We start from the raw sequence: 55397 nt of genomic DNA on the forward strand, positions 1-55397 counted from the left end.
TCGGCGAGGTGCCCGTCCCGCTGCGCGACCTGGCCGACCCCGACCGTTGCCCCGAAGAATTGTTGCCCTACCTGGCCTGGGCCCGCTCGGTGGATCGCTGGGATAGCGGCTGGAGCGAGGCCACCAAGCGCCAGGTCATCAAGTCGGCGTACTTCGTTCACGCACACAAGGGCACCATCGGCGCACTGCGCAGGGTGGTGGAGCCCCTGGGCTATCTGATCCGCATCCACGAGTGGTGGCAGGAGAGCCCGACCGGCATCCCGGGCACCTTCCGCCTGGACGTCGGGGTACTCGACAGCGGCATCACCGAGACCATGTACGAGGCCATGAGCCTGCTGATCGACGACGCCCGCCCGATCGGCCGGCATCTGATCGGTTTGGCCATCAGCCTGGAAACCCGTGGTACCGCAGGTGTCGGCCTCGCGACCTACCAGGGCGAGATCCTCAGCGTCTACGCCTACCAGCCCGACGCCATCGTCGTCAGCGGCCAAGCCCTGCTCGGCGCCGGCAGCACCCACACCCTCGACACCCTGAGCATCTATCCATGAGCCAGACCTACTACGCTATCCTCACGGCCATCGGCGAGGCCAAGCTGGCCAACGCCGCGGCGCTCAACACCACCCTGAAGATCGCCAAGATGGCGGTCGGCGATGGCGGTGGCGCCGTGCCTACGCCCACACGCACCCAGACGGTCCTGGTCGGCGAGTGGTATCGCGCCGGCCTCAACACCCTGAGCGTCGATCCGAGCAACACCAGCCAGATCATCGCCGAACTGGTCATCCCAGAGGCCACCGGCGGCAACTGGATCCGCGAAATGGGCCTGTACGACATCGACGGCAACCTGATCGCCGTGGCCAATACCCCACCCAGCTACAAGCCACAATTGGCCGAGGGCTCCGGCCGGACCCAGGTGCTGCGCATGATCCTGGTGGTCAGCAGCACCAGTGCCGTGGAGCTCAAGATCGATCCCAGCGTGATCCTGGCCACTCGGCAATACGTCGACACGGCCACCCAACAGGCGAGCGAGACCGTTCGGGGGACAGCCAAGGTCGCGACGGAGGTGGACATCTCCGCGGCGACCGATGACACCCGCTTCATCACATCCAAAAAACTTGCCGGCTGGTGGGGCGCGGCGATGAAGCAAGCCAGCGAAATCACTTTCGGCTGGACCATGCTGGCTACACAAGAGCAAGTGTCTGCCGGTACCAATGATGCCACCACCGTGACGCCGAAGAAGCTTGCCTCCTGGTGGACCTCGGTGATGAAACAGGCCACCGAGAGCATCCTCGGCTGGGCCAAGCTAGCTACTCAGGCCCAGGTCAACGCCGGCACCGACGACGCCACCATCGTGACCCCTATGAAGCTCCGGGCAGGCTTCTCCGTCAGCTTCGGCTACGTGGGTTACATCGCCCTCCCGGCCTGGCTCGGTGGCTTCATCCTCCAGTGGGGCTCAACCGTTGCCAGCAATATCACCTCACTGACCGTGACCTATCCCGTTGCCTATCCCAACGCCTGCTATGGCGTATGGCAGTGCATCTACAACGACACCGTGGGCTCGACCGACTCTGTGCGTCGTACCACCTCCGGGGCGCCACTCACCACCGCTACTTTTCGAGTGACCAATGCCGACGGCGGAAGCTCGGTCGGCTGGCTCAGCATCGGCCGATAGGAGACCTATATGAAATTCTTCGCATCCCAATCCACGGGCGGCCTTTATCTCAGCGCGCTGCACTCGAAGATTCCCGGCGACGCTATCGAAATCAGTCAGGAGCAGTACGAAACCTTCAAGGGACAATCCATCGACTGGAGCGACTCGGGCATGCCGAGTCTTTACGATCCTCAACAGGACAAGACCGTGATCCGTGCCACCATCGCCGGCGCCTGCAATGCCACAATCCTGGAGGGCTTCATCTCCGCGGCCCTTGGCGCCGAGCACCGCTACCCTGCCAAACTCACCGACCAGAGCAACCTGCAGGCCTCTGTCTTGGAATCCCTTTTCCCCGGCCTGGCCGACGACTGGACAACCCCCTTCTGGTGCCAGGACGCCACCGGCACCTGGGCCTACCGGCCTCATACCGCCGCCCAGATCCAGCAGGTAGGTACAGACGGCAAGAACGCCATCAATGCCTGCATCGCTCACAAGATCAAGCTGGAAGAGCAGCTCGCCAATGCCGAGACCCTCGCCGAGATCGAGGCTATTACCTGGGCGGCGCCGCAGTGATCCACCTGGCCCTGTACAAGGCGCCGGGCGACACCTACGACCGTTTCATCCGCGCCTGGACACGCAGCCCCTACTCACATTGCGAGCTGGTGCTGCCGGACGGTCGCTTTGTCACCAGCTCGCCCCGAGACGGCGGCGTGCGCGCCAAGGTGATCGACCAAGATCCAGCGGTCTGGGACTTCCTGCCCCTGCCCTGGCTCCAGCCGGCCCACGTCGAGCAGCTGCTCGAGCAGGAAGCCGGCGCCGGCTACGACTGGCTCGGCATCCTCGGCAGCCAGATCCTGCCGGCCGGCATCCAGAGTCGGTCCCGCTGGTTCTGCTCGGAGTTCTGCGCCCAGGCCCTCGGCCTGGAGCAGCCCCAGCGCTACAGCCCAGGTCAGTTGGCCGAGGCCATCCGCTGGGTCTCCAATCTAAGCCCCATCTTGTAGCGCTCCCCACCACAACCCCCGCCCCATGACCAGGCTGCCCGGGTCCGCCAGCCTGTGCAGCGTCATCCTTTCCTGGCACTTTTCCCACCATGGCCGCTCCCGCACTACCTCGCGATCCGTCCCGTTCTGGGCGTCACCCTTCCCGACTTCGCTCCAGCCGCATTCCGGAACATCGAGCGCGCACTCCCGGCGCCTCCCGCCCGCCCCATCCTCGCGGAGTCCACCCATGATCGATCTCTCGCAACTCCCCTCACCCACCGTCGTCGAGCCCCTCGACTTCGAGACGCTCCTGGCCCAGCGCAAGGCGCGTCTGCTCGCCCTCTGGCCGGTGGCGGAGCAGGAGGCGCTGGCCGCCCGGCTGGCCCTGGAATCCGAGCCGCTGACCAAGCTGCTCGAGGAAAACACCTATCGCGAGTTGCTGCTGCGCCAGCGCATCAACGAGGGCGCCAAGGCGACGCTGCTAGCCTACGCCAGCGGTGCCGACCTGGAGAATCTGGCCGCCTGGTATGGCGTCACGCGGGCGCTGGTAACGCCGGCCGACGCCACCGCCAAGCCGCCACGCGCAGCCGTCTATGAAAGCGACGAGCGCCTGCGCCAGCGCACCCAACTGGCGCTGGAAGGCTTCACCACCGCCGGCTCGCGCAACGCCTATCGCTACCACACGCTGTCCGCCACGCCCCAGGTCAAGGACGTGGCCATCCTGCGGCCGCTCCAGGGTACGGTTCGGATAGTGGTGCTTGCGGCCATGGGCGATGGCACGCCCGATGCCGCCCTGCTGGCCCAGGTGGCGACCACCCTCAACGATGAAGACGTGCGCCCGCTGTGCGACACCGTCGAGGTCGGTGCCGCCACGGTCCTCACCTACGAGGTCAAGGCCACCCTGCAGCTCTATCCCGGCCCCGAACAGACCGTGGTGCGGCAGAACGCCCTGGCCAAGGCCCAGACCTATGTCGCCGAGCGCCATGCCCTGGGCAAGGACGTCACCCGCTCCGGCCTGTTCGCCGCGCTGCACCAGAGCGGCGTGCACAACGTGCGCCTGGCCAGCCCGGCGAGCGACCTCGCGGTAACCGCCGATCAGGCGGCCTATTGCAGCGCCATCAGCCTGACCACGGAGATCCTCGATGACGCCTGAGTCGCTGCTACCACCCAACCGTACCCACCTCGAGACGGCCCTGGCCGCGGCCGGCGCCGACCTCGCGGCACTGCCGGTGCCCTTGCGCGATCTCTGGAATGCCTGGCGGTGCCCGGCCGGCCTGCTGCCCTGGCTGGCCTGGGCCGTCTCGGTGGATGACTGGGACGCCAACTGGGGCGAGGACAGGAAACGCCAGGTCATCGCCGACTCGGTACGCATCCATCGCCACAAGGGTACCCGTGGCGCGGTGCGCCGGGCGCTGGCCAACCTGCTCGGTAACCAGGACTTCACCCTGCTCGAAGGCGCCCAGGGCGGTCATTACGACGCCCGCTACGCCTATGACGGGGAGCGCTTCCACGGCCATGCCGAGCACTGGGCCCAGTACCGTCTGTACGTCCGGCAACCCATCAGCGTCGCCCAGGCGGCGCTGATCCGCAGCACCCTGGCCGATGTGGCCCCAGCGCGCTGCGAGCTGCTGTCGCTCAACTTCACCGCCGCGCTCAATGACCACAGCGGCACCTTCCACTACGACGCAAGCTTCACCTACGGAGTCGCCTGATGGCCAATCTCACCGAACAAAACCAGTACGAAGACGGGATCTACCAGATCGAGAAAAGCGACCCGGTGGTCGGCGGTGCGGACGGCATCTCCAACCGCCAGGCCAACCAGTTGGCCAACCGCACCCGCTGGCTCAAGACGCGCCTGGACGGCCTGCTCGACTCGCCCGTACTGACCGGCAAACCCACCGCCCCTCGCCCGGTGCCGGGCACCACCAGCGACCAAGTACAGACTGCCGCTGGCGTGCTGGCGCAACTGGCGGCCTTCGGCATCGGGGCACGCAATCTAGCGACCCTCAGCGACCTAGATGATAAGACCCTGGTCCCCGGTCTCTATCTATTTGGCAATGGTAGCAAGGGCACTGCACCTGACACCTTCGGCGTGGTCTTGATCGCCAGTCAATCCGCTGGCACATCCAACAGCAACTGGGCCAACCAATTATTCTTCGGCACTAAAGGCAAGGTCAGCTTCCGTAATAGCGTGAATCTGAGCGACTGGAGTGCCTGGACGACTGTGAGCATGGCGGAGTCCCTGGCCAAGGTCGCCATCGGCGGCCGCTTCGCCGATCTACCCAATGAAGTGCAGCATTGGCTCGCCGGAAAATCCGCCGCCAATGGCTGGAAGAGCACCTATCTGCAAAACCTGGAGCCCACCGGTAACCTTGCCCTGGAGATGGCCAACGCAGGGGGTTGGATCGTCGGCTCTATTCAAGGCGTTCAGGATGGGAACGGCGGCTGGTCGCAACGACTTTTCTATACGCCCCCGGGAGATACCGCCAAGGACCGCCGGGTCGAGTGGCTTTCCGTCTACACGGATGGCGTAGTGAAGCTTGGCGGCGCTACCTTGCCTGCCGGCCGTACCGGCCAGATCCTCACCAGCGAGGGCGAGCAGGCGGTCAACGGTACCAAGCGTTTCAATGGCGAGGTCCAGACGACCAACGCCAACTGCTGGCGCCACGTGAGCAGCGACTACGGCTCCTTCTGGCGCAACGATGGCACCGCCCTCTACCTACTGCTTACCGCCAAGGGCGATGCCTACGGTACCTGGAACGACCTGCGGCCCTTTGCCGTGAATCTGGCGACCGGTCGGGTAGCCATGTCCTCCGGCCTGGAGACCTTGACCGTCGCCTACGGCGACCGCAGCAACAACGCGGCCTCCACCGCCTATGTGCTTAACGCCATTGGTGATCGTGCCGGCGCCATAGAATATTTCGCCCGCAGCAGCGCCCCGAACGGCTACCTCAAGGCCAACGGCGCGGCAGTCAGCCGTACCACCTATGCGACGTTGTTCGCCGCCATCGGCACCACCTTCGGGGCCGGCGACGGTTCCACCACCTTCAACCTGCCCGACCTGCGCGGTGAGTTCATCCGCGGCTGGGATGACACTCGCGGGGTGGATGGCGGAAGAGCCTTCGGTAGTAGCCAAGCAAGTCAGAACCTGGCGCACGACCATAGTGCGACTACGGGCTCGGCCGGAGCTCACAGCCACACCATGAGCTGGTTCAATGACGGCGCTCAGCTCGGTACGAACGATAACTCCGTCTTTGGAGACGAAAACCGCTATGGCGCGGTCACCCTGACGACAAGTACTGCGGGCAACCACACTCACTCCGTCTCGATCTCGAGCTCCGGCGGCAACGAGTCCCGCCCACGCAACATCGCCCTGCTCGCCTGCATCAAGTACTGATGCCCGGCTAGCTCACCCCGCATCGAAAAGCCCCCGCACCGGGGGCTTTTCATTTCCGTCCCAAACCAGCCTTGCGACCTGGCGCCTTGTAGCCCCAACCCCCACAACCCCACCACCACGACAGTCGTAAGCGATTGCGCCAGCCTGTGCAACGTCACCTAACCATCTGCGCAGGCAAACCCTCATGGCTGACTATCATCACGGCGTCCGTGTCCTCGAAATCAACGAAGGCACCCGCTCCATCTCCACCGTTTCCACCGCGGTCATCGGCATGGTCTGCACCGCCAGCGACGCCGACGCCACCGCTTTCCCGCTGGACACTCCCGTCCTGCTCACCAACGTCCAGGCGGCGGTCGCCAAGGCCGGCACCAAGGGCACCCTGGCGGCTTCGCTGCAGGCGATCGCCGACCAGTCCCAGCCGCTCGTGGTGGTGGTGCGGGTCGCCGACGGCGCCAACGCCGCCGAATTGACGACCAACATCATCGGCGGTGCGGCCAACGGCAAGTACACTGGCATGAAGGCCCTGCTGGCCGCCAAGGCCCAGCTCGGCGTGACCCCGCGCATCCTCGGCGTGCCCGGCCTGGACACCCTGGAAGTGACCACCGCCCTGGTGGCCATCGCCAAGCAGCTGCGCGGCTTCGTCTACGCCAGCTGCAACGGCTGCGCCACCAAGGAAGACGCGGTCACCTACCGCGGCAAGTTCGGTGCCCGCGAGCTGATGCTGCACTGGCCGGACTTCCTGGCCTGGTCCACCACCACCAACACCACCGTCACCGCCAACGCCACCGCCCGCGCCCTGGGCCTGCGCGCCCAACTGGACCAGAGCATCGGCTGGCACAAGACCCTGTCCAACGTAGCCGTCGACGGCGTCACCGGCATAAGCAAGGACGTGTTCTGGGATCTGCAGAACACCGCCACCGACAGCGACTACCTCAACGGCAAGCAGGTCACCACCCTGATCAACCACGACGGCTACCGCTTCTGGGGCTCGCGCACCACCAGCGCCGATCCGCTGTTCGCCTTCGAGAACTACACCCGCACCGCCCAGGTGCTGGCCGACACCATGGCCGAGGCGCATTTCTGGGCCAACGATCGGCCCATGCACCCGAGCCTGGTGCGCGACATCGTCGAAGGCATCAACGCCAAGTTCCGCGAGCTGACCCGCCAGGGCTACCTGCTGGGTGGCGAGTGCTGGTACGACGCCGACGGCAACGAGAAGGAGTCGCTCAAGGCCGGCAAGCTGTTCCTCGACTACGACTACACCCCAGTGCCGCCGCTGGAAGACCTCACCCTGCGCCAGCGCATCACCGACCGCTTCCTGGTCGACTTCGCCGCCCGCGTCAACGCCTGAACCTGATCCGGCGCGCCCCCCGGCGCGCCTCTGGAGAGCATCCCATGGCCCTGCCCCGCACCCTCAAGAACCTCAACCTGTTCAACGACGGCAACAGCTACCTGGGCGTTGCCAAGTCCTGCACCCTGCCCAAGCTGGCGCGCAAGATGGAAGCCTTCCGCGGCGCCGGCATGAGCGGCCCGGTCAAGGCCGACATGGGCCTCAGCGACGACGGTATCCAGCTGGACTGGACCCTCGGCGGTCTGGACCTGACGGCGCTCAAGCAATTCGGCGCGGTCGGCGCCGACGCCGTGCCGCTGCGCTTCGCCGGCGCCTACCAGCAGGACGACAGCGGCGACGTCACCGCCGTGGAGATCGTCGTGCGCGGTCGCCACGAGTCCATCGAGATGGGCGAAGCCAGTGCCGGCGGCACCACCGAGCACAAGATCACCACCACCTGCAGCTACTACAAGCTGACCGTGGATGGCGTCACCGTCATCGAAATCGATCTGCTGGCCTTCGTCGAGAAGGTCGACGGCAAGGATCGTCTGGCCCAGCAACGCGCCGCCCTCGGCATCTGACCCCGCCCGGGCCCGCTGCGGCGGGTCCGGTCCACCCTTCAAGGAATCTCCCCATGACCGCTACCACCCAAGACAACCTCGTGGTGCTCGACCAGCCCGTACAGCGCGGCGAGACCCGCATCGAAGAGCTCAGCCTGCGCAAGCCCACTGCCGGCGAACTGCGCGGCGTATCGCTCTCCGAACTGCTCAACCTCAACGTCGACGCCATCGTCCGCATCGTCCCGCGCATCAGCCAGCCCAGCCTGAGCGAAGCCGAGGTGCGCGCCCTGGACCCGGCCGATCTGGTCGACCTGGGCGGGAAGATCGTCGGTTTTTTGCTGAAGAAGTCCGACAAGGCGGCGCTCTTCCCCGCCACGTAGAGGATGCCATGGCGGATCTCGCCATCACCTTCCACTGGCCGCTGGACCAGCTCGATGCAATGGGCCTGGCCGAATTGATGGACTGGCGCGAACGCGCCCGTATGAGAGCCGCTCCCGATGGCGAATGATCCCCAGACCCGCAGCATGCCAGCCGACTTGAGAGAGATCCTGGCTGCCATCAAGCGCATCGACCAGCGCCTGGGAGCTTCCCAGGCGACTACTCAGACAGCCGCTGAGAAACGCCGCGAGGATTTCGACAAACGCGTAGAGCGACTGTCCGCCTTGCGCGAGATGGGTTCTGATACCGTCGAGCAGAGCCTCGGCATACTGACGCCCGTTATAGGAGAAGCCAAACGCTTCAACCAGGAAGCCAACCGCATCGCGGTTCTCAACCTTGGCGACCAGGTTCCCAACGAGGCCGTCGCGCAAGCCAAGACCATGCAGGTCTATGGCGCCAGTACCACTGATAAACTGCGCGCCATGCGTCAAGCCCTGGCCGCCCTCGGCGACATCAGCCAGGCCAAGCTGGCCGCGCCCACCCTGGCCAAACTCCAGGTCGCCAACCAGGCTCTTTATGGCAAGGACGACGGGGCAGCGAAGTCCACTCAATTCACCGCCATGCTGCCGGTCATCGCCGACCGCGGCGGTCTGAAGGACGCGGCCAGCTTCAACGAGCAGGCCGACGCCGTCCAAAAGACTCTGGCCAATACCCAGGGGCGAGTCGCGCCACCGGAATGGCAAAAGGTGGTGGAAAAAGGCGGGCAAGCCGCACGCGGCTTGAGCGCCGACGCCTTCTACAACCGTCTCGAGCCGCTGGTACAACAGCTGGGTGGCGAAAAGGTGGGTAATGGCCTATCGGCCAGCTATCGCAATCTTTACCAAGGCACTACCACCGCCGCGGCGGCAAGCAAGCTGCAGAGCCTTGGCCTGGTCGATCCGGGGCGGGTCAAGACCAATGGCACCCACGCCAACCTGGACGCCGGCGCGCTCAAAGGCAGCGAACTGTTCGCCAAGGACCAGGCTGCCTGGCTGCAACAAGTCCTGCTGCCTGCGCTCAAGGCCAAGGGTATCACCGGTGATCGCCAGACCCTCGCCGCCATCCGCACCATCCTGCCCGATCAGGCCGGTGCCGAACTCTTCACCCAGATCTATCAGCAGCGCGAGCAACTCGACAAAAGCTCCGCCAAGACGCGGGGAACCGCGGGTATCGATGGCCTATTTACCCAGGCACAGCAATCCCCCGAGGGGGCAGAGCTCAACCTTCAGGCACGCAAGGCCGATCTGTACCGGCAAATGGGCGATACCATCCTGCCCACCTACGTCAAGGCGCTGGAAATCGTCGCCCAGGTCCTGGAAAAGGTTAACGGGTGGCTACAGGACAACCCCACCGCAGGCGGCCTCCTGATCACTCTCGCAGCGGGCGCGAGCCTGTTGTCCGCTGCCTTCGGAGCGCTGGCCATGGGCCTGGTCGGGATCATCACGCCCTTCCTGATGGTCAGGGGCGTGCTCAGCATGGCCGGCGCGGCCTTTTCCGGGACGTTCGGCGCCTTGAGCAGCCTGGGTAGTGGCGCGCTCAGTGTGGTCGGCACCGGCTTGCAAGGACTAGCCAATCTGGGCACCCGAGCGCTCCCGCTGCTCACTGGCAGCCTGGAAGCTCTGGGTACCATAGGTAGCGGCGCCCTATCGATTGTCGCCAATGGGCTACGTTTTCTGATTGCCCTGCCACTCGGTACGGTTTTGGGCTGGGTCGCTGCTCTGGCAGGGGTCGGTGCCGTGATCTATACCAACTGGGACAAAGTCGTCGGGATGTGGGGCGAACTGAAGAAAGCCGCCTCTAGTGGCTGGGAGAAGCTCAAGAACACCTTGAGCCCGCAAGCGAACACCGCCCCTATCAGCCTACTCGCCGATCGGGCCAGTGGCGGTGCTGATAACAGTAGTCTCTTGACAAAGCTCCAGACTGGCAAGGGCTTCACCGCGGCCGTGGCTATGGGCACGGCGACGGCCTCGTTCCCAGGGATCGCCGCACCGTTGCCCGTCAGCGAGCGACCACCGCTGACTAGCCCCGCTCCGGCGAAACTAGTCAGCGGTGTCGACACAACGCTACCGCAACTGGCCAGCGCGCAACGCCTCGCCGGCAGCAACGTCTTGCTGACCAGCCCGGCCACCGCCCCGCTACCCGGGATAAGCGCGCCCCTGACCATCGACAGCCGCCCACCCCTGACCAGCCCTGCTGCCACGCCACCGGCCGGCAACGATCTCTTCAACATCACCATCAACGCCCCGGCCAATGCGGACGCCCTACAAATCGCCACCTTGGTACGTAGCGAGATCGCCCGCGAGAAAACCGAACAGGCCGCGCGTAACCGCAGCAGCCTCCTAGACTTGAGTTGACTACCATGATGATGGCCCTTGGCACCTTCGTCTTCAGCCTTCATACCCTGGCCTACAACGAGCTCAACCGTACTACGGCCTACACCCACGCCGTGACCAAGCGCGTCGGCGCCCAGCCGGCCCGCCAGTTCGTTGGCAAGGGCGACGACTCCATCACCCTGCCCGGCTGGCTCGCCCCCGAACTGGCCGGCTCGCCCACCAGCCTCGACTTGCTGCGGCTCATGGCCAGTACCGGCAGCGCCTGGCCATTGATCGAGGGCTCCGGCCGGATCTACGGTCTCTGGGTGATCGAGAGTCTCAACGAGACCAAGACGATCTTCTTCTCGGACGGCACACCACGGCGCATTGGCTTCACGCTCACCCTCAAGCGCATCGACGACAACCAGGCCGCCGAATTCCTCGGGACCGCGCTGGCCGCCACCAATGGCCTGCTGCGGAAGCTCCTATGATCAGCGAAGTCCTGGACCCCACCACCGGCCAACTGCGCCGAACCTCCCTGCGCGGGCCGAACCACGGCGACTATCCCCAGCCGATCTATCGCCTGCGGCTCGATGGCAAGGACATCAGTGATCGCCTGGCGCCACGCCTGGTCAGCCTGGAGTTGACCGACAAGCGCGGCCTGGAGGTGGACGAGCTGACCCTGACCCTGTCCGACCACGATGGCCGCCTACCCCTGCCGCCGCTCGGGGGCACCCTCCAGCTGGAGCTGGGCTGGAGTAATACCGGCCTGGTCGACAAGGGCACCTACCTGATCGCCGAGATCACCCATAACGGCGCGCCGGATCTGCTCAAGCTGCGCGCCCGCAGCGCCGACCTGAGCAAGAGTTTCAAGACCCAGCGCGACCAGAGCTACAGCAACACCACCCTGGGCGAGGTGCTGCGCATCCTGGCCGCTCGCCAGGGCCTTACCGCCGCCGTGGATGCCAACCTGGAGGCGAAACCGATTCTCCAGCTGGACCAGGCGCGGGAATCCGACGCCAACCTGCTGACCCGCCTCGGTGAAGAATACGATGCCGTCGCCACGGTCAAGGCCGGGCGCCTGCTGTTCATGCTCAAGGGCCAGGGCAAGACGGCCAGCGGCAAGGACCTGCCCCACATCATCCTCAGCCGCCAGGACGGCGATCAACACCAGTACCTGCTCACCGTCCCCAACGATGGCGTACGCGCCTATTACTACGACGTGGACCAGGGCAAGCGGCTGGAAGAGGTGGTCGGCGATGGCAAGAACCCGCGCGACCTGCGCCACACCTATGCCAACAAAACCCAGGCGCACCAGGCGGCCGAGACGGAATGGCAGAGCCTGCAGCGCGGCGCCGCCACCCTCTCCTACCACCTGGCCCTCGGCTGCGCCGATCTCATCCCGGAACTCAGCTATACCCTGACGGGCATCAAGCCGGAGATCGATGACATCATCTGGTACGGCGGCGATATCAAGCACACCCTCAACGTGGACGGCGGCTTCGTCACCGAGCTCAGCGGCTTGCAGGCCAGGCAGCCGGAGGATCTGGTCGCGGATCTGGTCACCGAGGTGCCGCCCAAATACAGCGGTGTGCTGGCCTATTACCGGGACCCGGCGACCGGCAAGCAGGTCAGCCTCACCCGGGGCGACCAGGGCAATCCCTATCATCTGCGCTTTCTCTATTCCAGCAAGGAAGCGGCGCTCAAGGCCGTGGAGCGCGAAGCCAAGAAGATCGAGGAGCGCCAGGGGTCGGCCAAGAAGTCGACCTGAGGTCAGGCGCGGCAGCAGGACGCGGATCCGTAGAGCCGTTGGCCAGGGGCCGATATCACCCGCAAGGGTGGCCTGGCGAGTCCGGGAGAACTCAGTGCGGGCGGGGCAGAAAGCGCGGGGCGACGGTCGGCTGGTCGGCCCGGGGTGGCAACGGCCCCTGCACCTGCAGCAGGCTATTAGCCAGGCGACAGAGGGTCATTTGATCGCTGCAGGACAGCTGACGAAAGGCCTGTACCAGCTCCAACTCGAAACGAGTGGGGAGCAGCACCGGTTGTCGCTCGTGCCATAGGGGTGTCAAACGCGCCTGATCCATCGGTCGCCGCCTCCAAAAATACTGTATGCAGATACAGTACATTTTTGTGATACGGATCGCCAAGTGCTTCTCGTCGTAGTTGCGCAAAAGCTTGCCAGGCGTGCGGAAACCCCGAATTAGGCCCTGTAGCTCACTGCCCCGCATCCAGGGCGCCGTCGGCCACGGCCATGGCGAAGGCCATGCGTCGCACCGCGTCCCGGCTGGCGTCCGACATCCCGCGGAAATAGCCGAGCAGCTCCGCCTCCACGGTAGACAGTGCCGACTCGGTCACCGGCAGTGCCTCGCCGGTCACCACGAAGTGAATGTCCACGCCATGCGGACGCAGCGCCGCCAGGTAGTTGGCATCCGGGCTGCGGTCGCCCTTCTCGTAATTGAACTGGCTGGTCTTGGTCACTCCCGCCAGGGCCGCGAAATCGGCTTGGTTCATGCCCAGCCGCAAACGCTCCAAACGCAACCGGTCGCCAATTTTCAACAAAAGTCTCCCTCGGCGATTGACTATTCAACATTTGTTGAATATCGTTCACCTCAATTACTTCAAATCACACGAATGTTAACTATGGCCGACACCTATGCCACCGAGCAAGCCTGCAAAGAGGCGCGAACGCGCCTGGAACTCCAGGGTATTTCCGTAAAGGAGTTCGCGTTGCGCCACCAACTCAATCCCAGCACCGTCTATGCGGTGCTCAATGGCCAGAAGAAATGCCTGCGCGGCGAGGCCCACCGCAGCGCCGTGTTGCTCGGCATCAAGCCGACGCCAGCCACGGCCACCGATGCGCCCCAGACGTGAGCGTCGCCCTGAACCACCCCGTCAGCCCTGCCTCCCGGAGGTCCGCCCATCATGAGTGAATTCCGTCTGGTCTGCCCCGCCTGCAACGGTCCCTTGGTGATCCGTTGCAGCAAGGGTGAAACCCCCTGCTTCCGCTCGCTGTGGTACCAGTGCAAGAACCTGGCCTGTGGTGCCACCTTCGGCGGTACCCAGACCATCGACTACCAGCTCAGCCCCTCGGGACTACAGGCGCCGCGCCTGGTGCTGCCACTGGCACCCTCGAAGATCAAGCGCGCCGCCACCCAGGCCAGCCGCATGACCAGCAACCAGAAGGACCTGCTGGATCCGCTCGAGGAGCCCACGCCATGACCCGCCACGACCTGGTCCCAGCCGGCTTCCGTCGCCGGCGTGACGCCCAAGCGCAGGGCCCCTGGCTCGACCTGGCCGCCAGCAGCGCCGACCACCTGGTACTGGTCGACCCGCACGGCCAGCGCTATCGCATCCCGGTGGCGGACATCTCCGCCGCCCTGATCGAAGCGCCCGCGCGCCCTTCCCGCCGCTAAACCACCCACCTTGACGCCGCGCCATGCCCGCCTTGCGTGGGTAGGGGCGAGTTGCGCCCTGAAGAGGGGAGAGACCATGCCTGCCGAGCTCTGCATCCCGCTCCAGCTCACCCCCACGCAAGCCCGCGCCTATCTGCGCTGGCTGGCCGCCCAGTATCGCGCCGGCCTGCAGGAGCACTGGTGGGACGACCGCTATCGCACGGTCCCGGCCGGCCCCCTGCGCCGCTGGCGCATCCACCACGACCACCCGGCCCTGGCCGCCGTGGCCGATACCGCCCGCGCCCTGCGCGCCGAACTACGCAACCTGGAGCAGCGTCCGTGAAGCTGTGCCTCGATGTCACCCTGTCATGCGATTCCCAGCAGCCACCGCGGATCGTCTTCAATCTGCCGCTCCTGCAGGTGCAGCAGGCCTACAGCTGCGCCCAGTTGCGCGAAATCGCCCGCAGCTTCCAGATCCTCGCCCACGATGCCGAGCGCCAGCCCCAAGGCGAGCTGCGCCTGGTGCGGGAGCTCACTGCGGATGCACAGGTGAACCCTTGAGCCGCTACCCCATGGATCCGCAACTGCGCGCCGACCTACTGCCACGCCTCGAACGCGAACTCGGGCTCAAGCTCAGCCCCGGTACCCACTACCTGCGCAAGGGCGAATGCCCGGCCTGCCACCAGCGCGAGCTGTTCACCGACTACGACGCCCCCTGGGTGGTGAAATGCGGTCGCGAGGCCAAGTGCGGCCAGAGCTGGCACGTCAAGGAGCTGTTCGCCGACCTCTTCGACGACTGGTCGGAGCGCTTCAAGCCCAGCGCGGCGGCCCCGGCCGCCAGCGCCGACGGCTACCTGCAATTCGCCCGCGGCTTCGACCTGGGCCTGATCAAGGGCTGGTACAGCCAGGAAACCTACTGGGACCGCGCCCAGGGCATCGGCTCGGCCACGGTGCGCTTCCCGTTGGCCAAGGGCGGCTACTGGGAACGGCTGATCGACCGGCCGGCGCGCTTCGGCAAGCAGAAGGCCCGCTTCCAGCCCGGCGCCAGCTACAGGGGCGTCTGGTGGTGCCCACCGGACCTGGATCTGCTGCAGGTCGAGGAATTGTGGATCGTCGAGGGCATCTTCGACGCCATCGCCCTGCGCCACCACGGCCTCGCCGCGGTTTCGGCCATGAGCAGCAACGCCTATCCGGAAGAATCGCTGCAGGAGCTGGCGCGGCTACGCGGCGGTCGCCTGCCGCGGCTGGTCTGGGCGCTGGACAACGAACCCGGCGCCCAGCGCTACACCCGGCGCTGGGTGCGCCAGGCCCGGGCGCTGGGCTACCCCTGCACCGCCGCGCAGATCCCCCAGCCGGGGCGCAAGGTCGACTGGAACGACCTGCACCAGCGCTGGGCCTTCGAGCCCGAGGCGGCGACGCGTACCGAACAGCGTGACCGCGACCTGGCCGAAGCCCGTCATCACGGGGCCCTGCTGCTGGCCGAGACCGCCAGCGAAAAGGCCGTGCTGCTCTACGAATGGCGCGAGCGCCACGAATTCCACTTCACCTTCGACAATCGCCTCTACTGGTTCAAGCTCGACCTGGACAAGTACAACAAGGCCCTCACCCACCTCGAGGAATCCGAGCGCGACGAGGATCGCCAGCTCACCAGCCAGCAGCAGCGCGACAAGGCCATGCGCCTGGCCGGCAACGTGGTGGAGATCGCCAACTGCGCGCCCCAGGCCCTCTACTTCCAGCGCAACGAGATCACCGACGAATCCTGGTACTACTTCCGCGTCGACTTCCCCCACGACGGCCCGGCGGTGAAGAACACCTTCACCGGCGCCCAGGTCGCCGCCGCCAGCGAATTCAAGAAGCGCCTGCTGGGCATGGCCGCCGGCGCCGTCTTCACCGGCAGCGGCACCCAGCTGGACAAGATCATGAAGGACCAGCTGTTCGGCCTGAAGACCGTGGAGACCATCGACTACGTCGGCTATAGCCGCGAGCACGGCTGCTACGTCTTCGGCGACCTGGCGGTGCGCGATGGCCAGCTGCACCGGGTCAACGACGAGGACTATTTCGACTTCGGCCGGCTGCGCCTCAAGACCCTGCAGAAAACCATCGGCCTCAGGCCCAATCCGGCCGCCGGCGACTACCGCCACGACTGGCTGCCGCTGCTGTGGACCTGCTTCGGCAGCAATGGCCTGACCGCCCTCACCTTCTGGTTCGGCTCGCTGTTCGCCGAGCAGCTGCGTGCCCGCTACCAGTCCTTCCCCTTCCTGGAAGCCACCGGCGAAGCCGGCGCCGGCAAGACCACCCTGCTGACCTTCCTCTGGAAGCTGTTCGGCCGGGCGGGCTACGAAGGCTTCGACCCATCCAAGTCCTCCACCGCTGGCCGTAGCCGCGCCATGGGCCAGGTTGCCGGCATGCCCATCGTGCTCATCGAGGGCGACCGCAACGACCCGGAGAAGGCCCACGCCAAAAGCTTCGACTGGGATGAACTCAAGGACTTCTTCGGCGGCGGCACCCTGCGTACCCGCGGCATGAAGACCGCCGGCAACGAGACCTACGAACCGCCGTTCCGCGGCACCATCGCCATCAGCCAGAACGCCCCGGTGAGCGCCTCCGAGGCCATCCTCACGCGGATCGTCAAGCTGCACTTCACCCGCCCGGTACTGACCGACGCCAGCCGCGCCGCCGCCGACAGCCTGAGCCGCATGGACGGCGCCGCCCTCAGCCACTTCCTGCTGCTGGCCACTCGCCGCGAGGCCGAGGTCCTGGCGCTGTTCCACGAGGCCTTTCCTCGCTACGAGACCAAGCTGCGCCGCCTGGGCGACAACTGCTTCTCTTGCGGCGCCCCGCTCGCGGCCAACGACCACCGCTGCCGCAGTTGCCAGAACGAGCTGGTCGGCCATCTGCGCATCGAACGTATCGTCAAGAACCACGCCATGCTGCTGGCCCTGCTCGACGGCCTGGGCCTGGTGGTGGAACTGCCACCGGGCATGGTGGCCGAGACCCAGCGCGCCCTGGTGCGCATCGCCCTGGAGCGCCAGGCCGCCATCAGCGCCGATCACCCGGCGGTCGTCGAGTTCTGGCAGGTCTACGACTACCTGCAGTCGCTCAGCGGCGACCCGGTGGTCAACCACAGCCTCCACGGGTGGGAGATCGCCATAAACCTCAACGAATTCGTCGAGCGCGCCGCCGAGCACCGCCAGCGCCTGGCCGACCTGGGCACCCTGAGAGAACTGCTCAAGGACAGCCGCCAGTTCAGATTCATCGACAACAAGGTGGTCACCAGCCGCATCCGCGCCCTGCAGCGGCAGCGCAATCCGTTGGAAGACCGTCCGGACAAGGTGCGCTGCTGGGTGTTCGCCAACCCCCACTACAGCCCCGCCGAGCATGGCCGCCCGGCCAGCCGGAGTCCGGCATGAAGCACGCCACGCCACGCACCCCGCGGCAGCCGTCGCGTACCCCGACCGCCGCCGGCCGCGCCGGCCACCCGAGGAGATAGAGCACCATGGCCCAACTGGATAGATTCCTGCGCGAGGACGAGGTGCTGCGGGTCACCTCCCTGTCGCGCGCCACCCTGTGGCGGGCGATCAAGGCCAAGCAGTTTCCCAGCCCGGTGAACCTCAGCGCCGGGCGCGTCGGCTGGCGCGAATCGGCGATCGCCGCCTGGCAGGTCGACCCCATGCGCTGGAGTGCCGACGGTGCGGCCTGAAGCAGCGTTCAGTGGATGATGTGTTTCTCTAACCAGTCCGCCCAGGTCTCCAGCCCGGCGCGCTTCTCGGCGAAATAGTCGTAGCGGTCATAGTGCTTGGAAGAGACATCGTTGAAGGCATGGCCCTGGATGCGATCGCGCAATTCCTTGCTCAGGCCCGCGCTGGCCATCAGTGTCTTGCAGGTCCGTCGCAGGTCGCGCAGGGTGAAGGGCGCGGTGAACTCCGCGGCATGGCGGCGATAGAGGTTGGTCACCGCCCGCGACAACGACTGCACATTTAGCGGCTGGCCCGGCACACGGCCCTGGAACGGATAGGCGCCGTTGGCATCGATCTCCGCCATGGTCTGCAACACCTGGCGCATCGGCGCATTGAAGGGCACCACGTGTAATTGCCGCTCACCCTGCACCCGGCCCTTGGTGCTGCGGATCACCAGGTGATCGTCCTGGTACAGCGCCCGCTCCGAGGCCAGTAACTGCTCCGGCCGCTGCCCGCCGGCGGCGATCAGAAAGCGGATCAGCTCGGCGGTGGTCAGGGACAGCTGCTCCGGCAACAGCTGCCACAGGGTACGCAACTCCGCCTTCGACAGGGCCCGGTCGCCCGGCTGCTCCCAATCCTCCTGCACCGGAATGCTCGCCACTGGATTGCTCTGCAAGCCGAAACGCACCTTCACCTGCAGATAGCTGCGCGGGTTGTACTCCTGCTCCAGGCCCACCTGGAAGGCCGCATGCAACTGGGATCTCAGCCGGTTGCAATAGGTGGTCACGCCCTGGTCGATCATCCGGCTGAGGATGTCACGAATCTGCGCCGGCCCCACCAGCGCCGCCGGCCGCCGCACCAACTCCGGAAAGGGCTCGCTGACGTAATGGCGAAACGACCAGGCCACGTTACCGGCCGAGGCCGCGCCCTCCCCCTCCAGCTTGGCCACATAGGCCGACAGCAACTCCTGGAAGGTCCCGGCGCTCACCACCACCTCGGCCTCCGTCCGGCACCTGTCCCGCGCCTGGGTCAGGGACAAGTCCGGCCAGTTGCCCAGTTTGGTCAGCTTCTTCGCCCCACCCACGTGGCGCTGGAAATAGAACTCCTTGGTGCCACTGGGCCGCACCTTGAGCACCAACACCCCCTCCCCCCGCGCGCCGCGTCCGTCGGAGGTGACATAGTCCTTCTCGCGCGGCTTGAGCGCGCGGATCTGCCGTTCAGTGAGCATCTGGTGACAGTTTCCGGTGACAGTTGGCCTGAAACAAGGTGAGACCCGCTGAGACGACCCCGGACCCGCGACCTTGCATGAAGACCGCATTCTACAAGGGTTTGGAGCCAGGCTGGAATCTAGAGAGATGGATTGAGATAGCAGGAGGTAGAGTTTCCCAAGCTCATGACGAGGGTTCGATTCCCTTCGCCCTTACCAGATACTGGATGGCTCCCCGCGCCGGTTGGAAGCGCGACTGACATCATCACCTACTCGCTCGGTCGGTGTTCATGCCCGAGCTCCCTACACCCCACAGAGCGGACACGCCGGGCTCGACGTCATCGGCTGATACGACGGCTGCTGGGATCACGGCCTGGCGTGACCGGATGAACCTGGCGGCAGCGAGGCCTAGGTTCTGTACGAAAAGTCGCCGAGCGAAGGTCAGGCGAGGCGAAAAAGGCTGAGGAAGCGGAGTTTACGAGTGGTAAATGAGCATTCCGAAGCCTTTTTCAACGAAGCATCACCGAGCGCAGGCATTTTCGTACAGAATCTAGCGTTGCACGGCGATGCACTTGATCTCGACGAGTAGGCCAGGGCGAGCCAGTTCGGCTACGCCTATGCATGTCCAGGCGCAAGTGCCCCGGGGAAAGACGTCATCCTTCACTCGCCTGAACAGGGGTAGGTGCCGTTGCATCTCTACATGGTAGGTCGTCATCTCAACGACATCTTCGAATCCGCAGCCACCCGCGGCCAGGACAAGTCGCAGGTTCTCCCAGGCGGCGAGGAATTGTTGCTCGGGGTCGTGGATGACCTCCAGCTCCGGCGTGCGCCCCACCTGGCCCGCGCAATAGAGGGTCTTACCGACCTTTACTGCCGGGACATATCCCGCACGTTCGACAAGCACGTGCATGCCGGTCGGAATGATCAACTGACGGTCCGTCATGGTCTGCGCGCCCAGAGCTAAAGGACCGATACTAATCCAGAACGAAAAAGGCAGGTCCATCCCCCGCCAAAGGCACCGCGGAGCGTGATAGGGGACAGCTGCATGTCTGGGCTCTCCCGCGGCCGTCCCTACCCCTCCACCAACCCCTTCACCCGCAACGCCAGCGCCTCCACTGCGAAGGGCTTGGTCAGCACGGCCATGCCGGTCTCCAGGTGGCCGTCGCTGAGCAGCGAGGTTTCAGCGAAGCCGGTGATGAAGAGCACCTTGAGCGCCGGGCGATGGACGCGAGCGGCGTCGGCGAGTTGGCGGCCGTTCATGCCGCCGGGCAGGCCGACGTCGGTGATCAGCAGGTCGATGCGGGCATCGGACTGCAGCATTTCCAAGCCAGCGGCGCCGTCGGCGGCTTCGACGATGAGGTAGCCCAGTTCGCGTAGCAGGTCGGTCACCAGCATGCGCACCGTGGGTTCGTCGTCGACCACCAGGATGGTCGCGTTGGTGCCTTCCAGGGTGCCAAGGACACCCTCCGCCAAGGGCACCGTCTGCAGTCGCTCCGCCAGGCGCAGCGGCAGGTAGAGGCAGACCGTGGTGCCTTCGCCGGGGACGGAACGCAACCGCAGCTGGCCGCCCGACTGGCGGGCGAAGCCGTAGATCATCGACAGCCCCAGCCCGGTGCCCTGCCCCATCGGCTTAGTGGTGAAGAAGGGCTCGCAGGCCTTGGCCGCCACCTCCGGGGTCATGCCGCTGCCGGTGTCGGTCACGCTCAGGTGCAGATAGCGCCCGGGAACCAGGTCGAAGCCGTGGGTACCCTGCTCGTCGATAAGTCGCTCGCTGGCGGCGATGAGGATACGGCCACCGGCGGGCATGGCGTCGCGCGCGTTGATGCACAGATTGAGCAGGGCGTTCTCCAGTTGGGACTGGTCCACCAGCAGCGGCTGGTCGTCCGGCAGGCTGTCGAACTGGACCTGGATGGCCGGCCCCACGGTGCGCTGTACCAGGTCGAGCATGCCGCCTATCAGCTGGTTGACGTCGGTGGGCTCCGGCGCCAGGGTCTGGCGGCGGGCGAAGGCCAGCAGCCGATGGGTCAGGGCCGCCGCCCGCTTGGCGCTGCCCTGGGCCGCCAGCAGGTACTTTTCCAGTTCGGTGAAGCGCCCCTGGCCGATGCGCAGGCTCATCAGGTCGAGGCTGCCGGAGATCCCCGCCAGCAAGTTATTGAAGTCGTGGGCGATTCCGCCGGTGAGCTGGCCGACGGCCTCCATCTTCTGCGACTGGCGCAGCGCCTCTTCAGAACGCCGCAGTTCCTGGGTACGCTGCTCGACGCGTTGCTCCAGGGTCGCGGTGAGGTCACGCAGGTCGGCTAGAGCACGATCGCGTTCGTCGGCCAGCGCGCGGCGGGCGTCCACGTCCAGCAGCACGCCGGGAAAGCGCAGCGGAGTGCCGTCCGGGGCCAGCTCGACATGGCCGTTGGCCTCCAGCCAGTAGTAGCGGCCGTCGCGACGGCGCACCCGGTACTGGTGGGCATAGCGCCCACCGCGGCCGATCACCTCGGCGATGGCGGCGGCGAGCCCGGCCTGATCGTCCGGGTGGACGTTGGCGCCCACCTGGGCCAGGCTCAGGCCGATGCGACCGAGTGCCGGGTCCAGGCCGAAACTGGTGGCGAAGGCTTCGTCGACGGTGAATCTGTCGGTGGGCAGGTCCCAGTACCAGGTGCCGATGATGGCGCCAGCGGCCAGGGCGAGGCGAACACGCTCGGCATTGACCCGGGCATTGCTTTCGGCCTCTCGAGCGCTGTCGCGTTCATCGATGCGAACGCTCAGTTCCTGCTCCAGCGACAGGTTATGTCGCCGTAGCGCGGCCTCGGCAGCGTCGCGCTGGCGATGGGCGAGCACACTCGCCGTGGTCTCGGTGGTGATGTTGAGAAAGCCTACTACCGTCTCGTCTTCGTACAGAGGACTGTAGGAAAAGGTCCAGTAGGTCTCTTCGGGATAACCATTGCGGGTCATCACCAGCTGCTTGTCGACGAAACGTACCGGCTCGCCCGCCATGGCCTGATCGATCAAGGGGGCAATCTCATCCCAGAGCTCCGCCCACACCTGCTCGATGGGCTGGCCCAGTGCGCTCGGGTGGCGCTGCCCGAGAAAGGGCGCATAGGCGGCGTTGTAGAAGAAGGTCCGCCGCGGCCCCCACATGGCGCACATGGCGAAGGGTGACGCCATCAGCAGGTCGTAGGTGGTACGCAAGGCCGCAGACCAGCCAGACCTAGGCCCCAACGGTGTGCTCGCCCAATCGAAGGTTGCGAAGTCTGACATGCTACTGCTCAAGGTTCAGCGGTCCCGGGCAGACTGCCTCGGCCGTTTCGATTGATCGGCCGCCCGGTCGTTCGCCAAAGGCAGACCGCGCTCGGACGAGACGTCACCGGTCGCGAGCAGACCCTGCTGGCCAGCTGGGGCTGCCGGACTCCCGTCAGCCCAGCGGTTGAACCGTCACTTTGGACTGCGCCGATGGCCCTGGCAAGCCTGGTAGCGGCTCAGCGCAACCGGACGAGCGGTCGTCCCGCTGGCAACCTGCAGCATCCTGCCACAGCCAAACCTCTGGCACCCCCGCGATGCTTCTCTTACCTTGTGGCCCCCGCGTTTCCAGGTAACTCTCGTCATGTCCGCGTCACCCACCCCGCCCGAGGGGCTGCAACGCAGCCTGTCCAACCGTCATCTACAACTGATCGCCATCGGCGGCGCCATCGGCACCGGCCTGTTCATGGGCTCGGGGAAGACCATTGCCCTCGCGGGCCCCTCCATCCTGCTGGTCTACCTGATCATCGGCAGCGCGCTGTTCTTCGTCATGCGCGCCCTGGGCGAATTGCTGCTGTCGGATCTGGACTACAAGTCCTTCATCGACTTCTGCGGCGATCTGCTCGGGCCCTGGGCCGGTTTCTTCTGCGGCTGGACCTACTGGTTCTGCTGGATCGTCACCGCCATCGCCGATGTCATCGCCATCGCCGCCTATGCCCAGTTCTGGTTTCCCAGCCTGGCACCCTGGATACCGGCGCTGCTCTGCGTGCTGCTCCTGCTGGGCCTCAACCTGGTCACGGTACGGCTGTTCGGCGAACTGGAATTCTGGTTCGCGCTGATCAAGATCGTCGCCATCTGCGCCCTGATCGTCACCGGCTTCGGGCTGGTGGCCTGGGGTTTCCAGTCGCCCTCCGGCAACGTCGCGAGCCTGGCCAATCTGTGGAACGACGGTGGCTTCTTTCCCATGGGGCTGGGCGGTTTCTTCGCTGGCTTCCAGATCGCGGTGTTCGCCTTCGTTGGCATCGAGCTGGTGGGCACCACCGCCGCCGAGACCGCCGATCCCCGGCGCAACCTGCCGCGTGCCATCAACTCCATTCCGCTGCGCATCCTGGTGTTCTACGTGCTGGCGCTGGTGGTGATCATGGCGGTCACACCCTGGCGCCAGGTGGTGCCGGACAAGAGTCCCTTCGTCGAACTCTTCGTGCTGGCCGGGGTGCCCATGGCCGCCAGCCTGATCAATTTCGTGGTGCTGACCTCGGCCACCTCCTCGGCCAACAGCGGCATCTTCTCCACCAGCCGGATGCTCTATGGCCTGGCCCGCGAAGGCCATGCGCCGCGCGGCCTCACCCGTCTGTCCCGGGCGGCGGTGCCGGCGCGCGGACTGCTGCTGTCCTGCCTGTGCCTGTTGCTGGGCACGCTGCTGATCTACCTGATCCCCAACCTGGTCACCGCCTTCACCCTGGTCACCACCCTGGCGGCGGTGCTGTTCATGTTCGTCTGGTCGCTGATCCTGCTGGCCTGGCTGGCTTATCGACGCAAACGCCCGGAACGGCATGCCGTCTCGACCTTCCGCCTGCCGGGCGGGCGCTGGGTGTGCTATGCCGTGCTGGCCTTCTTCGCCGGGGTGCTGGTGCTGCTGACCCTGCAGGCGGATACCCGCCAGGCGCTGCTGGCCAGCCCGCTGTGGTTCCTGCTGCTGGGGGTGGGCTACTGGTGGCGCGGACGACGCCTGCATCCACCGGCAGCCAACAAGAAATAGTATTACTTGATAGTCAATATCTTTTGATATTAATTCTTATTTACAGAAAAGGACTATCTGCATAAGCTCTAGCCCGCACCTTTCAGCCGGGCACAGAGGAGCTTTGCGTGTCGAATCCCGTTCTATCCCAGGAAGATCGTCTTCACGTCCGTTGGCAACAGGCGCTCACCACGCGCGCCTTCCAAGACGCCGGAATAGATTTCGAGCAGTTGCGTGCCACCCTGCTGCCCGCTCGTGCACGCAGCCTGCAGCGCCTGCTGCAAGCCGTACTGCGCGAGACGCTGGTCGAGTTCGAATTCCAGAGCGACGGATCAGGCCCCGCTCGCCTGCTGCTACCTGACGGCAGCCAACTGCTCGTCGATCAGCTAACGCCCGGGCGAATGGACAGCTGGGATCTGTGCGGCAGCGTCCGGCTGCAGCGACCAGCGGCGCCCATCGAAGAAATCCAATGGCCTTCGCAACTGCTCGCCCGCCTGAGCGAACACTTCGCCGAGCGTCCAGGTCATGAAGCGTTGCAGCGTCTGGCCGAGGAGCTGGACGACAGCTTCATCAACGACACCCTGTGTCTAGCCTTCAACGCCCACTGGAGCCAGGCGCTCCAGACGCAGCATCCCGGACAGGGCGTGCTGGCCGGGATGCGCGCCGCCACGGCGCCGGCCAACCCGACGCTTCAGCTGGAACAGTGGGGGACCCTGGGCCATCCCTGGCATCCGAACTACAAGACCAAGCTCGGCCTCGATACCGCCCGCCTGATCGACTACGCGCCCGAATTCGCCGCCCGCATCGAGGTCCGGCTCTGTGCCCTGCATCGCCAATATGCCCATGTGCAACGTCTGCCGGGCACGCCCGAGTACCAGGCCTGGTGGGACGAGCTGTTCCCCGAGGCCGCGACGCGTCTGCGGCAGCATCTGCGCGAACGGGGCCTGAACAGCGACGACTACTGGCCGCTCCCGGTCCATCCGTGGCAGGCCGCGGATGTCCTGCCACGGGACTTCGCCGCCGAGATCGCCGACCGCCTGCTGGTCCTGACCGACATTCCCGCCTGCGAGGCGGCGCCCACCATGTCGTTCCGCACCGTGCTGCCCGCGGCGAGCCGCACCGCGCCCATGCTGAAATTGCCGGTGTCGCTGCGACTGACCAGCGTGCAGCGGACCGTTTCGCCGCGCTCGGCCCGCATGGGGCCAAGGGTCAGCGAACTGCTGTTGCGGATCCTGCAGCGCGAGCCGGCGCTGCATCGCCAACTGGACATCATTCCCGAGCGCCTCGGCCTGCATTACCAGCCGCAGCCGGCGGACGACGAGCGCGCCCGGCACCTAGGCTTGCTCTACCGCGACAATCCCTGGAGCCGACTCGCGCCGGGCGAACTGGCCGTGCCGGTCGGTAGCCTGTTCGCGCGGGACGAGCAGCAGCGCCCGCTGCTGCGCGAGTGGGTCGCGCTGGCGACCGGGCGTGACGACGGCGCCGCCTTCCTGGCCTTCTTCGCCGACTATCTGGCGGTCGCCGTACCGGCCCTGCTGGGCATCTATCTCCAGTACGGCGTGGCCTTCGAGGCGCACCAGCAGAACAGCTTCATGGTCATGGGCGCCAGCGGACGCCCCGTCCGCCTGCTGCTGCGGGACTTCGGCGACATCCGCATCGACCGCGCCACCCTGCATCGCCAGGGGCTGGACCTGGAACTGCACGATCCAACACTGACGCTGTTCGACGATGCGTCCTTCGTACGCGACAAGCTGCTGCACACGACCTTCATGTGCCACCTGGGCGAACTCGCCCTGCTCGGGACGCGTTTCTGGCAACTGCCCGAGGCCCAGGCGTGGCAGTTGCTGGCCGACACCGTCGCGCGCTGCTTCGAGGAGCTGCGCCCCATGGTCGAGCCGCAACGCTGGCACAGCGAGCGGACGGCCCTGCTGGAAGCACCCTGGCCAGCGAAGGCCTTCCTGCGCATGCGGCTGCTCGACTGTCAGAACGATGTCGTCGGACGCCTGGCCAATCCGTTACGGACGCCCCGGGATGACCGCTGAGGCCCGCAGCCTGCGGCTGCTGATGGTCATCCAGCTGCTGTCGATGGGCGCCATGGAGTTGAGCGGGCCCTTCTGGCCATTGCAGATCGCCGCCCTGCTCGGACCCGCTGGCGCGCAGCACACCGCGCTGCTGTCCTCGGCGGTCTACGCTGGACCGCTGCTGGCAGCCATGCTGCTCACCCCGCTGTGGGGCCGCCTCGGCGACCGCACCGGGCACAAGCCGATGATCCTGCGCGCCCTGTTGGCCCTGGCGCTCTGCCAGGGGCTGGCGGCGGTGGTCAGCAACGCCTGGGCATTGGTCGCGGTACGGGTGGCCCAGGGCGCGCTGGCTGGTTTTCTGGCAGCGGCCCAGGCCTATGCGCTGATCTGGTGCCAGGGCGCCAGCCGTGGCCGCACCCTCGCCCAGTTGCAATCGGTCACCGCCCTCGGCTCGCTGCTCGGTCCGGTCCTGGGCGGCTGGTTGCTGGATGCGGCGGGCTTCCGGCTGCTGTGCCTCAGCGCCATGGCCAGCTGCCTGCTGTGCGCCCTGGCAGCGCTGTGGCTGCCGCGGGATCGTCCCCACCCGCGGACCCGCCAGACCGGCCAGGCACAGCCCCTGCCGCGTGGCTGGCTGGCCGGCATCCTGCTGGTGATCGTGCTGGTGCAGGCGGCCAAGCTCATGCCGCAGCCCTTCTATGCCCTCTACGTCGCCCAGGTGCTCCAGGCGCCCGGCTGGCTGATCGGTGCCACCTACGGCGCCAGCGCCCTGAGCCTGGCGCTGTCCGCGCCGCTCTGGGCACGGCTGTTCGATCGCTGGTCACCCGCGCGCACCCTTGCCCTCATCGAGGGCGTGGCCTGGGCCTGCGCCGCGACCCTGGCCGCCACCGCCCTGGCCGGGAGCTGGCCGGGCTTTCTCGCCACCCGCCTGCTCTGGGGACTCTGGCAGGGCGCCCTGCTGCCGGTGGCCTATGCCCTGATCGCCAACACCCTCTGCCCCCAGCAGCAAGGCTTCGCCCTTGGCCTCGGCAATAGCGCCGCCAAGGCGGGTGCCCTGCTGGGCACTCTGCTGGGCGGTGCCGCCATGGCCGTGACCGGTCTGGACCAGGCGTTCTGGCCCGTCGCTGCCCTGTATCTCGCCGCCGCCCTGGGCATAAGGCTGATCCGCCAATCCCAGTTGACCCCGGCGTCAACTACCTCCCACCCCAACCCCTCAATGACTCGATAAGAAGTATTGTCATGCATCCCACTCGACTCGCTGTACTCATCGCCACCGCCCTGTTCGGCCCAGCCGTTTGGGCCACGGACGCCAGCACCGACGACGTTGTCGATCTGCAACCCACGGTGGTCTCGGCCACCCGCTCGGAAAGCACCATCGCCTCCATCCCCGGCTCGGTCCAGGTGATAGATTCCGCCCAGATCCGCGAGCAGACCGGCGCGGGTCGCCGCATCTCCGATATCCTCGGCGAATTGATCCCCGGCATGGCGCCGTCCAGCGGCGGCATGAGCAACTACGGCCAGACCCTGCGCGGACGCAATACCCTGGTGCTGATCGACGGGGTGTCGCAGAACGCCAGCCGCGACAACTTCCGTCAGCTCAACAGCCTCTCGCCGGATAGCATCGAGCGCATCGAGGTGATCTCCGGCGCCAGCAGCATCTATGGGGCGGGTGCCTCCGGCGGCATCATCAACATCATCACCAAGCGCAACCAGGGCCAGGCGCTGGCTTTCAGCAGCAAGCTGGGCCTCACCGCCGGCAAGGATTTCAACCACAAGGGCTTCGCCTACGAGGGCTTCCAGAGCGCCACCGGGCGCCAGGGGGCTTTCGACTGGTACCTGTCGGGCGCCTACACCCAGCGCAACGACCAATTCGACGCCCAGGGCCATCGCATTCCCCAGGACACCTCCCAGGGCAGCAACATGGACACCGACACCCATGATCTGCAGGGGCGCTTCGGCTATGCCCTGGACGAGGACCGCAAGCTGACCCTGGGTCTGCAGGATTACCGGGACCAGCAGGACACCGATTACACCAAGGACCCGCGCAATACGCGCGAGGCGGTGGCGGTCAAGGGACTACGGCTGGACGATCAGCCGGCAACCACCAACCAGGCGATCAACCTCAACTACAGCGATGCGGCCTTCTTCGGCCAGACGCTGAACGTCGAAAGCTACTGGCGCAAGGCCGATGCGCTGTTCTTCCCCGACATCTCCCGCGGTCGTGCCGGCTATTCGGCCACCGACAGCCGGCAGACCGTCTATGGCCTGCGCACCGCGGTCGATACGCCGCTGCCGCAGATCGGCCAGGCCACGGGAGACCTGGTCTGGGGCCTGGACTACAGTCATGAGCGCGCCGAGCAGACGGGTGACCAGTACGCGGTCAACGGCCTGAACTATCGCAAGACTGGCGTGACCTACGATCTCGGTCCGGAATTGCAGACCTCGACCAAGGCCTTGTTCGCCCAGACCGCCTGGGACATCGGCGACTGGACCCTTCGCGGCGGTATCCGGCATGAATGGATCGACAGCGAGGTGGCGGACAGCATCGCCTTCGGCGACATCGTCAGCACCGGGCGTGGCGGTGTCCTGCCGGGCGGCACGCTGAAGTACGCCGCCACGCTGTATAACCTCGGCGCGGTGTATCACCTGTCGGCGCACCAGGACCTGTTCGCCAATTTCAGCCAGGGCTTCTCGCTCCCGGACATCCAGCGCTTCCTGCGTGACGTCAGAAGCTCCTACGACATCCAGAATCTCAACGCCCAGGCCATCAAGGTCGACAGCTACGAGTTGGGCTGGCGTGGCAACTGGCACCCGATCCAGGCGCAGGTGACGGTCTACCAGAACACCTCGGACGTCACCCAGTTCTACGACGCCACCGATCGGGTGCTGCGGCTGATCGATCAGCGCGAGCGGGTACGCGGCCTGGAAAGCAGCCTGACCTGGAACCTCGACGACAACTGGTCGCTGGGCGGTACCTACGCCTGGTCCAAGGGTGAGACGCGCCAGGACGGCCAGTGGATCGACCTGCCCGCCACCCGCATCTCGCCGGCCAAGACCACACTGTTCCTCGGCTACACCCAGGACGCCTACAAACTACGACTGCAGGGCATGCGCCTGGCCAACTACGATGCCGCCTACCAGGACAACAACGGTCGGCGCATCGAGGGCTATACGCTGTTCGACCTGCTGGGTAGCGTCAAACTACCCAAGGGCCGGCTGGAAGGCGGGATCTACAACCTGACCAATCGCAGCTACCAGACGCTGCTGGCTCAGGCCAGCGGTCGGGCGCCCTATCCCGAGGGCCAGGGGCGTACCTTCAGTCTGGCCTATGCCATCGACTGGTAAAGGGCGCTCCCGCGCTCACCCCACCCGCCAAAGCTCATCCAGGCGGGTGGTGTAGCGCGGACTGAGCAGGTCGCGGCGCATCTGCCAGGCGGGATCGCGCGGGATGCGCGCCGGTCTCAGCGTTTCGCGGCCGAACTTGCCGTTGATGGCGTCCAGGGTTGCCATCAGCCGGGTCGCGGCGGGGTCCGGGGTGGCGGCGAAGAGGTCACCGGCCAGCGCCCCTCGCGGGCAGAGATCGAGCAGCAAGACTTCCGCCTTGGCGTAGCCGAAGCCGTCGCGAAAGATCTCGCGCAGGCCCGACTGGGCGTAGTCGTTGAGCACCCGGGTGTCGTCGCTGGGCGCGGGCAGATTGAGCAGGGCGGCATTGGCGTAACGCCCCTCGTCGGCGCCGTGCATGCCGGTCTGGATACTGACCCTCAGCGCCCGGCACAGCGAACCCTGGGCGCGCAGCTTTTCCGCGGCGCGGGCGGTGTAGCTGGCCACCGCCTCGGCCAGGGCGCCGAACTGGTATTGCCGTCGGCCGAACATGCGGCTGCTGCAGATCGTCTGCCGCGGCGCCTCCGTCTCTTCCAGACTCAGGCAGGCCAGCCCGCGCAGCTCCCGGGCCGTCTTTTCCAGCACCACGCTGTATCTCTGGCGCAGCGACCAGGCATCCTGCTGCGCCAGCGCCCAGGCGGTGGTCATCCCGTCCACCCGCAGCCGCGCCGCCAGGCGCCGGCCGACGCCCCAGACATCGTCCACCGGCGAATGCCGCAGCACCCAGTCCCGCACCGTCGGCTCGCGCAGATCGAGCACCCCGCCGGTCCGCTCGGGCCAGCGCTTGGCCGCGGCATTGGCGAGCTTGGCCAGGGTCTTGGTCCCGGCGATGCCGACACTGACCGGGATGCCCGTCCATTGCTGCACCCGTGCCCGCAGCCGCTGGCCGAGGGCGTCCAGGGGTTCGGGTAGGCCGCTCAGATCGGCGAACACCTCGTCGATGCTGTAGCGCTCCAGGCGCGGCACCAGGGTCGCCAGGGTGCGCATGACCCGGTCGCTGAGGTCGCCATAGAGGGCGTAGTTGGAGCTAAAGGCCGTCACCTGCCCCCGCTGCGCCAGCTCCCGTACCTGGAACCAGGGCGCGGCCATGGCGATGCCCAGGCGCTTGGCCTCGGGCGAACGGGCGATCACGCAACCGTCGTTGTTGGAGAGCACCACCACCGCCCGCTCGGCCAAATCCGGACGGAAGACCCGTTCGCAGCTGCAATAGAAGGAGTTGCAGTCGATCAGCGCCAGGATCGACTCAGCCATGGCCGAAGCGCCGCAGACTGTGGGTGGCCACGCCCCAGACCTCGAAGTCGTTACCCTCGCCGATGACCAGGGGCGCGTAAGCCGGGTTCTCCGCCAGCAGGACGAAATTCGCGCCACGCCGGCCCAGGCGCTTGAGGGTGGGCTCGCGGTCGCGCACCGCCACCACGATGTCGCCGACCCGCGCTGGCCGCGCCCGGTCGACGATGACCAGGTCACCGGGAAAGATGCCCACGCCGGTCATGCTGTCGCCACTGACCTGAATGACGTAGGTGTGGGGCGCGCGCAGGTCGACCAGTTCGTCCAGCGATACCTGGCGCTCCAGATGATCCTGGGCCGGCGAGGGGAAGCCACACGGCAGGCGGAAATCGTAGAGCGGCAACTGGATCGCCGAAGATTCCAGCGGACCCAGGACGGTAACGGACATGACAAGGCGCTCCTGCAAATAACTGTCTATATATACAGTTATCCACAGGAGCCAAGCCTGTAAAGCGCCGCTCGGGACCGGCCGATGAGTGGCGCGATCAGGCGCTGAAGCGGAAACGTGAAACGACGCTACGCAGCTCTTGGGACAGCCCCGCCAGTTGCTCCGCGGTAGCGGCGTCGGACTCGATCCCGCTCAGCACCTGCACGGTACTGGCGCGGATGCCTGTGGTGTTGCGGTTGATGTCTTCGGAGACCGCGGCCTGCTGTTCCGCCGCGCTGGCGATCTGGACGTTGACGTCGACGATGCGCTCCACGGCGGAGCCGATGCTGTTCAGACTGACGCTGGCCTGCTCGGCGGCCGCCACGCCATTCAGGGCATGACCGCGACTGGCCTGCATCTGGGCCACGGCATCGCCGGTCGCCGACTGCAGTTGCTCGATGATGCGGCGGATCTCCTCGGTGGAGGTCTGGGTACGCGAGGCCAGGGTGCGGACCTCGTCGGCTACCACGGCGAAGCCGCGCCCCTGCTCACCGGCCCGGGCGGCCTCGATGGCGGCGTTGAGCGCCAGCAGATTGGTCTGCTCGGCGATGGTACGAATCACCGCGATGACCCCACCAATGGCCTGGCTATGGCTTTCCAGGGCAGCGACCTTGTTGGCGCTCAGATCCACCTCGGCGGCCAGGGCCTCGATGGCCTGTTGCGTCTGTTGCATCACCCGGGTGCCTTCTCGCGTGGCCTGATCGGCCTGCTGGGCAGCCGCTACCGCGCCCTCAGTGTTGTTGGCGACGTCCGCCACACTGGCGGTCATCTCGGTGATGGCGGTGGCCACCTGATCGGTCTCGCCCTGTTGCGTCTGCATGGTAGAGCGTGCCTGACCGATGGAACTGGCCAGGTCACCGGAGGCCTGGGCGACCGCATCGGAGGCCTGATCGACCTCGCGCAGCGAGCGGCCGAAGGCTGCCAGCATGGCATCCAGGCTGCGGCCGATGTCGGCGATCTCGTCGCGACCGGGCAAGGCGGCCCGGCGACTCAGATCGCCCTGGGCGGCGGCAGCAGTCACGCCGACCAGCTCGGCGATCCCCAGGCGTAGCGCCTGGTAGATACCGGCGAAGGTATAGCTCAGCAGCAACAGAGCGGCCGCAATCATGCCCAGCACCAAATCGCGCACCAGGGTCTCATGGGCCAGGCGCTCGACCAGCAACTGGGAGAGCATGCCCTGGGCCTCTTCCTGCACCTTGTAGTAACGCGCGACCACGGCGTTGCCCTGGGTCCCCAGGGTCTTTCCGGAGACCGTGCCCTCACCCTTCATCACGGCCAGCATGCCCTGCCGGAAATTGCCATAGTCGTCCTGGGCCTGTCCTAGCGACGTCTTGAGCCGTTGGGCCAGCTCAGGCATCTGGCGTGCCAGCAGCCCCAGAGCTTGCTCCAATTCTTCGGCAGCCTGGCGTTCCTGGCGCATGACACTACGCGCCACGTTGAGACTGGCCGGATCGAAGCTATTGGTGGCGCTCAGCCCGGAGGCCAGGCCGCGTAGCTGACCGATGAGGTTGATCTCCCGCGGCAAGCGCAGCGAGGAGATATCGATGAGAAAGAGGCTGGCATAGTCGGAATCCAGTACCAGACCCGAGGTAGCCGAGACGTAATAGAAGAGGTTCAGGGTCTGCGTCAGTTGCTCGCTCCAGGCCTCGAACACCTCCAGGGGGGTTCCCGGTACGCCCTGCAACAGCCGCTCGGCGTTCTGCCGCAGTTGGGCGACGCGACTCCCGGTCTCCAGTTGGCCACCAAGTTCCCGATCCAGGCGGCCCAGCTCGTCATAGGCCCTGAGCAGGGCATCGCGGTTGTTCTGCCAATCCTGTTGGGCGGATGCATCCCCGTCCTGGAGGCGCTTGGTCAGCGCCCGCTGCAGCATGCTCAGGCGGGCGATCGGCGTCAGTTGCACTAGGTAGCGCTGCCCCTGAATTTCCAATTCCAGGCTGGCGCGTTGCTCCTGGATGTCCTGGTAGAGGTAGTAGCTGAGCAACAGCAAGGGGATCAGCACGATGGTCGCGAGACAGGCGAACTTGGCGGAAAACCTCAGACGATTCATTACGGCAACGACGGGGGTGAGAAGATTCATGGCAGACTCAAAAAGGGAAAGGCGTTGGAAGCCGTGTTTGGTCACGGTCTGGACGGGCGAATGGACAGATTTTTTCATAGATAGTGCACTGCCCGTATGCGCGATAACTAATTTGCATGGCTATTTGCCACCATACGGTCAAAAGTTGGCGCCAAACGGTTGGCTTGATGTGGTGCGAGGTAATGCGAGGTCCGCTCATGCATGACCTGCTCATTCGCGACGCCTTCGTTCTGGACGGTCGCAACCACGCCGGCCGGATGGCCGACCTGGCCGTCAAGGCGGGGCGTATCGTCGCCCTGGGCGAGCTTGCCGGTCAACTGGCGCAAGAGGTCCGTGACGGCCGCGGCCTGGTGCTGGCCCCCGGCTTCATCGATGTCCATACCCACGATGACACCATGGTCATCCGCCGCCCCGAGCAGTTGCCCAAGCTCAGCCAGGGGGTGACCACCGTGGTGGTCGGTAACTGCGGCATCAGCGCTGCCCCGGTGCGGCTGCGCGGTGAGCCGCCGGACCCCTTGAATTTGCTCGGCCCGGCGGCGGCCTTCGGCTATCCCACCTTTGCCGCCTATCGCGCGGCGGTGGAGCAGGCCCGCCCCGGGGTCAACGTCGCCGCCCTGGTTGGCCATACGGCGCTGCGCAGCAATCATCTGGACGATCTCCAGCGCGCCGCCACGCCAGCGGAGATCGCCGCCATGCGCGCTGAATTGCGCGACAGCCTTGCTGCCGGTGCCCTGGGGCTCTCCAGCGGCCTGGCCTATGCCTCCGCTGCCGCGGCTCCGACCAGCGAAGTGGCCCAACTGGCCGCCGAGCTCGATGCCGTGGGCGGACTTTATGCCACCCATCTGCGCAGCGAATTCGCCGCGGTGCACGAGGCGCTGGCCGAAGCCCTGGGCATCGGCCGCCAGGCCCGCGCCCCGGTGGTGGTCTCCCACCTCAAGTGCGCCGGGGTGGACAACTGGGGCCGCGCGCCGGAATTGCTCGGCGCCCTGGAGCAGGCCGCCAGCAGCCAGCCGGTCGGCTGCGACTGCTATCCCTATGCCGCCAGTTCCTCCACCTTGGATCTCAAGCAGGTCACCGACCGCCACCGCATCACCATCACCTGGTCCACCCCGCATCCCGAATGCGGCGGCCGCGATCTGGCCGCCATCGCCGCCGACTGGGGCCTGGACCTGCAGGCCACCGCCCGCCGCCTGCAGCCGGCCGGCGCCGTCTACTACGGCATGAGCGAAGCCGATGTGCGCCTCATCCTCGCTCATCCGCTGAGCATGATCGGCTCCGATGGCCTGCCCGAGGATCCCTTCCCTCATCCACGGCTCTGGGGCGCCTTCCCGCGGGTGCTCGGCCACTTCAGCCGCGACCTCGGCCTCTTCCCGCTGCACACCGCCGTGCACAAGATGACCGGCCTCTCCGCCGCCCGCTTCGGCTTGGCGGGTCGCGGCCTGATCGAGCCGGGCGCCCAGGCCGATCTGGTGCTGTTCGACCCCGCCCGCATCCGCGACGTGGCCGACTTCAGCGAGCCGCAACGGCCTGCCGAAGGTATCCACGCCATCTGGGTCAATGGCCGCCTGGCCTACGCCCCTGACCAGGCCATCGAAGCGCGCCATGGCCGTTTCCTGCCTCGCGCCGGCGATCTGCGGCTCGGCTTCCCACGCCCACGCTAAGCGCTACCGAGTAACGCCTCGCGCTGGTGCACATCCGTTACCTTCCGCCACCTCCCGGTGCCCTCTGGCGCACCGGGAGCACTCTCTGCTGCCTGTCACTCAAGCCAAGCCCTTGATTTGCAACGCCGGGCGAATAGCTGGCACAGTCGCTGCAATCTATTCCGTTGTTACGAACACACTTCCGCTATAACGGAAAAGGAGAAGGACGCGATGACAGGCAAGACGAAGGGGTGGAAAACGCTGGCGCTGCTGGTCGGCCTGGTCGCCATGACCGGCGCCCAGGCGGCCAAGCTGGATGACGTGCTCAAGCGCGGCCATCTGGTCGTGGGCACCGGCAGCACCAATGCGCCCTGGCACTTCCAGGGCGCCGACGGCAAGTTGCAGGGCTTCGATATCGATATCTCCAAGGTCATCGCCAAGGGCCTGTTCAACGATCCGGAAAAGGTCGAATTCGTCGTCCAGGGCTCGGATGCGCGCATCCCCAACCTGCTCACCGACAAGGTCGACATCAGCTGCCAGTTCATCACCGTGACCGCCAGCCGCGCCCAGCAGGTGGCCTTCACCCTGCCCTACTACCGCGAAGGCGTGGCCCTGCTCCTGCCGGCCAACAGCCGCTACCAGCAGATCGACGACCTCAAGGCGGCCAAGGGCGACCTGACGGTGGCCGTGCTGCAGAACGTCTATGCCGAGGAACTGGTGCACCAGGCGCTGCCCCAGGCCAAGGTCGACCAGTACGACAGCGTCGACCTGCTCTACCAGGCCCTCGGCACCGGTCGCGCCGACGCCGTGGCCACCGACCAGTCGTCGGTCAAGTACCTGATGACCCAGAATCCCGGCCGCTACCGCTCGCCCGACTACGCCTGGAGTCCCCAGACCTACGCCTGCGCGGTCAAGCGTGGCGACCAGGACTGGCTGAACTTCGTCAACACCGCTCTGCACGAGGCCATGACCGGCGTGGAATTCCCCACCTATCAGGCGTCCTTCAAGAAGTGGTTCGGCGTCGAGCTGCCCTCCCCGGCGATCGGCTTCCCCGTCGAGTTCAAGTGACCCTGGCCCCGGCGCGGCCCGTCCGCGCCCTCTAGGTGGATGCCGTACATGGACTACACCCTCAACTTCGCCCCTGTGTGGCAGAACCTGGACCATTTGCTGGCCGGGCTCGCCCTCGGCCTGCAGCTGGCACTGATCGGCATCGCCATCGGCTGCCTGATCGGCCTGGCCACCGCCTTCGCCCTGCTCTCGCCGGTGCGGGCGCTGCGCTGGCTGGCGGGGGGCTATGTCACCCTGGTGCGCAACACGCCGATCCTGGTGCTGATCCTGCTGCTGTACTTCGCCCTGCCCAGCGTCGGCATCCGCCTGGACAAGCTCAGTTCCTTTCTCATCACCCTGGCGCTCTATGCCGGGGCCTACCTGGCCGAGGTGTTCCGCGGTGGGCTCATGGCCATTCCCAAGGGCCAGCGCGAGGCGGGCCTGGCCATCGGCCTGCGCGAATGGCAGATCAAGGCCTACGTCATCATCCCGGTGATGCTGCGCAACGTGCTGCCGTCGCTTTCCAACAGCTTCATCTCGCTGTTCAAGGACACCTCCCTGGCGGCGGCCATCGCCGTGCCGGAGCTGACCTACCAGGCGCGCAAGATCAACCTGGAAAGCTACCGGGTCATCGAGACCTGGCTGGTGACCAGCGGCCTCTACATCCTCACCTGCTACGCCATCGCCCTGCTGCTGCGCCAGCTGGAGCGGCGGCTGAGCCTCGCCCGCTAGGAGCCCGATCGTGTACGAAGCCCCCTCCTGTTTCCTGGAATTGTGGAACGCCCGCCAGACCCTGGCCGCCGGGTTCGCCACCACCCTGGCCTGCTCCGTGCTGGCCGTGCTCGGCGGCACCCTGCTCGGCACCCTCGGCGGGCTGGCGCTGACCTACGGCCGCTGGCCGCTACGCCTGCCCTTTCGCGTCTATGCCGACCTGATCCGCGGCACCCCGGTGTTCGTGCTGGTGCTGGCCTGCTACTACATGGCACCGGCCCTGGGTCTCAAGCCCACGCCCTTCCAGGCTGGCACCGCGGCCCTGCTGCTGTTCTGCGGCTCCCACGTGGCGGAGATCGTCCGTGGCGCCCTGCAAGCCATCCCGCGCGGCCAGCACGAAGCGGCCAAGGCCATCGGCCTGACCTTCACCCAGAGTCTCAAGGAGGTGCTCCTGCCCCAGGCGCTGCGCCAGATCCTGCCGACCTGGGTCAACGCCTCCACCGAGATCGTCAAGGCCTCCACCCTGCTCTCGGTGATCGGCGTGGCCGAGTTGCTGCTGAGCAGCCAACAGGTCATCGCCCGCACCTTCATGACCCTGCAGTTCTATCTGTTCGCCGGCCTGCTGTTCTTTCTCATCAACTTCGCCATCGAGCGGCTCGGCCGCTACCTGGAAAAACGGGTGACCCTGCCATGACCGATCCGCTATTGAGCATCAACGGCCTGCACAAGAGCTTCGGCGCCACCGAGGTGCTCAAGGGCATCGACCTGACCCTCGACCGCGGTGACGTGGTCACCCTGATCGGCTCCAGCGGCTCGGGCAAGACCACCCTGTTGCGCTGCGTCAACCTGCTGGAAGACTTCCAGGGCGGCAGCATCCGCTTGGCCGGCGAGGCCATCGGCTATCGTGAGGACGGCGGTCGCCGCCAGCGCCTGCCGGAGCGCGAGATCGCCCGTCAGCGCTCGCTCACCGGCATGGCTTTCCAGCAGTTCAACCTCTTTCCCCACCTCACCGCCCTGGAAAACGTCACCCTCGGCCTGCGCAAGGTCAAGAAGATGGCCAAGGACGAAGCCATCGCCCTCGGCGAGCAGTGGCTGCGCCGGGTCGGCCTGATCGAGCGGCGCGACCATCATCCCGGCCAACTGTCCGGCGGCCAGCAGCAGCGGGTGGCCATCGCCCGCGCCATCGCCATGAATCCCAGCCTGATGCTGTTCGACGAACCCACCTCGGCGCTGGACCCGGAACTGGTTGGCGAGGTGCTGGCGGTGATCAAGGACCTCGCCCAGGACGGCATGACCATGCTGCTGGTGACCCACGAGATGAGATTCGCCTACGAGGTGTCCGATCGCATCGTCTTCATGAGCCAGGGCCGCATCGAGGAACAGGGCCCGCCGCGCGAGCTGTTCGAGCAGCCGAAATCCACCCGTCTCGCCGAATTCCTCGGCCGGACCTCCTTTTGAATCCCCCTCTCGTTACAGGAGCAACCCTATGAGCATCACCCGTTACGGCGCCGGCGAACGCGGCGCAGGTGGCCAACCCCTGCCCTTCGCCCGCGCGGTGGAAGCCGATGGCTGGCTGCACGTCTCCGGCCAGGTGGCCATGGAGAACGGCGAGATCATCGACGGCGGCATCGTCGCCCAGACCCACAAGACCATGCAGAATCTGATCGCCATCCTGCACGAAGCCGGCTACGGTCTGGAGCACGTGGTGCGCGCTGGCGTCTGGCTGGACGATCCGCGCGACTTCTGGAGCTTCAACAAGGTGTTCGCCGAGTACTTCGCCGGCCACGCCCCGGCGCGTGCCTGTGTGCAATCCTCCATGATGGTGGACTGCAAGGTCGAGATCGACTGCATCGCCTACAAACCCAAGGCCTGAGACAACCCACACAGATGACCGAACCTACCCGCCAACGAGCCCGCGGCCTGGACCGCGCCTTCGACATCCTCGATCACCTCAAGCGGGTGGGTCGGCCGCTGCGCCCCAACGAGATCGCCGCCGGCCTGGGTATTCCCAAGTCCACCGTCTACGACCTGGTCGGCCTCTTGCTGGAGCGGCACATGCTCGACGCCGTGGGCCGCGACGGCCAGGTCTACCTGGGGCGCGAGCTGTACTTTCTCGGCCAGGCGCACCTGCGCCACTTCGACCTGGCCCGCGAGGCCGGGCTGCTGCTGGACGACATCGTCGCCCAGACCCGCGAGACCGCCCAGCTGTGCCAGCTCAATGGCCGCAAGTACACCGTCTCGCTGATGAAGGAAGGCGCCCGCGCCTTTCGCATCTCGTCCAATGTCGGCGAGGACGCGCCCATTCCCTGGACCGCTTCCGGCCGGCTGCTGCTGGGTCACCTGAGCGACGCCGAGATCCTCGCCCTGATCGACGCGGATGACTTCATCCTGCCCGACGGCAGTCGCCTGCCACCCGAGGCCTTCATCGCCGAGATCCGTAGCGCCAGCGCCGCCGGCTTCTTTTCCTTCGATAGCATCGCCGACACCTACACCCACTGCTTCGCCGCCCCGGTGCTCGACGCCAGCGGCCTGTGCATCGCCACCCTGTGCATCGTGGCGCCCCGCGCCGATGCCCAGGCCCACCATGCCGAGTACCGCCAGGTGCTGGTCGACAGCGCCCGTCGCCTGTCCCAGCGCCTCGGCGGCCAGGAGAATTCATGACCATCCTCACCGCCCCCGAGAAAGGCGCCGCCAACCTGGGCGATAGCCTGCTCAATGACGTCGCCCTGCCTGCCCTGGTCGTCCACCAGCAGGCCCTCGACCACAACATCGCCTGGATGCAGGCCTTCACCGCTGACCGAGGCGCCGAACTGGCGCCCCATGGCAAGACCAGCATGGCGCCGGCGCTGTTCCAGCGGCAGCTCGCCGCCGGTGCCTGGGGCATGACCCTGGCCACCGCGGTGCAGACCCGCGCCGCTCAGGCCCAAGGCGTGCGCCGGGTGCTGATGGCCAACCAGTTGGTCGGCGCGCCGAACATGGCGCTGATCGCCGAGTTGCTCAGGGCCGACCCGGATTTCGACTTCCATTGCCTGGTGGACCACCCTGCCCAGGTCACCGCCCTGGGCGCCTTGTTCGGCGAACGCGGCCTGGCGCTGCAGGTGATGATCGAATACGGCGTGCCCGGTGGTCGCTGCGGTTGCCGCAGCGAATCCGAGGTAAGGGAACTGGCCAAGGCCATCGCCACCCAGCCCGCCCTGCGCCTGACCGGTATCGAGGGCTATGAGGGGGTCATCCATGGCGCCGAAGCCGCGACGGACATCCGCTCCTTCGCCGACTCCCTGGTACGCCTGGCCGAAGAACTGCGCGGCCAGGGCGCCTTTGCCCTGGAACGCCCCATCGTCACCGCTTCGGGTTCGGCCTGGTACGACCTGATTGCCGCCGCCTTCGATCGGCTGGAGGTGCGTGAGCGCTTTCTCGCCGTGCTGCGCCCCGGCAGCTACGTGGTGCACGACCACGGCATCTACCGCGACGCCCAGGGCGGCGTGCTGGCCCGCACCGGCCTGGCCGAGGGCCTGCGCCCAGCGCTGGAGGTCTGGGCACTTGTGCAGTCCCTGCCCGAACCCGGCTTCGCCATCCTCGCCCTGGGCAAGCGCGATGTCGCCCACGACGCCGGCCTGCCACTGCCGCTACGCCGCTACCAGCCAGGTCAAACCGCTGCCGAAGCCGTCGATGTCAGCGGCTGCACCGTCACCGCCATAATGGACCAGCACGCCTTCATGGTCGTCGCCCCGGGCACCGAGCTGGCCATCGGCGATATCGTCGCCCTGGGCACCTCGCACCCCTGCCTGACCTTCGACAAGTGGCGCCAGGGCTGCCTGGTGGATGAAGACCTGCGGGTGGTGGAGACCTTCGCGACCTGCTTCTAGGCTCTAAGGCCGCAGCTCGCCCTGTTCCTCCCCATCCCAGTAACGGATGCGCTCGGCATGCACCTTGATGAGGATCATGCCGGGTGTGTCGGTGCCCTGGGGAAACCAGAGCTCCAGGCTCTTGGTCCAGTGCGCCTCGAATTGCGCCTTATCGCGGATCAGTTCGGCCCGGCCTTCGATGGCGACGAAGAGACCAGGCTTGCCCAGCAGGCTCTTGCCTTCGGTGAAGGTCAGGCCCACCGCCGGGTCCTGCTCGATGTCGCGGATCTTGGCCGAGTCCTCGTAGGCATAGAACCAGGAGTCCCCGTCGTATTCGACGTCGCCGTTGTTGCTCATCGGCCGGCTGGTCAAGCGCCCGCTGCCGGTGGTCAGCATGCAGAAATCCAGGTCGCGCATCGCTTTGGAAAGGTCGTGCAGGGTCTTGTCGGCCATGGGGGTCGCTCCGGTGGATGGGCAGGCAGTGCCCAGTCTGAATTCAGACCAGGGGCCGATGCCGCTTGGTTCCGGATGGGGATGGCTCACTCGGTCTTTCAGACGGACAGCGTCAATGCGAGGAGATGTAGAACGCCGAGGCAGGCGGTGCCGGCAGTGCATAGGTGGCCTTCATCCAGTCGATCTCCGCCAGGGGTGTGCGACCGAACAGCCGCTTGAATTCGCGGCTGAATTGCGAAGCGCTTTCGTAGCCCACCGCGAAGGCCGCGTTCGCCGCCGGTAGGGCGTCGCGCAGCATCAGCAGCCGCGCCTGGTGCAGGCGGGTCGATTTCAGGTACTGCATCGGCGTGGTGCCCGTCACCTCGCGGAAATGCCGGTGAAAGCTGGGTTGACTCATGCGCGCCTCCTGCGCCAACGCCGCCACGTCCAGGCGCTCGGCATAGCGGGCATGCAGGGTGCGCAACGACCGGGCGATGCGGCCGAAATGTCCCTGGCGATCCAGGGCCGCGCGCAAGGAACCACCTTGAGCCCCGGTCAGGATTCGATAATAGACCTCGCGCAGCAGCGCCGGCCCCAGTAGCCGGGCGTCCGTGGGTGCGCTCAGCACCTCCAGGAAGCGTAGCGTCGAGACCCGTAGCGGCTCGTCGAGCGGCGAGGCATAGAGTCCGCGGGGCGGCTCGACCGCCGGCCCCAGCTCGCTATCGAGTTGCAGGACCAGCTCGCCGAGCAAGCGAAAATCCAGCCGCAGGTAGATGGCCAAGAGCGGCTCCTCCGGACTGGCATCGGTTTCCATGGTGAAGGGCACGGGCACCGAGACCACTAGATAGTGCTGGGCGTCGTAGCGATAGACGCGCTCCCCGAAATAGCCGCGCTTGCCGCCCTGGCAGACGATGACGATGCCGGGGTCATAGAGCACCGGAACCCCACGGAGTGGGCGATCCGAGCGCAGGAAGCGTACGTCTTCCAGGGCGCTGAGGTTGTAGCCCTCCTGTGGCGACAGCTCACGCATCAGCGTCACCAGCCGTGCGGTGACCGGATCACCTTGGATCATGGAGCATCCTCTTCAACCATCGGTGGAGCGCGTCAGGGTCTCCCAGCGCTCGATCTCCCGCGTGGCCTCGGCCAGTCGCTCGCGCACCAGTTGCAAGGCATCGCTACCCAGCAATAGGTGCCTGGGCGGCGCCGGCATGGCGATGAGTTGCAACATCGCCTGGGCGGCCTTGCGTGGATCGCCCAGCTGCTTGCCACTCTTGGCCTCGCGCGCGGCGCGGATCGGCGCGAAGCTCTCATCGTAGTCGGGAATGCTGCGCGGGGTGCGGCGCATCGAACGGCCTGCCCAGTCGGTGCGGAAGGAACCCGGCGCCACGGCGGTAACCTGCACCCCGAAGGGTTCCAGCTCCTGGCCCAGCGCCGCGGAGATGCCTTCGAGGGCGAACTTGCTGCCGCAATAGTAGGAGATGCCCGGCAGCGTGATGGTGCCGCCCATGGAGGTGATATTGATGATATGGCCACGGCGGCGCTGGCGGAACGCCGGTAAAAAGGCCTTGATCACGGCCACCGCCGCGAAGACGTTGACCTCGAATTGCTGACGCAGCTCCTCCAGCGGCGATTCCTCGAGAATGCCCTCATGGCCGTAGCCGGCGTTGTTCACCAGGACATCCACCGGCCCGTGCTCGGCCTGGACCTCGGCCACCACCGTCGCCAGGCGAGCGTAGTCCGTTACATCCAGCAGCACGCCATGGGCATTGGTCGACAAGGCGGCGAACGCCTGCCGATCGGCTTCCCGGCGCACCGTGCCGATGACGCGATGGCCAGCCGCCAGGGCTTCGCGCGCCAGGGCCTGGCCGAAGCCGCTGCTCACGCCGGTGATAAAAAGGGTCTGGTGATCGTTCATGACCTGCTCCTGTCATTGCAAGGGAGCGGCCAGGCTAACGCGGGTGCGCCTTGTACCCGCTGCCGGATCGTCTGGGGGTCTTGCCTAATCCTCTCAACCTCGAGGCCGGGCCCCGAAAGCCCGTGGCGCGGCTCGCGTCCCTAGGTCAGGCCAGCCCCGCCGGGGCCAAACGCCACGATAGGGATACTGCCCAGGCCACACCTGCCACCCAAACGTCATCCTTATTAAATATAACCAACAAGAACCGCGCCTAGAGTTAGCGCCGAACCGGGCCTTACCCGGTTTCATCTCGACGAGGATCCAAACGAACATAAATTCTACTACTTCATGGAGAGGATCTTTATGAGCCGTAAGATCTCGCTATGCATGGCCGCCTCCGCCTTATCCATGGCGACCCCGGCCTTCGCGGCGGTCATCGCCCATGACCAGGTGCAACCTATCCCCGCCAACGCCACCGATGTGGAGTTCTATTACCAGCCGATGATTGCCGACGGCCCGGACTCCTGCAATAACTATCCTGCCGTGGATTCGGCCGGCAACGTCAGCGGTGGATTGCATCCCTCGGGCGCCCCGGATGGTCATTGTCGCGGCACCAATGGCCAGGTCTATTCGCGCATGGCCGAATACTATGATCACTGCGCGATCATGTATTCCTATTACTTTCCCAAGGATCAACCGCCGAACTATCTGGGCGCGGTGGGCGGTCATCGCCATGATTGGGAAAACATCGTGGTCTGGACCAACGAGTGCAAGGTCGGCTCGCCCATCCTGAAGATCGATTACTCGACCCATGGCAAGTACCGGGTCAATTACAACCCGCCACTCTGGCGTGGCCGGGACGGCTATCTAGTCAACGGCGTACATCCCAAAGTCGGCTACCACGCCACCTACGATGGCTTCGCCGACCATTCGCTCGACTGGACCAACGACACCGGGCGCAGCCAGTCCCTGATCAGTTGGAGCCGGATGCCGGTGCCCGCCAAGAACACCCTGAACAGCTACGACTTCGGCGCGGCCAGCGTGCCCTTCAAGGATAACGGCGCCTTCTGGTCCAACCTGCAGAAGGCCTGGAAGACCGACTAGCGCTGCGCTTGTTTGGCACTGGCTCACTGACCGCGCGGCTTGGCCCGCGCGGTCGGTTCGGCGATCAGCGGATCGTCCGGCCAGTAGTGCTTGGGATAGCGCCCCTTGAGATCCTTCTTCACCTCCACATAGGTATTGGCCCAGAAACTGGCCAGGTCCTGGGTGACCTGCACCGGGCGCCGCGCCGGCGAGAGCAGGTGCAGCTTGACCGCCAGGCGGCCACCGGCGATGCGCGGGGTGTCGGCCAGGCCGAACAGTTCCTGCAGGCGTACCGCCAGCACCGGGGGATACTCGCCGTAATCCAGGCGAATGCTGGAACCCGAGGGCACCTCCAGGCTGCGTGGTGCCAGTTCGTCGAGCTGGCGCGGCAGCGGCCAGGGCAGCAAGCCCTGGAGCATGGCGGCCAGGTCCAGGTTGGCGAAATGGGCCAGGCGGGTGACGCGATCCAGGTAGGGCAACAGCCAGGCTTCCAGGCTATCGAGCAGGGCGGCATCGCTGACATCCGGCCAGTCGCTCGTGTCTGCCTGTTGTAGATCCAACTGACGCAGTAAGCCGACCCGCGCCTGCCACTGGCGCAACTCGGGCGTCCAGGGCAGCAGTTCCAGGCCCTTGCGCCGCACCAGGCCGAGCAGGGCGCGGCTGCGGGCGGCGGCGTCCAGTTGCTTCAGTGGCTCGCGACTCAGCACCAGTTGACCTACCCGCCGCTGGCGCTCGGCGCGCAGGACGCCTTCACGTTCATCCCAGTCCAGTTCGTCGTGGCTTACGACCTGCTCGGCCAAGGGTCCATCGAACAGCCCTGGCTCCAACTCGGCAGCCAGGTAGATACGCTCCTCGCGCTGCCCCTGGCGACTGCCCAGGTCGGCCACCACCAGCCAGGGCGACTTCATCAGCGCATCCGGCTCGGCGAAGCTGGCGGCCCGACCGTTGGCCAGGCGATAGTCCTGGCCGCCGGCCTTGCGTTGCTGGGCGATTCGATCCGGATAGGCGCAGGCCAGCAGGGCACCGGTCCAGCGCGGGTGCTCAGGATCGGCTACCGGCTCAGTGGCCTTGCCTCTCAACAGGCCGCGGTACTGGCGGACCAGTTGGCGGATGCGCGCCACACCGCCACGCGGACCGCGACCTTCGCCGGCCAGGAGCAGCAAACGGGTGTGCAGGTCGGCGCCCTGCCCCGGCGCCAGGTCGCGCTCGCCCAGCAATGCCGCGATCTCGCAGGCACGCTCAGCCAGGCCCCAGCTCTGCCCACGCAGGAGCAGGTGCGCCAGGCGCGGATGTGCCGGCAGGCCACTCATGGCCTGGCCGTGAGCGGTGAAGCTGCCCTGTTCGTCCAGGGCGCCCAGGCGAACCAACAGGTCGCGAGCCTGGGCCAGGGCGGCGGCGGGCGGCGGATCGAGCCAGGCCAGTTCCTCGGCACTCATGCCCCAGCGCGCCAGTTGCAGGGCCAGCCCGGCCAGATCGGCCTGGAGGATCTCGGCGCTGTCGTAGGCCGGCAACTGCTGGTGCAGCTCTTCCGACCAGAGTCGATAGCAGACGCCCGGCTCCAGACGCCCGGCGCGACCCTGGCGCTGGGTGGCCGAGGCGCGCGAGATGCGCCGGGTGGTCAGCCGGGTCATGCCACTGCCGGGATCGAAAGCCGGCACCCGTGCCAGACCGGCGTCCACCACCACCCGTACGCCCTCGATGGTCAGGCTGGTCTCGGCGATATTGGTGGCCAGCACCACCTTGCGCAGGCCGGCCGGCGCCGGTTCGATGGCGGCGCGCTGGGCGGCCAGCTCCAACTCGCCATGCAGCGGACAGAGCAGCACTCCGGCCGGCAGTTGGTCGGCCAGGCGCTCGGCGGTGCGACGGATCTCCGCCTGGCCGGGCAGGAACACCAGCAGGCTGCCGGTCTCTTCGTCCAGCGCCTGCAGTACCGTGGCGGCCACCCGCGCTTCCAGGCGTTCGTCCTGGCCGAGCGGCCGGCCCCAGCGGGTCGTGACCGGAAACATCCGCCCCTCGCTGCGCACCACCGGCGCGCCGCCGAGCAGGGCCGCCAGGCGTTCGCCCTCCAGGGTGGCGGACATCACCAGCACCTTGAGCGGCGTATCGCGCAGCAGCTCGCGGCCGCTCAGGGTCAGCGCCAGGGCCAGGTCGGCGTCCAGGCTGCGCTCGTGGAATTCGTCGAAGATCACCAGGCCGACGCCCTCCAGCGCCGGGTCGTCCTGCAAACGCCGGGTCAGGATGCCCTCGGTGACCACCTCGATGCGGGTGCGGGGGCCTACCTTGCTCTCCAGGCGAATGCGATAGCCCACGGTCTCGCCGACGCCCTCGCCCAGCTCCGCGGCCAGGCGCTCGGCGGCGGCGCGGGCCGCCAGCCGCCGGGGTTCGAGCAGCAGGATGCGCTGGCCGACCAGCCAGGGTTCGCCGAGCAACGCCAGGGGCACCCGGGTGGTCTTGCCCGCGCCGGGCGGCGCCTCCAGCACGCAGTCATCCCTGGCCGCCAGGGCAAGGCGCAGATCGGGCAAAACAGATTCAATCGGCAACAAACTCATGATGGCTCCTAGCCTGAGCCAACGATTATATAGACAAGAGAGGTAGTTATGGCATGCGAAATTCATCCACGCATAAACAGATATTATGCAACGACAGAATCGGTAACAATTTTCGAGAGCAAAACAGTTACAGGAAAGAAAGCGTTTATTATTAGCCCACCTCTTTGACCAACAGCAGTTTTTGCTAGAAACAGTAGCGGCAGGAAATCTCCACCTTCAGCCCTAAGGCAACGACCTGGTACCTTTTATGTAAAGACAGCAATCCGAGCCAAGAACCATTCACGTACATTAGCAAGATTAATCAACGAATCGAGCTAAGTCATATGACTGACCAGAAATACGACGAGATAATGACCCATTATTTAGCGGATATGGAAAAATATGCCCGCGAGCGGCTTACAAAAGCGACCGACCTAATTGCAGCGTTCACCACGCTTGCCAAATCGAAGGGTGTATCCCTAGATACAGAATCATTTGAGTACATTCAGACTATCGGTATCGTTGCGAAGGCACCCGGCCTCGCAAGAGTGCTACTAGGACCAATAAGGGCACAGCGCGACGGACTGCTGGATTTCAATGAGATCGCGAGTCGATTCCCGCCTAGCCACCATTACGAAGGGTGCTTTGCCGGGCCCGATTTTATTTTAATGGCGCACCCTTGCTACCGGCGCGAAATGCACCCAATTAACAACTGGGCGCCAAGGTTTATAGACCTATTCTGGCGATTCGATGGACCTGGTATAGAAAAGTACATTGCCCTTGACGAAAATCGGGTCCGAATAGACGTTGATGGCCTGGGCTATATGGAGGCCGATACTTGGTATGGAGCCCCGTTCGATGAGGACATAGCAAATATCAAAACTGGAATCGTCAAGCTACGCCCGCCTATGGACCTCGAAGCCTGGCACATTTCAATATTTTTTGCCAACACGTACTGTCTAGACGTCAAATGGAGCGAGTCGGACGGCATAAAATCTTTTCAAGCCCTAGAGATTAAGGCGGAGGATGTCCAAATTAAAATTGAAGGACAGCAATATTTCCCTGCTCGCTACCTGCATGCCGAGTTCGATCTCGCAACCAATTGCTTCAGACACTTCGACGGTGCAATCCAGCTTTTCACAGAGGAAGAATATTTTCAGCGGCGAGATTCCGACTTCAACATGACGATGAAGAACCCTACACACGTCAAGGCTCGATCGACCAAAGTCTTCAAGATCAACGGCCCCTTAAAAACAAAAGACTGGGTCGAGTTCTGCTGCCACTTCTATGCCGCAAACCCGCTCACCTTCGAGTACTTCAATGGTAAGTATCCAAAGCATGTCACCGAGGCTGTAGAAAGGATTAGGAGTCGCCCATCTCGGCTCTCTGACGAGACTTAATCGGTTATGAAAGGGTGACTCAGAGCTGACGAATTGCTGGCACAGCTAAAACATAATCCTTAAGTACTCTCAACAGATTCTAGCTAAGACTAAACTCACGTACGCGGTGCTATACAGACTCAGTCCCACTTAGCTCCCCTCAAAAGGAACCGACCTTGATCGGCAAGGCAGGGCAAGCAACCTCCAACACGCAGTCATCGCGGCTGGCGAGGGCATCACGCAAGGCGGGCAGAACAACATCGATGGGCAAGGGCGTCATTTGGCACGGCCGGTGGTCTCAACGGGGCGGGCGGTATAAAGCGTCTCGCCCGCCGTGATTCCGGCCGCTATAGTGTCGGCCTCATCCAACAGGAGGTTGTCTATGTCGATGCGTACCCGTGCGGTGTGTGGCGTCCTCGCCGCCGCCCTGTTCACCCAATTGACCGCCTGCGGCACCCTGTTCTATCCCGACCGGCGTGGTCAGATCACCGGCAGCGGTCGTATCGATCCGGGCATCGTCGCCCTGGATGCCATCGGCCTGCTGTTCTACATCATCCCGGGCCTGATCGCCTTTGGCGTGGACTTCGCCAGCGGCGCCATCTACCTGCCCGACAACAAGCGCGCCGAAGTGGACCCGGCCGAGCTGCACAAGGCGGTGAACCCCGACGGCAGCGTCGACCGTATGCGCCTGAAGGCCATCATCCAGCAGGCCACCGGCCGCACCCTGCCGCTGGACGACCCGCGCCTGCTGCAACGCAGCGGCAGCAGCGAGCAGCTCGCCAGCCTGGGCCTCGCACCGCGCGCCTGATGAGCGATCCGCACCGTACCGAGCAGCTCCTGCGTCGCGCCACCGCTGCTTCGGTGGCGGTGGCGACGACGCTGATCCTGGCCAAGGCCGTCGCCTGGTGGTTCAGTGGCTCGGTCAGCCTGCTCGCCGGTCTTACCGATTCGCTGCTCGACGGCCTCGCCTCGGTGTTCAATCTGCTGGCGGTGCGCTACGCCCTCAAGCCGGCGGACGACGACCATCGCTACGGCCATGGCAAGGCCGAATCCCTGGCCGGCATCGCCCAGGCGGTGTTCATCGGCGTGAGCGCCGTGCTCATCGCCTGGCAGGCGGTGGGTCGCCTGCAACAGCCCGAACCGCTGGGTGCCCAGGCCCTGGGTATCGCCGTCACTCTCTTTTCGCTGGTGCTGACCGGCCTGCTGGTGGCCTACCAGCAACACGTCATCCGCCAGACCGATTCCACCGTGGTCCGCGCCGATGCCCTGCACTACCGCTCCGACTTGCTGCTCAACCTGGGCATCCTCATCGCCCTGGCGCTGACCGGCTTCGGCTGGTACTGGCTGGACCCGCTGTTCGGCCTGGCCATCGCGCTGTACATCCTCTGGAGCGCCTACGGCATCGCCCGCGATTCCTTCGGCGTGCTGATGGACCAGGAACTGCCCACCGACATCAGCGAACACATGCTGCAGCTGGCCTGCCAGGTCCCCGGCGTCGAGGGCGCTCACGACCTGCGCACCCGCATTTCCGGCAACCACTGGTTCGTGCAACTGCACCTGGAGCTGCCGGGCGAGATGAGCCTGTCGCGCGCCCACGTGCTGTGCGACGAGGCCGAAGCCGCCATCCGCGCCGAGTATCCCCGCGCCGAGGTGCTGGTCCACGCCGATCCGCTGGATGCCCCGGACATCCCCCACCGCCATCCCCTGCCGCCCGCCACCTGAGCGGAACCTGGCGCCGCTACGCTCTCTCGAATCCCCTAAGAGCCTGTTCATAACCTGCTGCGCGTCGGCCAAACCGCGTTGAAAATGGCTTCGGAATGCTCATTTACCACTCGTAAACTCCGCTTCCTCAGCCATTTTCGCCTTGTTTGGCTCTAGCTCGCGAGGTTATGAACAGGCTCTAAGCCTGATTCAGAGAGCCCCCTAGAAGGGGCCGGGAGACCCCCATGACCACCCTGCACCCGGTCGCGCGCCTCGCCGACCTGCGTGAAGACCGCGGTACCGCCGTCGAGATCGAAGACACCGAAATCCTGTTGCTGCGCGTAGGCGATGAGGTGCGTGCCTTCCAGGCCAACTGCCCCCATGCCGGCGCTCCGTTGAAGGACGGCGCCGTCTGTCAAGGCCGGCTGGTCTGCCCCTGGCACAAGGCGAGCTTTGCCGTGGCGGACGGCAGCCTCTGCGAGCCTCCGGCGCTGGACGCCCTGCAGCGCTATCCCGTGGAAGTCCGCGATGGCGAGGTGCTGGTGGGTACCGAGCCCCTGCCAGCGCCGACATCGACAACCCCACACGACGAGCGGCTGTTCGTCATAGTCGGAGCCGGCGCAGCGGGTACGGCAGCGGCAGCCGCCCTGCGTGAATTCGGCTATGGCGGGCGCATCCTGCTGATCGGTCGTGAAGCGGGCGAGCCCTATGATCGCACCGCCCTCTCCAAATTCGTCCTCCAAGGTGACAAGGCCCCCGAGGAAGCACCGGCGCTGCGTGACGCGGACTTCTTCCGCCAGCAGCGCATCGAGCGCCTGCACACCGAGGTGGTGCGGCTGGATGCCGAAAGCCAGCAGGTGGAAGTGGCCAATGGCCAAATCCTGAACTACGACGGCTGCGTACTGGCCACCGGTGGCGAGCCCAAGCCCCTCGCCGTGCCCGGCGCCGCGCTCAAGGGCGTGCACCTGCTGCGGACCCGAGCCGATGCCGCCGCCATTCTTGCGGACCTGCTTGAGGAAGGCCGGGCGGTGATCGTCGGCGCCAGCTTCATCGGCCTGGAAGCCGCCTCTGCCCTGCGCAAGCAGGGCCTGGCCGTGGACGTGGTCGCTCCCGCCTCCCTGCCCTTCGTCAAGCAGATGGGCGAGACCCTGGGTCAGCACTTCAAGACCCTGCACGAAGCCAATGGCGTGACCTTCCACGCACCCAACGAGGTGGTGGGTTTCGAAGGTGACGGGCATGTCCAACAGGTCAGACTCAAGGACGGCACCCGCCTGCCCGCCGACCTGGTCCTGGTCGGCACCGGGATCACCCCGGCGACCGGCTTCCTGGCCAATCTGCCGCTAGCCGAGGACGGCAGCGTCCCGGTGGATGCCCAGCTCAGGGCCGCCGAGGGACTCTATGCCGTGGGCGATCTGGCCACCTTCCCCTTCACCGGTCAGCCGACCCGGATCGAACACTGGCGCCTGGCCCAGCAACACGGTCGCCTGGCGGCCCGTAACCTGCTCGGTCACGCCGAAGCCTATGCCGACGTACCCTTCTTCTGGACGCTGCATCACGGCAAGAGATACGAATACCTTGGTCATCCGCGCCAGTGGGATGCCATGCACCTCGATGGCAGTCTCGGCGACCAGACCTTCGTCGCCCTGTTGCTGGCCGAGGAGCTTGTAGTGGGCGTGGTGGCCTGCCAGCGAGAGCGCGCCACCGCCATCCTGGCCCAACGTCTGCGTCAGCCGCTGGGACGCGCCGAGGCCCTGGACATCGTCCAGGCCAACTGAGGAACTACCATGGCCAATCCCTATCGCATCGGCCTCATCGCCGACACCCACGGCCTGCTCAGACCCGAGGCCGTGGCCGCCCTGGCCGGCAGCGATTTCATCCTGCATGCCGGCGACATTGGCAAGCCCGAGATCCTCGACGATCTTCGAGCGATCGCCCCCCTGGCGGTCGTCCGCGGCAACAACGACGACCTGCCCTGGGCCGAGGACATCCCCGAGCGCGTCACCCTGATCCTGGCAGGGGTTGGCATCCATATGCTGCACATCCTGCCGGAACTGGACCTGGCAGCCGTGGACGCCCCGGTACGGGTGGTGATCAGCGGGCACTCGCACAAGCCGCTGATCGAAGAGCGCGATGGCGTACTCTACGTCAATCCCGGCAGCGCCGGTCCGCGGCGTTTTCGCCTGCCGATCAGCGTCGGCCGCCTGACCCTCGATGCCGGCCAGGTCCAGGCTGAAATCTTGGAACTCACCTCCTGAAGGAATCCCGATGACCATCGACTACCACTCCTACGAACCCAGCCAGGGCCACGGACTGCCCCACGACCCCTTCAACGCCATCGTCGCGCCGCGCCCCATCGGCTGGATTTCTTCCCACAGCGAAGCCGGCGTCCTGAACCTTGCGCCCTATAGCTTCTTCAATGCCTTCAACTACAAGCCACCGCTGATCGGCTTTTCCAGCCAGGGCTACAAGGACAGCGTGGCCAATATCGAGCGCACCGGCGAATTCGTCTGGAACCTGGCCACCCGTGAACTGGCCGAGGAAATGAACGCCAGCAGCGCCCCGGTGGCGCCGGAAGTGGACGAATTCGCCCTGACCGGTCTGGAGCCCGCCGCCTCCAGCATCGTCAAGGTACCGAGGGTCGCCCGCGCCCAGGTGGCCTTCGAATGCAAGCTGAGCCAAGTCATACGCCTCAAGACCGCCGCGGGTGACGAACTGGACCAATGGCTGGTGCTGGGCGAGGTGGTGGCCGCCCATATCGACAAGCGCCTGCTCAAGGACGGTATCTACCAGACCGCCGCTGCCCGCCCCATCGTGCGTGGCGGTGGACCGGCCGACTATTTCGAGATCACCGAAGCCGCACTGTTCCGCATGCGTCGTCCCGACTGATCGGCCCGCCTTATTCCAGAATGCAAAACGGCGCCCTTGGGCGCCGTTGCTCTATCGCCTGCTCTAACTTGCAGCGCTGACGCGGAAATTCAGCCGCGGGAAATGCACCTGGATCACGCCCAGTCGCTCGTCAATACGCTTCACCACCAGGCATTCGCTGTCGGCAAAGACCAGCTCGCCCACGACCGGATCGACGCCATAATCGGTCGCGGCCACGGTCACCCGGGTGCCCCAGGCAATGCCCTCGACGGGTACGGCCTGTTCGAGCGGCAAGGCTACCGGTTCGGCCCTCTCAGCGATTTCCAGCGCCTGTTCAGCGCTCAGTTCTTCATGGGTTCCATGCCCGAACCCCAGTACCCGTGCATACCAGGCGGCGATTTCCGGTCGCTCGTCGATCAGCGGCGCCAGTTGCGGCGTGGTCTTGAGGAACCAGAAGTTATGCGCCAGAGCGATATCGGCGACCGACGGAGCACCAAACAGATAGTCGCCTGCGCTGCGCTGCAGTTGCGTTTCCAGTCGCGTCAGGATGGTCGGCAATTGTTGCCGGGCCTGCTCCGGCGTCAAGCGGGTCAGGCTGCCGCCACTGAACAGCGCCTTGCGATCATCCATGAAGGCCTGGGCCTGCTCCGGCGGCAGCGTTGCCAGGCGCGGCCCCATGATTTCCGGCTGGAAAATCAGCGCCACCGCGTGCTGGAACACCACCGAATCGGCCCAACCGGCGAAGGCGGCAACGACTGCCTCCTGCCCTTGCGGAAACAGCGCAGGCACCGCTTTTTCCGCATCCAGACGGCGAGCGATCAGCGCCGTGTCGCAATAGACATCGGCGCCCACTTGCAGCACCGGCGTCTTGCGATAGCCGCCGGTCAGGGCCGTCAGATCGGGCTTGGGCAACATGCGCGGGATGACTACCGAGCGCCAGGCGAGCCCCTTGAAGCCCAACAACAGACGCGCCTTTTCGGCGAAGGGTGATTGCCAATAGTGGTGCAGAATCAACTCAGACATGACAGCACTCCTGAGGCAGCCGCGGACAGCGGGCAGGAGCTGGCCAGCACCAGCGCTTCCTTGGCTCGTTTGGGTAGTTTCTTGATCTGGATTTCCCGCCGCAGGGCGGTCGACTTGTCGGCGCAGGCCTCTACGTACACCAGCGCCTGAGCCGGACTCGAAGCGAAGAAACGGGCACCCCGGCCGCTGCGATGCTGGGCGAAGCGGCGTTCGGGATCATCGCTGATCCCGCAATAGAGCGCCTGGTTCTCGGCGCGCACCAGGTAGACGTACCAGGCGCGCGGGGGCGGTGGGAGAGTGTCGCTCACCGTCAGGCGAACCACTCCCGGGCGGTGCGCCAGACGCAGACGCCGACGAAGTAGATGCCGCTGGCGAACCAGAGCACCATCAGCCACAGCGGCTTGTCGGGATGCATGAACACCATCAGGGCGCTGCTGAGCAGCCAGATGGAGGTGACGGTGATGTTCACCGCCATCAGTTGCCGGACGCGGAAGGGATGCAGGAACTTGACCCGGGTCAGGGTCAGGGCCGCCAGTACCAGCACCACGGCCATGCTGAACCAGGGCGCCAGGTCCAACACATAGAAATACAGGGCTACCACGTTCCAGGCGGCGGGAAAGCCGACGAAGTAGTTGTCGGCGCTCTTCATGTTCACATTGCAGAAACAGAACAGCGACGACAGCAGGATGATGCCCACCGCCACCAACTCGAAATGCACGGGCAAGGGCACGAAGCGATAGATGAAGATCGCCGGTATGAACACATAGGTCAGGTAGTCGACCACCAGGTCCAGCGCGGAGCCGTCGAAATGGGGCAGCACCCGCTTCACTTCGAACTTGCGCGCCAGGGTACCGTCGAGGCCATCGACGAGCAGGGCGATGCCGAGCCACATCAGGCAACCCTTGGGTTGGCCATCGACCAGGGCGAGCAGCGCCAGGAGCGCCAGGATCACACCGCTGGAAGTCACCGCATGGGCGCTCCAGGCTTTGGCTTTTGTCAGCATGAGCGGATGGGAAATGGAGTTCACGGGCGTCTCTCTATAATGACGGCTTCGACTGCCCGGCGCAGCGCATGTTCTAACGATGCGTCGCGAAATCGGCGAAGAAGCCTGTGCACGGCAGGGCGAGCCTTAGCCGCCGACCCCGGAAACCGGGCGCCAAATATCGAGGATACCGCGCCTTGAGGTGCTTTGCCCGCCTTCCCGCCGAACGCCCGTGATTGGGTTCGCAGGCTGACGGGGCGGACCGAGGTCCGCCCCCGCTCCCGTTAATGCAGGATCTGGCCGAGGAACAGCCGCGTCCGCTCGTTCTGCGGATTGTCGAAGAACTGGTCCGGCGCGGCCTGTTCGACGATCTCACCCTTGTCCATGAAGATCACCCGGTTGGCCACGGTGCGGGCAAAGCCCATCTCATGGGTCACGCAGAGCATGGTCATGCCGTCCTGGGCCAGGCCGATCATGGTATCCAGCACTTCCTTCACCATTTCCGGGTCGAGGGCCGAGGTCGGCTCATCGAACAGCATGATGCGCGGCTGCATGCACAGCGCCCGGGCGATGGCCACCCGCTGCTGCTGGCCGCCGGAGAGTTGCCCCGGAAACTTGTTGGCCTGCTCGGGGATGCGCACCCGCTGCAGATAGTGCATGGCGATCTCTTCGGCCTGCTTCTTCGGCATCTTGCGCACCCACATGGGTGCCAGGGTGCAGTTCTGCAGCACGGTGAGGTGCGGGAAGAGGTTGAAGTGCTGGAACACCATGCCGACTTCGCTGCGAATGGTCTCGATCTGCTTGAGATCGTTGGTCAATTCGGTGCCGTCGACGATGATCTGGCCTTTCTGGTGCTCTTCCAGGCGGTTGATGCAGCGGATGGTGGTGGATTTGCCCGAACCGGATGGCCCGCACAGCACGATGCGCTCGCCCTGGGTCACGGTCAGGTTGATGTCCTTGAGCACGTGGAACTGGCCGTACCACTTGTTCACGTCCTTGAGCTGGATCATGACCTTGCTGCTGTCGACCGGCTGCTTGTTGCTTACGTTCATCTGATGACTCCTAACGCTTGTGGCCGGTGTTCAGCTTGCGCTCCAGACGGGCGGAGTAGCTGGACATGGCGAAACAGAAAATCCAGTAGACCAGCGCGGCGAACACGTAGCCTTCCGTGGACATACCCAGCCAGGCCGG

At 65.8% G+C, this 55397-nt stretch carries 57 protein-coding genes and 1 pseudogene (2 of these 58 only partly in view); 40 read left to right on the top strand and 18 right to left on the bottom strand.

Going from position 1 to position 55397, the window contains the following annotated elements; all coding sequences use genetic code 11:
* From FAZ11_RS03005 to FAZ11_RS03070, 14 genes are all read left to right on the top strand, one after another.
* Positions 1-548: the 3' portion of a phage tail protein I gene (locus FAZ11_RS03005; protein ID WP_058773323.1), read on the top strand. It extends 73 nt beyond the left edge of the window; only the last 548 of its 621 coding nucleotides appear in the window; its start codon lies off the left edge, out of view; it ends in the stop codon at positions 546-548.
* Positions 545-1669, top strand: coding sequence for a phage tail protein (locus tag FAZ11_RS24920; RefSeq protein ID WP_058773322.1), 1125 nt, complete (start codon positions 545-547; stop codon positions 1667-1669). Before FAZ11_RS03005 ends, FAZ11_RS24920 begins: the two co-directional genes overlap by 4 nt.
* Positions 1670-1678: 9 nt before the next feature.
* Entirely contained in the window at positions 1679-2221 is a 543-nt protein-coding gene (locus FAZ11_RS03015) for a DUF4376 domain-containing protein (RefSeq protein ID WP_058773321.1), read from the top strand.
* On the top strand, positions 2218-2649 hold the full coding sequence (locus FAZ11_RS03020; protein ID WP_058773320.1) for a hypothetical protein: 432 nt from the start codon (positions 2218-2220) through the stop codon (positions 2647-2649). Before FAZ11_RS03015 ends, FAZ11_RS03020 begins: the two co-directional genes overlap by 4 nt.
* Before the next feature lie 226 nt (positions 2650-2875).
* Entirely contained in the window at positions 2876-3781 is a 906-nt protein-coding gene (locus tag FAZ11_RS03025; RefSeq protein WP_058773318.1) for a baseplate assembly protein, read from the top strand.
* Positions 3771-4340, top strand: coding sequence for a phage tail protein I (locus FAZ11_RS03030; RefSeq protein WP_058773317.1), 570 nt, complete (start codon positions 3771-3773; stop codon positions 4338-4340). The genes FAZ11_RS03025 and FAZ11_RS03030 overlap by 11 nt, the downstream gene beginning before the upstream one ends.
* A complete protein-coding gene (locus FAZ11_RS03035) occupies positions 4340-6025 on the top strand; it encodes a phage tail protein (RefSeq protein WP_058773316.1) in 1686 nt (561 codons plus the stop codon). The genes FAZ11_RS03030 and FAZ11_RS03035 overlap by 1 nt, the downstream gene beginning before the upstream one ends.
* Before the next feature lie 184 nt (positions 6026-6209).
* The gene (locus FAZ11_RS03040) at positions 6210-7376 is read left to right on the top strand and encodes a phage tail sheath protein (RefSeq protein ID WP_058773315.1); all 1167 of its coding nucleotides are present in this window, start codon (positions 6210-6212) and stop codon (positions 7374-7376) included.
* A gap of 44 nt (positions 7377-7420) precedes the next feature.
* Complete coding sequence (locus FAZ11_RS03045; protein WP_058763407.1) at positions 7421-7936, top strand: phage major tail tube protein; 516 nt, start codon at positions 7421-7423, stop codon at positions 7934-7936.
* Positions 7937-7989: 53 nt separating this feature from the next.
* Entirely contained in the window at positions 7990-8295 is a 306-nt protein-coding gene (locus tag FAZ11_RS03050; protein ID WP_137279077.1) for a phage tail assembly protein, read from the top strand.
* Between the two features lie 8 nt (positions 8296-8303).
* Positions 8304-8423 (top strand): GpE family phage tail protein, encoded by a 120-nt coding sequence (locus tag FAZ11_RS03055; protein ID WP_081320027.1) that lies wholly within the window; start codon positions 8304-8306, stop codon positions 8421-8423.
* Positions 8413-10686 carry a phage tail tape measure protein gene (locus FAZ11_RS03060; RefSeq protein ID WP_137279076.1) on the top strand — a complete coding sequence of 758 codons (2274 nt, stop codon included), beginning with the start codon at positions 8413-8415 and terminating at the stop codon, positions 10684-10686. Before FAZ11_RS03055 ends, FAZ11_RS03060 begins: the two co-directional genes overlap by 11 nt.
* Before the next feature lie 5 nt (positions 10687-10691).
* Positions 10692-11135, top strand: coding sequence for a phage tail protein (locus FAZ11_RS03065; RefSeq protein WP_058768222.1), 444 nt, complete (start codon positions 10692-10694; stop codon positions 11133-11135).
* A complete protein-coding gene (locus FAZ11_RS03070; protein ID WP_137279075.1) occupies positions 11132-12415 on the top strand; it encodes a contractile injection system protein, VgrG/Pvc8 family in 1284 nt (427 codons plus the stop codon). The genes FAZ11_RS03065 and FAZ11_RS03070 overlap by 4 nt, the downstream gene beginning before the upstream one ends.
* A 91-nt stretch (positions 12416-12506) precedes the next feature.
* Here the strand turns inward: FAZ11_RS03070 and FAZ11_RS03075 are convergent, their stop codons facing one another.
* Positions 12507-12728, bottom strand: coding sequence for a hypothetical protein (locus tag FAZ11_RS03075; RefSeq protein ID WP_058763397.1), 222 nt, complete (start codon positions 12726-12728; stop codon positions 12507-12509).
* 130 nt (positions 12729-12858) lie between these two features.
* Positions 12859-13155, bottom strand: coding sequence for a helix-turn-helix domain-containing protein (locus FAZ11_RS03080; RefSeq protein ID WP_237141886.1), 297 nt, complete (start codon positions 13153-13155; stop codon positions 12859-12861).
* 129 nt (positions 13156-13284) lie between these two features.
* On the opposite strand from FAZ11_RS03080, the gene FAZ11_RS03085 reads away from it, so the two are divergent.
* The 7 genes from FAZ11_RS03085 (at position 13285) to FAZ11_RS03115 (ending at position 17736) form a co-directional block, all read left to right on the top strand.
* Entirely contained in the window at positions 13285-13515 is a 231-nt protein-coding gene (locus FAZ11_RS03085) for a DNA-binding protein (protein ID WP_058768219.1), read from the top strand.
* Between the two features lie 51 nt (positions 13516-13566).
* Entirely contained in the window at positions 13567-13863 is a 297-nt protein-coding gene (locus FAZ11_RS03090; protein ID WP_058768218.1) for an ogr/Delta-like zinc finger family protein, read from the top strand.
* Complete coding sequence (locus FAZ11_RS03095; RefSeq protein ID WP_058763389.1) at positions 13860-14057, top strand: hypothetical protein; 198 nt, start codon at positions 13860-13862, stop codon at positions 14055-14057. Before FAZ11_RS03090 ends, FAZ11_RS03095 begins: the two co-directional genes overlap by 4 nt.
* A gap of 76 nt (positions 14058-14133) precedes the next feature.
* Entirely contained in the window at positions 14134-14379 is a 246-nt protein-coding gene (locus tag FAZ11_RS03100) for a hypothetical protein (RefSeq protein WP_137279074.1), read from the top strand.
* Positions 14376-14597 carry a hypothetical protein gene (locus FAZ11_RS03105; RefSeq protein WP_058768216.1) on the top strand — a complete coding sequence of 74 codons (222 nt, stop codon included), beginning with the start codon at positions 14376-14378 and terminating at the stop codon, positions 14595-14597. Before FAZ11_RS03100 ends, FAZ11_RS03105 begins: the two co-directional genes overlap by 4 nt.
* A gap of 11 nt (positions 14598-14608) precedes the next feature.
* Complete coding sequence (locus FAZ11_RS03110) at positions 14609-17446, top strand: toprim domain-containing protein (protein ID WP_058773307.1); 2838 nt, start codon at positions 14609-14611, stop codon at positions 17444-17446.
* A gap of 86 nt (positions 17447-17532) precedes the next feature.
* Positions 17533-17736 (top strand): helix-turn-helix transcriptional regulator, encoded by a 204-nt coding sequence (locus FAZ11_RS03115; protein ID WP_058763383.1) that lies wholly within the window; start codon positions 17533-17535, stop codon positions 17734-17736.
* Positions 17737-17744: 8 nt separating this feature from the next.
* Here the strand turns inward: FAZ11_RS03115 and FAZ11_RS03120 are convergent, their stop codons facing one another.
* The 3 genes from FAZ11_RS03120 to FAZ11_RS03135 all read right to left on the bottom strand — a co-directional run bounded on the left by FAZ11_RS03120 (position 17745) and on the right by FAZ11_RS03135 (position 22169).
* The gene (locus FAZ11_RS03120; protein ID WP_137279073.1) at positions 17745-18941 is read right to left on the bottom strand and encodes a tyrosine-type recombinase/integrase; all 1197 of its coding nucleotides are present in this window, start codon (positions 18939-18941) and stop codon (positions 17745-17747) included.
* A gap of 529 nt (positions 18942-19470) precedes the next feature.
* On the bottom strand, positions 19471-19863 hold the full coding sequence (locus tag FAZ11_RS03130; protein ID WP_058773366.1) for a RidA family protein: 393 nt from the start codon (positions 19861-19863) through the stop codon (positions 19471-19473).
* A 128-nt stretch (positions 19864-19991) separates the two neighbouring features.
* Positions 19992-22169 carry a hybrid sensor histidine kinase/response regulator gene (locus FAZ11_RS03135; protein ID WP_058782363.1) on the bottom strand — a complete coding sequence of 726 codons (2178 nt, stop codon included), beginning with the start codon at positions 22167-22169 and terminating at the stop codon, positions 19992-19994.
* A 343-nt stretch (positions 22170-22512) separates the two neighbouring features.
* Here FAZ11_RS03135 and cycA point away from each other — a divergent pair, with 343 nt between their 5' ends.
* The 4 genes from cycA to FAZ11_RS03155 all read left to right on the top strand — a co-directional run bounded on the left by cycA (position 22513) and on the right by FAZ11_RS03155 (position 29249).
* Complete coding sequence (gene cycA / locus FAZ11_RS03140; RefSeq protein WP_058782364.1) at positions 22513-23907, top strand: D-serine/D-alanine/glycine transporter; 1395 nt, start codon at positions 22513-22515, stop codon at positions 23905-23907.
* A gap of 107 nt (positions 23908-24014) precedes the next feature.
* Positions 24015-25928, top strand: a complete 1914-nt coding sequence (locus tag FAZ11_RS03145; RefSeq protein ID WP_137279072.1) for an IucA/IucC family protein — start codon at positions 24015-24017, stop codon at positions 25926-25928.
* A complete protein-coding gene (locus tag FAZ11_RS03150; protein WP_058773303.1) occupies positions 25918-27132 on the top strand; it encodes an MFS transporter in 1215 nt (404 codons plus the stop codon). The genes FAZ11_RS03145 and FAZ11_RS03150 overlap by 11 nt, the downstream gene beginning before the upstream one ends.
* Before the next feature lie 11 nt (positions 27133-27143).
* Complete coding sequence (locus FAZ11_RS03155) at positions 27144-29249, top strand: TonB-dependent receptor (protein WP_058773302.1); 2106 nt, start codon at positions 27144-27146, stop codon at positions 29247-29249.
* A 15-nt stretch (positions 29250-29264) separates the two neighbouring features.
* Here the strand turns inward: FAZ11_RS03155 and FAZ11_RS03160 are convergent, their stop codons facing one another.
* From FAZ11_RS03160 to FAZ11_RS25310, 4 genes and pseudogenes are all read right to left on the bottom strand, one after another.
* On the bottom strand, positions 29265-30536 hold the full coding sequence (locus tag FAZ11_RS03160; RefSeq protein WP_137279071.1) for a Y-family DNA polymerase: 1272 nt from the start codon (positions 30534-30536) through the stop codon (positions 29265-29267).
* Complete coding sequence (locus tag FAZ11_RS03165; RefSeq protein WP_058768201.1) at positions 30529-30960, bottom strand: LexA family protein; 432 nt, start codon at positions 30958-30960, stop codon at positions 30529-30531. The genes FAZ11_RS03160 and FAZ11_RS03165 overlap by 8 nt, the downstream gene beginning before the upstream one ends.
* A gap of 97 nt (positions 30961-31057) precedes the next feature.
* Positions 31058-31927 (bottom strand): methyl-accepting chemotaxis protein, encoded by an 870-nt coding sequence (locus FAZ11_RS25305; RefSeq protein WP_421958161.1) that lies wholly within the window; start codon positions 31925-31927, stop codon positions 31058-31060.
* 3 nt (positions 31928-31930) lie between these two features.
* Positions 31931-33154: pseudogene (locus FAZ11_RS25310) on the bottom strand (methyl-accepting chemotaxis protein); the annotation flags it as partial.
* A 119-nt stretch (positions 33155-33273) separates the two neighbouring features.
* Between FAZ11_RS25310 and FAZ11_RS03175 the strand changes: the two are divergent.
* The 8 genes from FAZ11_RS03175 to FAZ11_RS03210 all read left to right on the top strand — a co-directional run bounded on the left by FAZ11_RS03175 (position 33274) and on the right by FAZ11_RS03210 (position 40340).
* Positions 33274-34737, top strand: a complete 1464-nt coding sequence (locus FAZ11_RS03175) for an N-acyl-D-amino-acid deacylase family protein (RefSeq protein ID WP_081320030.1) — start codon at positions 33274-33276, stop codon at positions 34735-34737.
* 267 nt (positions 34738-35004) lie between these two features.
* Positions 35005-35784: a transporter substrate-binding domain-containing protein gene (locus FAZ11_RS03180; protein WP_240043544.1), complete on the top strand. Its 780-nt coding sequence runs from the start codon at positions 35005-35007 to the stop codon at positions 35782-35784.
* A 48-nt stretch (positions 35785-35832) separates the two neighbouring features.
* Positions 35833-36495 (top strand): amino acid ABC transporter permease, encoded by a 663-nt coding sequence (locus FAZ11_RS03185; RefSeq protein ID WP_058773298.1) that lies wholly within the window; start codon positions 35833-35835, stop codon positions 36493-36495.
* Between the two features lie 10 nt (positions 36496-36505).
* Positions 36506-37168: an amino acid ABC transporter permease gene (locus FAZ11_RS03190; protein ID WP_058773297.1), complete on the top strand. Its 663-nt coding sequence runs from the start codon at positions 36506-36508 to the stop codon at positions 37166-37168.
* Positions 37165-37932 (top strand): amino acid ABC transporter ATP-binding protein, encoded by a 768-nt coding sequence (locus FAZ11_RS03195; protein WP_058773296.1) that lies wholly within the window; start codon positions 37165-37167, stop codon positions 37930-37932. Before FAZ11_RS03190 ends, FAZ11_RS03195 begins: the two co-directional genes overlap by 4 nt.
* Positions 37933-37960: 28 nt before the next feature.
* Positions 37961-38347, top strand: a complete 387-nt coding sequence (locus FAZ11_RS03200; protein ID WP_007161900.1) for a RidA family protein — start codon at positions 37961-37963, stop codon at positions 38345-38347.
* Positions 38348-38361: 14 nt separating this feature from the next.
* Entirely contained in the window at positions 38362-39135 is a 774-nt protein-coding gene (locus FAZ11_RS03205) for an IclR family transcriptional regulator (RefSeq protein ID WP_058773295.1), read from the top strand.
* Positions 39132-40340 (top strand): amino acid deaminase, encoded by a 1209-nt coding sequence (locus tag FAZ11_RS03210; protein WP_058773294.1) that lies wholly within the window; start codon positions 39132-39134, stop codon positions 40338-40340. The genes FAZ11_RS03205 and FAZ11_RS03210 overlap by 4 nt, the downstream gene beginning before the upstream one ends.
* A 3-nt stretch (positions 40341-40343) precedes the next feature.
* Here FAZ11_RS03210 and FAZ11_RS03215 read toward each other — a convergent pair whose 3' ends face one another.
* The 3 genes from FAZ11_RS03215 to FAZ11_RS03225 all read right to left on the bottom strand — a co-directional run bounded on the left by FAZ11_RS03215 (position 40344) and on the right by FAZ11_RS03225 (position 42666).
* Positions 40344-40772 carry a pyridoxamine 5'-phosphate oxidase family protein gene (locus tag FAZ11_RS03215; RefSeq protein ID WP_058773293.1) on the bottom strand — a complete coding sequence of 143 codons (429 nt, stop codon included), beginning with the start codon at positions 40770-40772 and terminating at the stop codon, positions 40344-40346.
* 112 nt (positions 40773-40884) lie between these two features.
* Positions 40885-41823, bottom strand: coding sequence for an AraC family transcriptional regulator (locus FAZ11_RS03220; RefSeq protein WP_058773292.1), 939 nt, complete (start codon positions 41821-41823; stop codon positions 40885-40887).
* A 12-nt stretch (positions 41824-41835) separates the two neighbouring features.
* On the bottom strand, positions 41836-42666 hold the full coding sequence (locus FAZ11_RS03225) for an oxidoreductase (protein WP_058773291.1): 831 nt from the start codon (positions 42664-42666) through the stop codon (positions 41836-41838).
* 342 nt (positions 42667-43008) lie between these two features.
* On the opposite strand from FAZ11_RS03225, the gene FAZ11_RS03230 reads away from it, so the two are divergent.
* Positions 43009-43749, top strand: coding sequence for an NPP1 family protein (locus FAZ11_RS03230; RefSeq protein WP_058773290.1), 741 nt, complete (start codon positions 43009-43011; stop codon positions 43747-43749).
* Positions 43750-43772: 23 nt separating this feature from the next.
* On the opposite strand, the gene hrpB is transcribed toward FAZ11_RS03230, so the two are convergent.
* Entirely contained in the window at positions 43773-46277 is a 2505-nt protein-coding gene (gene hrpB / locus FAZ11_RS03235; protein ID WP_058773289.1) for an ATP-dependent helicase HrpB, read from the bottom strand.
* Positions 46278-46600: 323 nt separating this feature from the next.
* Between hrpB and FAZ11_RS03240 the strand changes: the two genes are divergently transcribed.
* The 6 genes from FAZ11_RS03240 to FAZ11_RS03270 all read left to right on the top strand — a co-directional run bounded on the left by FAZ11_RS03240 (position 46601) and on the right by FAZ11_RS03270 (position 52222).
* Complete coding sequence (locus FAZ11_RS03240) at positions 46601-47656, top strand: hypothetical protein (protein WP_058773288.1); 1056 nt, start codon at positions 46601-46603, stop codon at positions 47654-47656.
* A 361-nt stretch (positions 47657-48017) separates the two neighbouring features.
* On the top strand, positions 48018-48443 hold the full coding sequence (locus FAZ11_RS03250; protein WP_058763329.1) for a hypothetical protein: 426 nt from the start codon (positions 48018-48020) through the stop codon (positions 48441-48443).
* A complete protein-coding gene (locus FAZ11_RS03255) occupies positions 48443-49357 on the top strand; it encodes a cation diffusion facilitator family transporter (protein WP_058763327.1) in 915 nt (304 codons plus the stop codon). The genes FAZ11_RS03250 and FAZ11_RS03255 overlap by 1 nt, the downstream gene beginning before the upstream one ends.
* Positions 49358-49581: 224 nt before the next feature.
* On the top strand, positions 49582-51111 hold the full coding sequence (locus FAZ11_RS03260) for an FAD-dependent oxidoreductase (RefSeq protein WP_058782387.1): 1530 nt from the start codon (positions 49582-49584) through the stop codon (positions 51109-51111).
* 9 nt (positions 51112-51120) lie between these two features.
* Positions 51121-51591 carry a metallophosphoesterase family protein gene (locus FAZ11_RS03265; protein WP_058782388.1) on the top strand — a complete coding sequence of 157 codons (471 nt, stop codon included), beginning with the start codon at positions 51121-51123 and terminating at the stop codon, positions 51589-51591.
* A gap of 10 nt (positions 51592-51601) precedes the next feature.
* Complete coding sequence (locus FAZ11_RS03270) at positions 51602-52222, top strand: flavin reductase family protein (protein WP_058782389.1); 621 nt, start codon at positions 51602-51604, stop codon at positions 52220-52222.
* Positions 52223-52285: 63 nt separating this feature from the next.
* Here FAZ11_RS03270 and FAZ11_RS03275 read toward each other — a convergent pair whose 3' ends face one another.
* The 5 genes from FAZ11_RS03275 to FAZ11_RS03295 all read right to left on the bottom strand — a co-directional run.
* A complete protein-coding gene (locus FAZ11_RS03275; protein ID WP_058782390.1) occupies positions 52286-53224 on the bottom strand; it encodes a glutathione S-transferase family protein in 939 nt (312 codons plus the stop codon).
* Positions 53212-53532 (bottom strand): GIY-YIG nuclease family protein, encoded by a 321-nt coding sequence (locus FAZ11_RS03280; RefSeq protein WP_058782391.1) that lies wholly within the window; start codon positions 53530-53532, stop codon positions 53212-53214. Before FAZ11_RS03280 ends, FAZ11_RS03275 begins: the two co-directional genes overlap by 13 nt.
* A gap of 2 nt (positions 53533-53534) precedes the next feature.
* Positions 53535-54227, bottom strand: a complete 693-nt coding sequence (gene pcsA, locus FAZ11_RS03285) for a phosphatidylcholine synthase (protein WP_137279084.1) — start codon at positions 54225-54227, stop codon at positions 53535-53537.
* A gap of 263 nt (positions 54228-54490) precedes the next feature.
* Positions 54491-55258 (bottom strand): amino acid ABC transporter ATP-binding protein, encoded by a 768-nt coding sequence (locus FAZ11_RS03290; protein WP_058763313.1) that lies wholly within the window; start codon positions 55256-55258, stop codon positions 54491-54493.
* A gap of 10 nt (positions 55259-55268) precedes the next feature.
* Positions 55269-55397: the 3' end of an amino acid ABC transporter permease gene (locus FAZ11_RS03295; RefSeq protein WP_058773284.1), read on the bottom strand. It continues 972 nt past the right edge of the window; the window shows 129 of its 1101 coding nt (coding positions 973-1101); its start codon lies off the right edge, out of view; the stop codon is at positions 55269-55271.

The sequence above is a fragment of the Pseudomonas rhizoryzae genome, from assembly GCF_005250615.1.
Lineage (GTDB): Bacteria > Pseudomonadota > Gammaproteobacteria > Pseudomonadales > Pseudomonadaceae > Chryseomonas > Chryseomonas rhizoryzae.

Excerpts from the sequence above, each read along its gene's own strand:
- FAZ11_RS03250 (WP_058763329.1), top strand. The coding sequence starts at position 48,018 with ATGTCGATGCGTACCCGTGCGGTGTGTGGCGTCCTCGCCGCCGCCCTG.
- FAZ11_RS03230 (WP_058773290.1), top strand. The coding sequence starts at position 43,009 with ATGAGCCGTAAGATCTCGCTATGCATGGCCGCCTCCGCCTTATCCATG.
- FAZ11_RS03260 (WP_058782387.1), top strand. The coding sequence starts at position 49,582 with ATGACCACCCTGCACCCGGTCGCGCGCCTCGCCGACCTGCGTGAAGAC.
- FAZ11_RS03150 (WP_058773303.1), top strand. The coding sequence starts at position 25,918 with ATGACCGCTGAGGCCCGCAGCCTGCGGCTGCTGATGGTCATCCAGCTG.
- FAZ11_RS03115 (WP_058763383.1), top strand. The coding sequence starts at position 17,533 with ATGGCCCAACTGGATAGATTCCTGCGCGAGGACGAGGTGCTGCGGGTC.
- FAZ11_RS03265 (WP_058782388.1), top strand. The coding sequence starts at position 51,121 with ATGGCCAATCCCTATCGCATCGGCCTCATCGCCGACACCCACGGCCTG.
- FAZ11_RS03100 (WP_137279074.1), top strand. The coding sequence starts at position 14,134 with ATGCCTGCCGAGCTCTGCATCCCGCTCCAGCTCACCCCCACGCAAGCC.
- FAZ11_RS03200 (WP_007161900.1), top strand. The coding sequence starts at position 37,961 with ATGAGCATCACCCGTTACGGCGCCGGCGAACGCGGCGCAGGTGGCCAA.
- FAZ11_RS03165 (WP_058768201.1), bottom strand. The coding sequence starts at position 30,960 with ATGTCCGTTACCGTCCTGGGTCCGCTGGAATCTTCGGCGATCCAGTTG.
- FAZ11_RS03215 (WP_058773293.1), bottom strand. The coding sequence starts at position 40,772 with ATGGCCGACAAGACCCTGCACGACCTTTCCAAAGCGATGCGCGACCTG.
- FAZ11_RS03030 (WP_058773317.1), top strand. The coding sequence starts at position 3,771 with ATGACGCCTGAGTCGCTGCTACCACCCAACCGTACCCACCTCGAGACG.
- FAZ11_RS03225 (WP_058773291.1), bottom strand. The coding sequence starts at position 42,666 with ATGAACGATCACCAGACCCTTTTTATCACCGGCGTGAGCAGCGGCTTC.
- FAZ11_RS03255 (WP_058763327.1), top strand. The coding sequence starts at position 48,443 with ATGAGCGATCCGCACCGTACCGAGCAGCTCCTGCGTCGCGCCACCGCT.
- FAZ11_RS24920 (WP_058773322.1), top strand. The coding sequence starts at position 545 with ATGAGCCAGACCTACTACGCTATCCTCACGGCCATCGGCGAGGCCAAG.
- FAZ11_RS03080 (WP_237141886.1), bottom strand. The coding sequence starts at position 13,155 with ATGAACCAAGCCGATTTCGCGGCCCTGGCGGGAGTGACCAAGACCAGC.
- FAZ11_RS03035 (WP_058773316.1), top strand. The coding sequence starts at position 4,340 with ATGGCCAATCTCACCGAACAAAACCAGTACGAAGACGGGATCTACCAG.
- FAZ11_RS03210 (WP_058773294.1), top strand. The coding sequence starts at position 39,132 with ATGACCATCCTCACCGCCCCCGAGAAAGGCGCCGCCAACCTGGGCGAT.
- FAZ11_RS03175 (WP_081320030.1), top strand. The coding sequence starts at position 33,274 with ATGCATGACCTGCTCATTCGCGACGCCTTCGTTCTGGACGGTCGCAAC.
- FAZ11_RS25305 (WP_421958161.1), bottom strand. The coding sequence starts at position 31,927 with ATGCTGGCAGCCTTCGGCCGCTCGCTGCGCGAGGTCGATCAGGCCTCC.
- hrpB (WP_058773289.1), bottom strand. The coding sequence starts at position 46,277 with ATGAGTTTGTTGCCGATTGAATCTGTTTTGCCCGATCTGCGCCTTGCC.
- FAZ11_RS03205 (WP_058773295.1), top strand. The coding sequence starts at position 38,362 with ATGACCGAACCTACCCGCCAACGAGCCCGCGGCCTGGACCGCGCCTTC.
- FAZ11_RS03185 (WP_058773298.1), top strand. The coding sequence starts at position 35,833 with ATGGACTACACCCTCAACTTCGCCCCTGTGTGGCAGAACCTGGACCAT.
- FAZ11_RS03095 (WP_058763389.1), top strand. The coding sequence starts at position 13,860 with ATGACCCGCCACGACCTGGTCCCAGCCGGCTTCCGTCGCCGGCGTGAC.
- FAZ11_RS03275 (WP_058782390.1), bottom strand. The coding sequence starts at position 53,224 with ATGTCTGAGTTGATTCTGCACCACTATTGGCAATCACCCTTCGCCGAA.
- FAZ11_RS03135 (WP_058782363.1), bottom strand. The coding sequence starts at position 22,169 with ATGTCAGACTTCGCAACCTTCGATTGGGCGAGCACACCGTTGGGGCCT.
- FAZ11_RS03055 (WP_081320027.1), top strand. The coding sequence starts at position 8,304 with ATGGCGGATCTCGCCATCACCTTCCACTGGCCGCTGGACCAGCTCGAT.
- FAZ11_RS03040 (WP_058773315.1), top strand. The coding sequence starts at position 6,210 with ATGGCTGACTATCATCACGGCGTCCGTGTCCTCGAAATCAACGAAGGC.
- FAZ11_RS03290 (WP_058763313.1), bottom strand. The coding sequence starts at position 55,258 with ATGAACGTAAGCAACAAGCAGCCGGTCGACAGCAGCAAGGTCATGATC.
- FAZ11_RS03060 (WP_137279076.1), top strand. The coding sequence starts at position 8,413 with ATGGCGAATGATCCCCAGACCCGCAGCATGCCAGCCGACTTGAGAGAG.
- FAZ11_RS03070 (WP_137279075.1), top strand. The coding sequence starts at position 11,132 with ATGATCAGCGAAGTCCTGGACCCCACCACCGGCCAACTGCGCCGAACC.
- FAZ11_RS03155 (WP_058773302.1), top strand. The coding sequence starts at position 27,144 with ATGCATCCCACTCGACTCGCTGTACTCATCGCCACCGCCCTGTTCGGC.
- FAZ11_RS03075 (WP_058763397.1), bottom strand. The coding sequence starts at position 12,728 with ATGGATCAGGCGCGTTTGACACCCCTATGGCACGAGCGACAACCGGTG.
- FAZ11_RS03270 (WP_058782389.1), top strand. The coding sequence starts at position 51,602 with ATGACCATCGACTACCACTCCTACGAACCCAGCCAGGGCCACGGACTG.
- FAZ11_RS03025 (WP_058773318.1), top strand. The coding sequence starts at position 2,876 with ATGATCGATCTCTCGCAACTCCCCTCACCCACCGTCGTCGAGCCCCTC.
- FAZ11_RS03220 (WP_058773292.1), bottom strand. The coding sequence starts at position 41,823 with ATGATCCAAGGTGATCCGGTCACCGCACGGCTGGTGACGCTGATGCGT.
- FAZ11_RS03085 (WP_058768219.1), top strand. The coding sequence starts at position 13,285 with ATGGCCGACACCTATGCCACCGAGCAAGCCTGCAAAGAGGCGCGAACG.
- FAZ11_RS03015 (WP_058773321.1), top strand. The coding sequence starts at position 1,679 with ATGAAATTCTTCGCATCCCAATCCACGGGCGGCCTTTATCTCAGCGCG.
- FAZ11_RS03090 (WP_058768218.1), top strand. The coding sequence starts at position 13,567 with ATGAGTGAATTCCGTCTGGTCTGCCCCGCCTGCAACGGTCCCTTGGTG.
- FAZ11_RS03195 (WP_058773296.1), top strand. The coding sequence starts at position 37,165 with ATGACCGATCCGCTATTGAGCATCAACGGCCTGCACAAGAGCTTCGGC.
- FAZ11_RS03240 (WP_058773288.1), top strand. The coding sequence starts at position 46,601 with ATGACTGACCAGAAATACGACGAGATAATGACCCATTATTTAGCGGAT.
- FAZ11_RS03065 (WP_058768222.1), top strand. The coding sequence starts at position 10,692 with ATGATGATGGCCCTTGGCACCTTCGTCTTCAGCCTTCATACCCTGGCC.
- FAZ11_RS03160 (WP_137279071.1), bottom strand. The coding sequence starts at position 30,536 with ATGGCTGAGTCGATCCTGGCGCTGATCGACTGCAACTCCTTCTATTGC.
- FAZ11_RS03110 (WP_058773307.1), top strand. The coding sequence starts at position 14,609 with ATGGATCCGCAACTGCGCGCCGACCTACTGCCACGCCTCGAACGCGAA.
- FAZ11_RS03045 (WP_058763407.1), top strand. The coding sequence starts at position 7,421 with ATGGCCCTGCCCCGCACCCTCAAGAACCTCAACCTGTTCAACGACGGC.
- FAZ11_RS03130 (WP_058773366.1), bottom strand. The coding sequence starts at position 19,863 with ATGACGGACCGTCAGTTGATCATTCCGACCGGCATGCACGTGCTTGTC.
- cycA (WP_058782364.1), top strand. The coding sequence starts at position 22,513 with ATGTCCGCGTCACCCACCCCGCCCGAGGGGCTGCAACGCAGCCTGTCC.
- FAZ11_RS03180 (WP_240043544.1), top strand. The coding sequence starts at position 35,005 with ATGACCGGCGCCCAGGCGGCCAAGCTGGATGACGTGCTCAAGCGCGGC.
- FAZ11_RS03050 (WP_137279077.1), top strand. The coding sequence starts at position 7,990 with ATGACCGCTACCACCCAAGACAACCTCGTGGTGCTCGACCAGCCCGTA.
- pcsA (WP_137279084.1), bottom strand. The coding sequence starts at position 54,227 with ATGCTGACAAAAGCCAAAGCCTGGAGCGCCCATGCGGTGACTTCCAGC.
- FAZ11_RS03120 (WP_137279073.1), bottom strand. The coding sequence starts at position 18,941 with ATGCTCACTGAACGGCAGATCCGCGCGCTCAAGCCGCGCGAGAAGGAC.